This is a genomic window from Segatella intestinalis (assembly GCF_029348455.1).
Classification (GTDB): domain Bacteria; phylum Bacteroidota; class Bacteroidia; order Bacteroidales; family Bacteroidaceae; genus Prevotella.
In genome coordinates, this window is sequence record NZ_JARJVV010000018.1 from 1 (window position 1) to 57,671 (window position 57,671).

At 42.8% G+C, this 57,671-nt stretch carries 46 protein-coding genes and 2 pseudogenes (1 of these 48 running past the window's edge); 17 read left to right on the plus strand and 31 right to left on the minus strand.

The features are described from left to right. Positions 1–121 precede the first annotated feature (121 nt). Both P3T48_RS11815 and P3T48_RS11820 read left to right on the plus strand, forming a co-directional pair. Positions 122–1,021 (plus strand): annotated as a pseudogene (locus P3T48_RS11815) (MFS transporter); the annotation flags it as partial. Positions 1,022–1,119: 98 nt separating this feature from the next. After that, complete coding sequence (locus P3T48_RS11820) at positions 1,120–1,791, plus strand: hypothetical protein (protein WP_276506827.1); 672 nt, start codon at positions 1,120–1,122, stop codon at positions 1,789–1,791. 227 nt (positions 1,792–2,018) lie between these two features. Here P3T48_RS11820 and P3T48_RS11825 read toward each other — a convergent pair whose 3' ends face one another. After that, entirely contained in the window at positions 2,019–2,894 is an 876-nt protein-coding gene (locus P3T48_RS11825) for a sigma-70 family RNA polymerase sigma factor (protein ID WP_022251900.1), read from the minus strand. 332 nt (positions 2,895–3,226) lie between these two features. Here P3T48_RS11825 and P3T48_RS11830 point away from each other — a divergent pair, with 332 nt between their 5' ends. From P3T48_RS11830 to P3T48_RS11840, 3 genes are all read left to right on the plus strand, one after another. Next, positions 3,227–4,741, plus strand: a complete 1,515-nt coding sequence (locus tag P3T48_RS11830) for a peptide MFS transporter (protein ID WP_276506828.1) — start codon at positions 3,227–3,229, stop codon at positions 4,739–4,741. A gap of 114 nt (positions 4,742–4,855) precedes the next feature. Continuing rightward, positions 4,856–5,641 carry a hypothetical protein gene (locus P3T48_RS11835; RefSeq protein ID WP_276506829.1) on the plus strand — a complete coding sequence of 262 codons (786 nt, stop codon included), beginning with the start codon at positions 4,856–4,858 and terminating at the stop codon, positions 5,639–5,641. Positions 5,642–6,092: 451 nt separating this feature from the next. Then, positions 6,093–6,647 (plus strand): hypothetical protein, encoded by a 555-nt coding sequence (locus P3T48_RS11840; RefSeq protein WP_276506830.1) that lies wholly within the window; start codon positions 6,093–6,095, stop codon positions 6,645–6,647. 463 nt (positions 6,648–7,110) lie between these two features. Here the strand turns inward: P3T48_RS11840 and dpp5 are convergent, their stop codons facing one another. Continuing rightward, on the minus strand, positions 7,111–9,276 hold the full coding sequence (gene dpp5 / locus P3T48_RS11845; RefSeq protein WP_276506831.1) for a dipeptidyl-peptidase Dpp5: 2,166 nt from the start codon (positions 9,274–9,276) through the stop codon (positions 7,111–7,113). Between the two features lie 379 nt (positions 9,277–9,655). Between dpp5 and P3T48_RS11850 the strand changes: the two genes are divergently transcribed. Continuing rightward, the gene (locus P3T48_RS11850; protein ID WP_276506832.1) at positions 9,656–10,294 is read left to right on the plus strand and encodes an HU family DNA-binding protein; all 639 of its coding nucleotides are present in this window, start codon (positions 9,656–9,658) and stop codon (positions 10,292–10,294) included. Positions 10,295–10,301: 7 nt separating this feature from the next. On the opposite strand, the gene P3T48_RS11855 is transcribed toward P3T48_RS11850, so the two are convergent. The 10 genes from P3T48_RS11855 to P3T48_RS11900 all read right to left on the minus strand — a co-directional run bounded on the left by P3T48_RS11855 (position 10,302) and on the right by P3T48_RS11900 (position 19,211). Beyond that, a complete protein-coding gene (locus tag P3T48_RS11855) occupies positions 10,302–12,056 on the minus strand; it encodes a PD-(D/E)XK nuclease domain-containing ATP-binding protein (RefSeq protein WP_443217195.1) in 1,755 nt (584 codons plus the stop codon). A gap of 440 nt (positions 12,057–12,496) precedes the next feature. After that, on the minus strand, positions 12,497–12,952 hold the full coding sequence (locus P3T48_RS11860) for a CHAP domain-containing protein (protein WP_276506834.1): 456 nt from the start codon (positions 12,950–12,952) through the stop codon (positions 12,497–12,499). Positions 12,953–12,987: 35 nt separating this feature from the next. Continuing rightward, positions 12,988–13,581, minus strand: a complete 594-nt coding sequence (locus tag P3T48_RS11865) for a hypothetical protein (RefSeq protein WP_276506835.1) — start codon at positions 13,579–13,581, stop codon at positions 12,988–12,990. Between the two features lie 21 nt (positions 13,582–13,602). Continuing rightward, positions 13,603–14,010 carry an exodeoxyribonuclease X C-terminal domain-containing protein gene (locus tag P3T48_RS11870; protein WP_276506836.1) on the minus strand — a complete coding sequence of 136 codons (408 nt, stop codon included), beginning with the start codon at positions 14,008–14,010 and terminating at the stop codon, positions 13,603–13,605. Then, on the minus strand, positions 14,003–14,662 hold the full coding sequence (locus tag P3T48_RS11875; RefSeq protein WP_276506837.1) for a hypothetical protein: 660 nt from the start codon (positions 14,660–14,662) through the stop codon (positions 14,003–14,005). Before P3T48_RS11875 ends, P3T48_RS11870 begins: the two co-directional genes overlap by 8 nt. Before the next feature lie 10 nt (positions 14,663–14,672). Further along, positions 14,673–15,056 (minus strand): hypothetical protein, encoded by a 384-nt coding sequence (locus P3T48_RS11880; RefSeq protein ID WP_276506838.1) that lies wholly within the window; start codon positions 15,054–15,056, stop codon positions 14,673–14,675. Positions 15,057–15,093: 37 nt separating this feature from the next. Beyond that, positions 15,094–15,594 (minus strand): hypothetical protein, encoded by a 501-nt coding sequence (locus P3T48_RS11885; protein ID WP_276506839.1) that lies wholly within the window; start codon positions 15,592–15,594, stop codon positions 15,094–15,096. Positions 15,595–15,618: 24 nt separating this feature from the next. After that, positions 15,619–16,815, minus strand: coding sequence for a DUF3825 domain-containing protein (locus P3T48_RS11890; protein ID WP_276506840.1), 1,197 nt, complete (start codon positions 16,813–16,815; stop codon positions 15,619–15,621). Between the two features lie 626 nt (positions 16,816–17,441). Then, positions 17,442–18,725 carry an O-acetylhomoserine aminocarboxypropyltransferase/cysteine synthase family protein gene (locus tag P3T48_RS11895; RefSeq protein ID WP_134844423.1) on the minus strand — a complete coding sequence of 428 codons (1,284 nt, stop codon included), beginning with the start codon at positions 18,723–18,725 and terminating at the stop codon, positions 17,442–17,444. A gap of 117 nt (positions 18,726–18,842) precedes the next feature. Beyond that, positions 18,843–19,211: a DMT family protein gene (locus tag P3T48_RS11900; protein WP_276506859.1), complete on the minus strand. Its 369-nt coding sequence runs from the start codon at positions 19,209–19,211 to the stop codon at positions 18,843–18,845. Positions 19,212–19,339: 128 nt separating this feature from the next. Here P3T48_RS11900 and P3T48_RS11905 point away from each other — a divergent pair, with 128 nt between their 5' ends. Beyond that, the gene (locus P3T48_RS11905) at positions 19,340–20,803 is read left to right on the plus strand and encodes a DUF1846 domain-containing protein (RefSeq protein ID WP_276506841.1); all 1,464 of its coding nucleotides are present in this window, start codon (positions 19,340–19,342) and stop codon (positions 20,801–20,803) included. 172 nt (positions 20,804–20,975) lie between these two features. On the opposite strand, the gene P3T48_RS11910 is transcribed toward P3T48_RS11905, so the two are convergent. From P3T48_RS11910 to pyrG, 8 genes are all read right to left on the minus strand, one after another. Next, complete coding sequence (locus tag P3T48_RS11910) at positions 20,976–21,371, minus strand: rhodanese-like domain-containing protein (RefSeq protein ID WP_276506842.1); 396 nt, start codon at positions 21,369–21,371, stop codon at positions 20,976–20,978. A gap of 172 nt (positions 21,372–21,543) precedes the next feature. Further along, a complete protein-coding gene (gene susR / locus P3T48_RS11915; protein ID WP_504182842.1) occupies positions 21,544–23,226 on the minus strand; it encodes a SusR family glycan utilization regulator in 1,683 nt (560 codons plus the stop codon). A 311-nt stretch (positions 23,227–23,537) separates the two neighbouring features. After that, positions 23,538–24,893 carry a DUF5121 domain-containing protein gene (locus P3T48_RS11920; RefSeq protein ID WP_276506844.1) on the minus strand — a complete coding sequence of 452 codons (1,356 nt, stop codon included), beginning with the start codon at positions 24,891–24,893 and terminating at the stop codon, positions 23,538–23,540. A 43-nt stretch (positions 24,894–24,936) separates the two neighbouring features. Continuing rightward, positions 24,937–26,460: an endo-1,6-beta-glucanase gene (locus P3T48_RS11925; RefSeq protein ID WP_276506845.1), complete on the minus strand. Its 1,524-nt coding sequence runs from the start codon at positions 26,458–26,460 to the stop codon at positions 24,937–24,939. Between the two features lie 260 nt (positions 26,461–26,720). Then, positions 26,721–28,247, minus strand: coding sequence for a RagB/SusD family nutrient uptake outer membrane protein (locus P3T48_RS11930; RefSeq protein ID WP_276506860.1), 1,527 nt, complete (start codon positions 28,245–28,247; stop codon positions 26,721–26,723). Positions 28,248–28,261: 14 nt separating this feature from the next. Beyond that, positions 28,262–31,240 carry a SusC/RagA family TonB-linked outer membrane protein gene (locus P3T48_RS11935; RefSeq protein ID WP_276506846.1) on the minus strand — a complete coding sequence of 993 codons (2,979 nt, stop codon included), beginning with the start codon at positions 31,238–31,240 and terminating at the stop codon, positions 28,262–28,264. A gap of 425 nt (positions 31,241–31,665) precedes the next feature. Beyond that, on the minus strand, positions 31,666–33,603 hold the full coding sequence (yidC, locus tag P3T48_RS11940) for a membrane protein insertase YidC (RefSeq protein WP_276506847.1): 1,938 nt from the start codon (positions 33,601–33,603) through the stop codon (positions 31,666–31,668). Between the two features lie 2 nt (positions 33,604–33,605). Continuing rightward, a complete protein-coding gene (pyrG, locus tag P3T48_RS11945) occupies positions 33,606–35,210 on the minus strand; it encodes a CTP synthase (RefSeq protein ID WP_022253116.1) in 1,605 nt (534 codons plus the stop codon). Positions 35,211–35,348: 138 nt separating this feature from the next. Here pyrG and P3T48_RS11950 point away from each other — a divergent pair, with 138 nt between their 5' ends. After that, on the plus strand, positions 35,349–36,623 hold the full coding sequence (locus P3T48_RS11950; RefSeq protein ID WP_276506848.1) for a DUF3078 domain-containing protein: 1,275 nt from the start codon (positions 35,349–35,351) through the stop codon (positions 36,621–36,623). Positions 36,624–37,018: 395 nt separating this feature from the next. Here the strand turns inward: P3T48_RS11950 and P3T48_RS11955 are convergent, their stop codons facing one another. Both P3T48_RS11955 and rlmD read right to left on the minus strand, forming a co-directional pair. Continuing rightward, the gene (locus P3T48_RS11955; RefSeq protein ID WP_276506849.1) at positions 37,019–38,233 is read right to left on the minus strand and encodes a porin; all 1,215 of its coding nucleotides are present in this window, start codon (positions 38,231–38,233) and stop codon (positions 37,019–37,021) included. Positions 38,234–38,555: 322 nt separating this feature from the next. Continuing rightward, positions 38,556–40,004: pseudogene (gene rlmD / locus P3T48_RS11960) on the minus strand (23S rRNA (uracil(1939)-C(5))-methyltransferase RlmD); the annotation flags it as partial. Between the two features lie 429 nt (positions 40,005–40,433). Here rlmD and P3T48_RS11965 point away from each other — a divergent pair. From P3T48_RS11965 to P3T48_RS11990, 6 genes are all read left to right on the plus strand, one after another. Next, a complete protein-coding gene (locus tag P3T48_RS11965) occupies positions 40,434–41,711 on the plus strand; it encodes a histidine-type phosphatase (protein WP_276506851.1) in 1,278 nt (425 codons plus the stop codon). A gap of 321 nt (positions 41,712–42,032) precedes the next feature. Then, positions 42,033–44,753: a pyruvate, phosphate dikinase gene (ppdK, locus tag P3T48_RS11970; protein WP_276506852.1), complete on the plus strand. Its 2,721-nt coding sequence runs from the start codon at positions 42,033–42,035 to the stop codon at positions 44,751–44,753. A 1,414-nt stretch (positions 44,754–46,167) separates the two neighbouring features. Further along, positions 46,168–46,383, plus strand: a complete 216-nt coding sequence (locus P3T48_RS11975) for a hypothetical protein (RefSeq protein ID WP_005823733.1) — start codon at positions 46,168–46,170, stop codon at positions 46,381–46,383. Between the two features lie 12 nt (positions 46,384–46,395). Next, positions 46,396–46,635 carry a DUF6926 domain-containing protein gene (locus P3T48_RS11980; RefSeq protein ID WP_022159259.1) on the plus strand — a complete coding sequence of 80 codons (240 nt, stop codon included), beginning with the start codon at positions 46,396–46,398 and terminating at the stop codon, positions 46,633–46,635. A 23-nt stretch (positions 46,636–46,658) separates the two neighbouring features. After that, positions 46,659–47,084 carry a PcfK-like family protein gene (locus P3T48_RS11985; RefSeq protein WP_153137992.1) on the plus strand — a complete coding sequence of 142 codons (426 nt, stop codon included), beginning with the start codon at positions 46,659–46,661 and terminating at the stop codon, positions 47,082–47,084. Beyond that, positions 47,081–48,358, plus strand: a complete 1,278-nt coding sequence (locus tag P3T48_RS11990; RefSeq protein WP_276506853.1) for a PcfJ domain-containing protein — start codon at positions 47,081–47,083, stop codon at positions 48,356–48,358. Before P3T48_RS11985 ends, P3T48_RS11990 begins: the two co-directional genes overlap by 4 nt. A 308-nt stretch (positions 48,359–48,666) precedes the next feature. On the opposite strand, the gene P3T48_RS11995 is transcribed toward P3T48_RS11990, so the two are convergent. The 5 genes from P3T48_RS11995 to P3T48_RS12015 form a co-directional block, all read right to left on the minus strand. Then, positions 48,667–49,164: a DUF3408 domain-containing protein gene (locus P3T48_RS11995; RefSeq protein WP_230315341.1), complete on the minus strand. Its 498-nt coding sequence runs from the start codon at positions 49,162–49,164 to the stop codon at positions 48,667–48,669. A gap of 82 nt (positions 49,165–49,246) precedes the next feature. Next, on the minus strand, positions 49,247–49,414 hold the full coding sequence (locus P3T48_RS12000) for a hypothetical protein (protein WP_194256358.1): 168 nt from the start codon (positions 49,412–49,414) through the stop codon (positions 49,247–49,249). A 19-nt stretch (positions 49,415–49,433) separates the two neighbouring features. Further along, positions 49,434–50,078 carry a hypothetical protein gene (locus P3T48_RS12005; RefSeq protein WP_276506854.1) on the minus strand — a complete coding sequence of 215 codons (645 nt, stop codon included), beginning with the start codon at positions 50,076–50,078 and terminating at the stop codon, positions 49,434–49,436. A 21-nt stretch (positions 50,079–50,099) separates the two neighbouring features. Then, positions 50,100–50,546, minus strand: coding sequence for a DUF3408 domain-containing protein (locus P3T48_RS12010; protein ID WP_276506855.1), 447 nt, complete (start codon positions 50,544–50,546; stop codon positions 50,100–50,102). A 4-nt stretch (positions 50,547–50,550) separates the two neighbouring features. Next, positions 50,551–51,309, minus strand: a complete 759-nt coding sequence (locus P3T48_RS12015; protein WP_276506856.1) for a ParA family protein — start codon at positions 51,307–51,309, stop codon at positions 50,551–50,553. A 745-nt stretch (positions 51,310–52,054) separates the two neighbouring features. On the opposite strand from P3T48_RS12015, the gene mobA reads away from it, so the two are divergent. Genes mobA through mobC form a run of 3 tightly spaced genes read left to right on the plus strand, consistent with a single transcriptional unit; the run spans position 52,055 to position 55,756 of the window. Further along, positions 52,055–52,474, plus strand: a complete 420-nt coding sequence (gene mobA, locus P3T48_RS12020; protein ID WP_089543118.1) for a conjugal transfer protein MobA — start codon at positions 52,055–52,057, stop codon at positions 52,472–52,474. After that, entirely contained in the window at positions 52,459–53,712 is a 1,254-nt protein-coding gene (mobB, locus tag P3T48_RS12025) for a conjugal transfer protein MobB (protein WP_089543119.1), read from the plus strand. The genes mobA and mobB overlap by 16 nt, the downstream gene beginning before the upstream one ends. A 37-nt stretch (positions 53,713–53,749) precedes the next feature. Next, positions 53,750–55,756, plus strand: a complete 2,007-nt coding sequence (mobC, locus tag P3T48_RS12030; RefSeq protein WP_276506857.1) for a conjugal transfer protein MobC — start codon at positions 53,750–53,752, stop codon at positions 55,754–55,756. 124 nt (positions 55,757–55,880) lie between these two features. Here mobC and P3T48_RS12035 read toward each other — a convergent pair whose 3' ends face one another. The 4 genes from P3T48_RS12035 to P3T48_RS12050 form a co-directional block, all read right to left on the minus strand. Further along, positions 55,881–56,462, minus strand: coding sequence for a GNAT family N-acetyltransferase (locus P3T48_RS12035; RefSeq protein ID WP_233906334.1), 582 nt, complete (start codon positions 56,460–56,462; stop codon positions 55,881–55,883). Positions 56,463–56,484: 22 nt separating this feature from the next. Further along, positions 56,485–56,646: a hypothetical protein gene (locus P3T48_RS12040; protein ID WP_171479883.1), complete on the minus strand. Its 162-nt coding sequence runs from the start codon at positions 56,644–56,646 to the stop codon at positions 56,485–56,487. A 133-nt stretch (positions 56,647–56,779) separates the two neighbouring features. Beyond that, positions 56,780–57,409 carry an RteC domain-containing protein gene (locus P3T48_RS12045; protein ID WP_089543122.1) on the minus strand — a complete coding sequence of 210 codons (630 nt, stop codon included), beginning with the start codon at positions 57,407–57,409 and terminating at the stop codon, positions 56,780–56,782. A 230-nt stretch (positions 57,410–57,639) separates the two neighbouring features. Next, positions 57,640–57,671, minus strand: partial view of a sigma-54-dependent transcriptional regulator gene (locus P3T48_RS12050; protein ID WP_089543123.1) — the 3' end only. It continues 1,285 nt past the right edge of the window; 32 of the gene's 1,317 nt are visible here — the last part of the coding sequence; the start codon falls outside the window, past its right edge; it ends in the stop codon at positions 57,640–57,642.

A 57,671-nucleotide genomic window follows, 5' to 3' on the forward strand; every position in this document is an offset into this window, starting at 1 on the left:
TATTCTTTACAAAGATACAAAATATTTTTGGTATAAGCAAATATAAATAGTTAATATTCAATAAGATACAACATTAATATCTATATGTTAAAAGGTAAAAAGTTTGATGCGTTTGCCCTGCATTGTGAAATGGTTTACGGGTCATGAGTTGGCTCTGGCTATGGGAGTGCAGGTGGCTACGGCTCGTTTGGGAACAGCTGCTGCCTTAGGCTTCTCCCTTCCTTTTGCCAAGGCAATGGGCGGTGTGTCTGCTTCTGTTGCTTTGGGTGCAGCTTTGCTTTGTGCCGGAGTCTTGGTCTATTTGGTTTATTGCGTGATGGACAAGAAGGAGGATGCTTCAGCTGCAGCTGTTGCTACTGAGCCAGAAGAAGGTTTCAAGTTTTCAGACTTGGGGCGTCTTTTCAAGACTACAGGTTTCTGGTATGTGGCATTCCTTTGCCTGATGTTCTATGCAGGTGTATTCCCATTCCTGAAGTTTGCTACCAAGTTGATGATTTTCAAATATGGTGTTGATGCTAATGTGGCAGGTCTGATTCCTGCGATGTTGCCATTCGGTACCATCTTCCTTACACCGTTCTTTGGTAGTATATACGATAAGTATGGCAAGGGAGCCACGCTGATGATTATCGGCAGTTGCCTCCTTACGCTGGTACACGTAGTCTTTGCCCTGCCGCTCAATTCATGGGTGCTTGCCATCGTGATGATGCTCATCCTGGGCATTGCCTTCGGATTGGTGCCTTCAGCCATGTGGCCATCCGTGCCAAAGATCATTCCAATGAAACTCTTAGGAACTGCATACGCACTTATTTTCTATATTCAGAATATCGGACTGGCTCTTATTCCAGTATGGATTGGTAAGGTGAACCAGGCAAACACGGGTGCAAATGGTGTTATCGACTATACTGAGACGATGACCATATTTGCTGGCTTTGGCGTGATTGCCATCGTCATCTCCTTCCTCCTCTTGTTGGAAGACAAGCGCAAGGGCTATGGCCTGCAGCAGCCTAATGTGAAGAAATAAATGAAGTGAAGAGTGAAGAACGAAGAGTGAAGAATTCGTTTGCTCTTTGTTCTTCCGAATCTTTGAAAGTATAATTCTAAAAAAGAAAGGAAACAACCATGAACGCTACACCAGAATCTTTAATTAAAGAGTATGCTGATCCTATAGAGCAGCAGGAGATAGACAAGTTTATCTGTGCCGAGATGGGACGCCAGATTCACCGCTATATCAAAGGTATGTCGGGCACCAAACAGGCAATGATCAAGTTCGAGGAAAAACTGGCAAGTCTTTCAGTTCCCGAGAAAGAAAAGGCTATTGCCAAGTATATAGATTTGAATCGCAAGGCGTTGGACGGTCTGGATCTCAAGATGATTTTAGTCCGTTCGGTGGCCAACTATTGTGATACATTTCAGTACATGCTTGATTTTGTCAACGACAAGCGAAAGATGGTGTTTTATTATCATCGCATCAAGGCAAAGTACATACAGTATCACGAGGTGATAGAGCAGGATGGTAAGTTCGGAATGAAAGACCACGAGGGCAATATGCTGCTTTCGCCCGTTTACGATTTCTTGCGTACCTGTTATATCTATAACGACGATCTGACGATCATGCCTGTCATAGCAGAGAAAGATGGTAAAATGGGACTCGTGATGCCTGATGGCAAGGATACGGTAGTAGCCGACTTCCTTTATGATGAGATTTGCCTACGTGACGAATATCCATACTTCGAGGCTGTGAAGGATGGTGTTTCTGGATTGATTGACAAGGATGGAAACTTCTTGACATAGTGAAGAGTAAAGAACAAAGAGTAAAGAATTCTCTTGCTTTTCTTCAATAGGGTTTGAAGACGAGAGAAAAATCAGATAAAACAAAGTTGTCATAGCAACGAAGTAAAAAAGGGCAATCAGTTGGTTCATCCCAATCTGATTGCCCTTTCTCATTCAATATTACAAACTTGCGAAAGTTGAGTTGTATATAAATAATCAACTATTGAATTCTTCACTCTTCACTTAAATTACCCAAGATATTTCATCAAGATCTTGATCTTGCCACTGTCGCGTAATTTGATGATACTTTTCTCGCGTATCTGGCGTACACGCTCACGAGTAAGATTGAATTCGCTTCCTATTTCCTCCAGACCCTTTTCGTGGCATCCAATACCATAGCAGTAGCAGAGGATCTTGCGTTCACGCTCCTTGAGAACGGTGCTGAGAACGCGCTGCAACTCCTGGCTCATAGACTCGAAATCAACATGCTTGTCTGTTCGGCTGTCATCGCCCGATGCCATTACGTCAACCATTGCATTGTCGTCATCATCACTACCGAATGGAGCATCAATACTCATATGATGGTTGTCGGCCTTGATGGTCTGGTCGATTTTGGTTTCCTCCATCTTGGTAATCTGGCTCAATTCTGTTACCGATGGCTTGCGCTGGTTCTCCTGTTCGAACTTGCTGATTTCTGCCTGGATCTTACTCAGAGCACCAACTTGGTTGAGGGGAAGGCGAACAATACGGCTCTGCTCAGCGATAGCCTGCAGAATGCTTTGACGAATCCACCATACTGCGTAGGAGATAAACTTAAAACCACGAGTCTCATCAAACTTCTCTGCAGCCTTCACCAAACCGATATTACCCTCATCAATCAAGTCGGTAAGACCCAGACCCTGATGTTGGTATTGCTTGGCAACAGATACAACAAATCGAAGATTGGCTTTTACCAATTTCTCCTTGGCACGCTCTCCCTCACGGCCTCCCTTGCGTATTTTCTGGGCAAGTTCTATCTCTTCATCGATAGAGACCATAGGTTCACGACCAATCTCTACCAGATATTTGTCGAGTGCTTCACTGGAGCGGTTGGTAATACTTTTACTGATCTTAAGTTGTCTCATAAATCTTCTTTTTACCTTGATGTTTTTGTTCTAATGATACGTAGGAAAATCGCTATTCCTTGAATTCGGGTTGCAAAGTTACAAAAAAAATACAATATAATTAGCTTTTAAAGAGAAAAAGTTTGCATAACCATGTGTTTTTTAGCTACTTTAAGAAAGATGTAGGCTCTGTTTTCCTGCTTTTTGTATGCTCAAAAGGTTGATGAACGATATAATGATGGCGCTTTTTAATGCATATTGTTTGTATATTCAAAGAAAATGTGTAACTTTGCAACCATTATGTAAAAAACTTGAATCGAAAGAATCATTATAAATAAAACTAAAAAATAATTATGTTTGAGAATCAACCAAAAGGTCTGTGGACTTTAGCTTTGGCGAATACAGGCGAGCGATTCGGTTACTATACCATGCTTGCTGTCTTCGCTTTGTTCTTGGGTGAGAACTTCGGTTTCGATGCAGGTACTGCATCTGAGATTTATACCTGGTTCCTCACTGCAGTTTATTTCTTGCCTCTTTTTGGTGGTATGGCTGCCGACAAGTGGGGGTACAACAAGATGGTGATCGTAGGTATCCTTATCATGTTCTTGGGTTATTTCTTCCTCTCTATCCCATTGGGTGGAGGAGCAGTAGCTGTTGCTGCTATGGGTGCAGCCCTGTTGCTTGTCAGTTTGGGTACAGGCTTCTTCAAGGGTAACCTGCAGGTAATGGTGGGCGACCTCTATAATGATCCTAAGTATGCCAACCAGCGTGATTCAGGTTTCTCGCTCTTCTATATGGCTATCAATATTGGCGCTTTGTTTGCTCCAACAGCGGCTACAACCATTATGTCATGGGCTCAGAACAACTTGGGTTATTCTAAGGCCGACTCTTATCACTTTGCTTTTGCTGTGGCTTGCGTGTCTGTTATCGTTTCTATCCTGATTTATTTCTTGGGTAAGAAGACTTATCAGCAAGTATTGTCAGCCGACAAGAAGAAGGATGGTAACAAGGATGAGGCTGTTGAGGAGATGAGCCCTGCCGAGACCAAGGAGCGCATCATCTGCCTCTGCCTTGTGTTTGCAGTGGTTATTTTCTTCTGGATGGCTTTCCATCAGAATGGTCTTACCTTGACATGGTTTGCCGACGAGTTTACTGCGCGTGAGGCTACTGGTGCTACTGGTATGATGTTTAATGTGCTGAATTTGGTATGGTGCATTCTTATGGTATTCGGTATCTGTGGTTTACTGACTGCTCCTAAAGATGCAACAGGCAAGAGCAAACTGGTGAATCTTGCCTTGATAGTTGTTCCTGCAGTCATTTTGGTTTATACCTATTTTACAAGCGGTGACGAGACTGTGGCTATTGATGCTCCTATCTTCCAGCAGTTCAACCCATGTTTTGTTGTGGCTCTTACTCCTGTAAGTATTGCACTCTTCGGTTGGTTGGGTCGCATAGGCAAGGAACCTAAGGCTCCTGTTAAAATAGGTTTGGGTATGCTTGTTGCAGCTGGTGCTTATCTGTTGATGACGATGTCGAGCTTAGGTCTTCCTGCTACCGATCATCCTAATCATGTGGCAAATGTAACACCTAACTTGCTTGTCAGCACATATCTCATCCTGACTTTCGCCGAGTTGTTGCTTTCACCTATCGGAATTTCTTTTGTTTCCAAGGTTGCGCCTCCAAAGTACAAGGGTATGATTATGGGTGGCTGGTTCGTGGCCACAGCTCTTGGTAACAAGTTGGTTTCTATCCCTGGTCATATGTGGGATATGCCATTGCCTGTAGTTTGGGGAACCTTGATGGTTATCTGCTTGCTCGCAGCTCTCTTCATCTTCTCAATCATCAAGAAGTTGAATCGCGTGAGCTAATATAGCTAATTTTTTCTCATGAAGACTGGTAAGTGCAAAAGCATAAGTATGAATACGTTGCTTTTGCACTTATGTTTTTAGATTCATAGAATCATAACTAAAATAATAAGAATCATGTATGTGCTTTTAAAAGCTTTAGGATTTTTGATAGTTGCAATTACTGCAATAGTTGCAATCGTTAATTTTATACGCAATATCATTAGATTATTCAAAGACGCTACTGACTTTAGGGCAGTTATATGGAATCTTGTTGTTTCTTTGTTAGGTATGATAGGAATTATATGGTGCCTATCTTTGGATTTTAACAAAGGGATACATACATTAGTAGAAAGTAAGGATGTAATATTATCATTATGTTCTGTTGGTTTTCCACCAGACATAGATGATGCAGACTTACTTTTGGGTATGTTTTTCTTGGTTTTGGTATATTGTATCTTTTATTTTAACCTTAATACTAAATATATGCGCCAACGGCAAAAAATGTTGGAGCTAAAATTAGATAAATATGAAACGCTTAAAGATAAGCAGGCGGTCAAAACTTATGAGAGTATAAAAACAGAGCAAGAAAAAATAAAAAATTCTGCAATATATCAACTTGTTTTAAGTGAAATAAAGGACAATTCTTTTAGGTTATCAGAAGAACAATGGAAAGAAATCCATGGATTGCTCAATGAGGTATATGAAGGATTTGGCAAAAATCTAAATAGTTTTTGTGAAGTTACCAATCAAGAACTTAAAATTTGTATGTTGCTAAAATTAGGTGTCTCGCCTGTTCATATTGCCAAGTTTACACATCGTACCAAGGAGGCAATATCTGCCTCAAGAAGGCGAATGTATGAGAAGACCTTCAAGAAAAAGGGAACACCTGCAGAATGGGATAATATTGTTCAATCTTTGTAAGTCATTGAAAACGAGCGGATGTACATTTGTGTACATCCGCTCGTTTTGCATTTGTACACTATTTGTACACTCTATTATTTTATCTTTTCTTTTAATTCTTATAATTTTGCAAGCAAATTTTTGAGTTAATTATAAATATCGTGGTTTAATAAAAAGTAAGTATGAAAAGAATTAAAGTATTTGTATTTTTTAGTGTTATTAATTTGTTTGTAATTTTATTTTCTTTATTACTTGGATCTTGTCAAGAAAAAACAATTGCTGAAGAAGTGAAGGTTTCTAATTAGTTTATGTCTTCATTGAAGCAAAGTATTCCTACATTGATGTCTTCAAAAATAGTAGTTGATATTTATGAAAACGAAAGAAAAGTTTATCTTTAGTAGGTAATAAAAAAGAACTTAAGGTTGTTTATATTGATTTTCCTAATGATACTCCTGAGTACTACAGAAAGGACGTGAAGGAGTTGAATACTTTGGAAGATATGTTGCGTTTGTCTCATCATACAGCAGCGGAGTTTACTTTAGAAAAGAATGAAAATGTTAGAGATTCAATTTATTTGTCAGAGACAGTTGCTAAAGAACAATTGTATCCTCTTGTTGAAAAGAGTAAAATATATCTTTTATCTAAAGGTTTTTCGGAAAAGGATATAGAGGATATGTTGAAGGAAAACAATGCTGATGAAACAGAGTTGGTTAGTTTCGTTTTAGCTCTAACAGAAAAGGAAAATAAGGAGAACTCTCAAATGGAAATAATGAGTTCTTTTTTGAATAATCCTTTGCCTTTTGTAACATCAGCTAAGGCTTATCCTACTATAAATTGGAATAAGGCGGGAAATTGTGCAATTAAAGCACTTGGCGTTGATATCTTTTATGGTTTGACTCAATCAAATTTAAAGACATGGTCGGTTGCAATGATGAAACGTGCTTTTAAAACTGTAGCAAAGAAAGTTATAGGTCCGATTGGTGTAATTATTTGTGTAGGTGAATTCTCGCATTGTTATTTTATGTAAATTTGAAATTATGTTTGGATATTTTATAGGACTGATAGGTTTCCTTTGTGTAGCCATAGTCATTATATTTTCAGTAGTTCGTTCGGCAAAAGTGTTGATTGCAACTTATCGAGAACAGAGTGATTATAGGGTGATACTATGGAATACCTTGGTAATATTGATAGGAGTCATAGGACTTAGTTGCTATTTCGTTTTTGGCATATTGACCTACTTAAAAATGTAATAGCACAGGTTATATCATTCTCTTTTTGGGGAAGTTGTTGCTACATATTCATTGTTTTTGTTTGGGTATAGAATTTCTAAGCAATAATTATTTATGGAAGCATCATTGATTATAACGAGTGATAACTTCTTTAACTACTATAACTTCCGAACATGCGAAACTTCAATTTGTAAGTAAAAAGAGGGTGTGTCATAAGTCTGTGACGCACCCTCTTTTTGCTTACATTATATTTATTATGTGTTATTTCTTCAGCCATTTGTCCAACCAGCCGAAGAAGGTACGCTGCCATAGAATTCCGTTCTGTGGTTTCAATACCCAATGATTCTCGTCTGGGAAGATGAGCAGCTCGGCAGGAATACCACGCAAACGAGCCGCATTGAAGGCTCCCATGCCTTGGTTTGCATTGATGCGATAGTCTTTCTCGCCATGAATGCAGAGGATAGGAGTGTCCCACTTGTCTACAAACTTGTGAGGGCTGTTCTCGTATGTCTTCTTGGCGTTGACAGTCCGGTCTTTGTTCCAGTAAGCATCATCGTACTCCCAGTTGGAGAACCAAACCTCCTCAGTATCAGTATACATGCTCTCCAGGTTGAAAGCTCCATCGTGAGCAAGGAAAGCCTTGAAGCGCTTGTCGTGATGACCAGCCAGATAATATACAGAGAAACCTCCGAAGCTTGCGCCTACGCAACCCAGGCGGTCTTTGTCTACATAAGGCAGGTTGGCTGTAGCATCGTCGATGGCAGAAAGATAGTCGTTCATACACTGGCCTGTCCAGTCGCCTGATACTTCCTCGTTCCATTCGCTTCCGAAACCTGGCAGACCGCGACGGTTAGGTAATACTACGACATAGCCATTGGCTGCCATGATCTGGATGTTCCAACGATAGCTCCAGAACTGGCTGACTGGACTCTGAGGTCCGCCTTCGCAGAAGAGGAGGGTAGGATACTTTTTGCTGGCATCAAAGTTGGCAGGCAACATGATCCATACCAACATCTGTTTGCCATCGGTGGTCTTCACCCAGCGCTGTTCGCACTTGCCTAAGTTCAACTGATTCAGGATGTGGTCGTTCTCACGTGTTATCTGTTCCACCTTGGTGGTCTTTGCGTTCTTGCCAGGTGTCACCATATAGATGTCGGTAGGATGGCTCATGCTTGCACGTGTGGCGAGAATCTTGTTGCCGTTATTGGCAAGCGAAACGCTTCCATAGTCAGCCCAGTCGTTGGTGATTTGTTTTACCTCACCCTTGAAGTTGGTCTGGTAAAGGTTCAATGTTCCGTGCCATACGCCTATAAAGGTAAGACTCTTGTTGTCCTTGTTCCATGTGAATCCCTCTACATTTGAGTCGAACTTCTCTGTTACATAATTCTTCTTGCCAGTGGCGAGATCGTATATGCAGAGTCGGTTGCGGTCGCTCTCGTATCCGTCTCGTGCCATGCTTTGCCATGCTATATACTTGCCGTCGGCAGAGAACTGAGGATTGGTGTCGTAGCCAGGATTGTTCTTCAAGTTTTCCGGAGCATTGACAGCCTGGTGCTTCATGCTCTTGGTAGCATCTACCTTAGGCTCCACGTAGCCGGCTTCCTTGCAAAGGTTCTTCGTCTCGCGCGTACCTATATTATATAGATAGATATCAGAGTCGGTAGAGATGGCATACTGCAATCCCTCCTTCTTGCGACAAGTATAGGCAATGGTCTTAGAGTCTGGGCTCCAAGCCAGCTGCTCGATACCACCAAATGGTGCCATAGGGCACTCGTAAGGCTCGCCCTTCAGGATGTCTTCTCCCTCATTGACGGTTCCGTCTTCAGCCACCTCAGCTACAAAAGGATGAAGGATGCTCTCCACGTAGTGGTCCCAGTGGCGATAGTTCATATCGGTAACGAGTCGGCCTGTAGCCAGGGGAAGGTCGGATGGATTTTCCTTGATGGTGCCGTGGTAGGGCAGTTCCTTGATGAGGATAACCTTCTTGCCGTCTGGTGAGAAACGGAATCCCTCGATACCGGCCTTGTCATGGGTGAGCTGTTTGCGGTCAGTTCCGTCAGGGTTCATGCTCCAGAGCTGTCCGTCGCGGATAAAGGCGATTTTCTTTCCGTCAGCAATCCATGTGGCATCACTCTCGCTCTTGGCATCAGTGGTGAGGGCCTTCTGGTTCTTTCCATTGGCGTCCATGATGAAGAGCATCTGGTGACCCTTGTTCTCCTTGACGCTGTAGTAACCTACTTGGTACACGATTTGCTTGCCGTTGGGCGAAGCCTCGGCACCACCAATTCGCCCCATGGCCCATAGAGCCTCAGGCGTCATCAGGTGGTTCTCCACCTTGATGTTGTTCTTCTCAATCATTGTTTGTGCATTAGCCATAGTGCCACTCATCGTAAGTGTGGCAGCGGCTAAGATCATTGTTTTAATCATGTCTTTTTTATGTTGTTGTTTGATTTATCCCATATATGGTAATCATAGTGCAAAAATAATGATAATTTTCCAAAGCAGCAAGAAAGTTGTGCAAAATGTACCCATGGGCGGCATTTTATCGAATGATGAGGAGCGAATGTCATATTTGCGGAGAAAAAGTAACAAACTTAGGATAAAATTTGTTTTATTCCTTAATAAATTGTATCTTTGCCTTTGTATAATCTATGTTCTTAAGTTTAGAACATAAGTTCGATAGTTTAGAACACAAGTTCCAAAGTTTAGAACATAAGTTCGATAGTTTAGAATATAACTTTATTGCGTGGTCAGAAACAATTTTAACCCATTATAATAACAAATATCAATAGAAAGGAATAAAAATATGGCTAAGTACAAGTTGCAAGAGATGCCGGACGTGCATCATGATGGTAAGCGAAGGGTGTATCCCAAGATGATAATCAACCGTACCCTGTCGCGCAAGGAGTTTGTCGAGATGATGCATGATTATCATCGGGGCACGTCGCCCAGTATGGTAGAGGCTGTGCTGATAGATGTCGAGGACATGCTGGTGAGAATGCTCTCCATGGGATATAATGTCAACTTAGGCAATCTGGGTCATTATTCGCTCTCGTTAGAGTTTAAGGACGACAAGCCTGCCGAGATGCGAGATGAGGACGACAAGATGATTTATCGAAGGGTGGGCGTGAAGGATGTCAACTATAAGGCTGCGCCCGAGTTTGTCAAGGAAGTGAAGCTTGAGACTGACCAGTATTTAGAGCGGGATATGGGTGGTGTGAAACGAGTGTTGAAAAGCAATTACACCCGTGAAGAGCGCATTGCCCGAGCCTTGCAAGTGATAGAGAAGAATGGCTTTATCAGCCTTGACGACTATGCCCAGCTCAACAATATGAGTCGTACGGTAGCCTCCACTGACCTGAAACAGATTGTCGACGACCCTCAGTCGCCCATCTGCTCGCACGGTCGTCACAGCCACAAGGTGTGGGTGAAGAGAGAGGCGTGAGCGGGAGTTACTGATTGTTGGTTACTTCTTCGCACACCACCATCTCAGTACCTCTGTAAATGACGACAATCTTGTGAAGTTGGGTGGTCTTCACGGCGGAAGTGACCACTTCGCTTTGAGCGTAGCGGTTCACTTGAACCTCGGCTTCTTTGAAAAGCTGTTGGATGTGTGCGTCAGTATCTTTCGATTTGGCGTACTTGAGTTCCACAATATAAGAGTGGGTCATGTCGCTATAGATGTCGAGCAGCGGACATAGGAAGATGTCAGCATATCCTTCCTGAGTATCTTTTTCGGAGATAGGACGATAGTACTGATTTTGGCAAGTCATGGCAAGCGTGAAGCCATGCACAAAATACTCCCCTTTCTGATGGTCTCGTTGGGAGGCGTATTTATGCAGGCTGTCGGCAATGTACTGGAAGTATGCCTTCCATTTGCCATCATAAGCAAGATTGCTTGCCAACTCATTCTTTTCGTAGCTGTCGAATGAGAGGTCGTTTTCTTTGTAGGTATCGAGCAGATAAGTAAATAGCTGCTCGCGCACAACCTCGTTTGGAATAATAAATTTGGTCTTTCCTTTGTATGTTCCGTCGATGGTGACCATTCCGAAGTAAAACAATAGGCTGACGAAATTGTCGGGATTGCCTATCAGCTCGGCAGGAAATCCCGACTTGAGTTCGCCTGTGATGTAACCTTGCTGCACCAGTTGCTGGATGATAGAGGCATCGTGGGCAAATTCCTTGTCTCTGCGGATGAGCATGCGGAGCTTGTTGTAGTCGGTACGGATGTTTTCGTCTATCATGTGGTCGGGCACCTCACAATCATTGTTCACATAATTGTCGATGAAGTAAAGCACCATGTTGGAGTTGTACATCGTCACTTTGCCGTACTTCTTGAGTGCAAAGCAATAGTTGTCGTACCATGGCTTCATGATGGTTATCAACTCATCGATGGTATGGTTGAACTCGTATTGGGTGGAGTAGTATTCGAGCATGTCACGCACTTCTTTCTCCGTGAATCCCGTCAGTTCATTGAATTGGGCACTCAGAGTGTAGTTGGTGCCGATGTTGAATCCACTGGTCAGGTCGTCTAATGTGACAGGGCTGACTCCTGTCACAAATACACGGGCGATGGTAGAATCTGTACCTGCCTTGATCGTGTCGAAGAAAGTGCGCAAGTATCCCTCGCCATGAGTCTCTTTGCGATATTTGTCCAGACAGTTGGGCTCAGCAAGAATCTTGTTGGTGAAATGGTCGTACTCGTCGATGAAGAGGAACACCTTGGCATTGGTCTTCTCGCATTCACGGCACAGAAAGTTCAGTTGCTTGACCGCACCATCCAGTTGGTTCATACCTTCTTTGATGCCTTTCGGTAAATATTGCGCATATACATCGCAGAAAAAATTAAAGGCTATGCGACAATGGTCGTCTAATCCCTTTTTATAGTCATTTAGTTCTGCATTTACTATTGCAAAGTTGAGCTTGATGACAAGATATTTGTTGTGCTCGGGTGTGGGATGTTGACCGATGTAGAGATACCCGAAGAGCTTGTCGAAGATGTTTGCTCGATTGATATCGTAGTAATGCTCAAGCATGGAGAGAGTAAGGCTCTTGCCGAATCGGCGAGGGCGGATGTAGAAGAAGAACTTGTTGGCTCTTTCAATTTTCTCCACGAATGGAGTCTTGTCGACATAATAGCAGTCATCCTCGATGACGGCTTTGAAGTTCATCATGCCGTAAGGGATGCGCTTGGGATATTTTCGAATGTTCGTTGATTGATTCTCTACCATATTTTTACACCTTTTTATATTGTTCTGCAAATATAAGGATAATTTTCCGAAAGAACAAGAAACTCTTCAAAAGATATGTTAAACATTTTACCATGTTCACTTTTCTTTCTACTTTTGTGCAAAGATATTCAAGAATACTCCCAATAATTGCTTCAGTCTTGTCGCCATTGGCTATTGTACCGAGTTTGTAGGTAACCACTTCGTAGGTTCCGTTCCTGTCCAAGGCTCCCCTCATTTACCAATTTTAGCGGAGCTTGAAAAATACCATAAAGTTCGATTACAGGTATATAATTGTTTGAAGATACCATTAAGTATTTGATGTTGTGGTAATCAAAAGAATCGGCATTACTTCTTCCACATGCAAAGTGTCTATTCCTTTGCTTGTGAAGTTTCCCACTATAGTATCTTCTTCATCATTATTTAAACACATTTCGATAGACAATGTATTTCACACCTTTATAGTCCTCATCAATGTAGATGCTTTTCTGTTTGTAGTCAGATACCCAATGCTTTCCATTCCAAATGGCAATGTGACCTAAGGGATGCTTCCATGTCATAGGGAAGACTACAATGTCACCTTTCTCAGGAATGTAGTGCGTATAATCTTCCACATAGTCGAAATCCGAGATATACAAGTAGTACTTATACGCCCAAGCTGGTACAAGAATCATATCCTTGCCTCCAGCATTCAATGCTCCCAAAACGTGCCAAGCTGCCCTCCCATGACTTTCTTCAAGTGCATGGGAGGTAATGTACTCACATGCAGGTTCGACATTGAGGCATGTGATTGAGTTCCAAATGAGGTTCAAGAGAATAGCTATAGCAAGGAAACAATATGCTATTCGCTTGATGGTTTTTCGTGACTTCTTCATGGGCTGCTTTTGTTTTCGGTTTTCGCAAAACTACATTATAGTTCGTCATTAGCTGGTTTTATATTTTTCTGTGAATACGATAATGCCGTACCAATCATTATTTTCTTTGTCACTGTCTCGTATCTGTAGCAAGAAACCACTGCTCTGACGTTATTCCTTCCGAAATAAAGAGTTTGTTCATAAGTTGTTGTATCCTTTGGTTGAACTGATGTTGGTAAATACTTATTCTCTATTGCATTCTTTATATTGTTGTAGTCTTGAATAGATTCTGCTTTATCAAGACTGCAATTACTAAAAGAAACTGCTTGTAGTACATCACCTTTTCTGTATATATCTAACATTTCCCATGAAAGCCCACCAAATGTAAAATATTGGCTTTCGCGAAAACTAAAATGCAATGATTCATCAGTACTATATTCTTTGATAAAATAGAATCCATGTTTTTCTAAAGAATTAACTATTTGTTCTACACTTGTTGGAGTTCCCAACTTCAAATCATAGAAGGAATTCTGTACCTTTTCGTTCCAAACGGTATCCAACTCTTCGGTGTTAGAAGCAGTCTTATTACTACTACAAGAGCAAAGACAAACTCCTAACAACACACCAAAAAATAAAACTAACTTATTCATAATTACATTTAATAAAAAAGTTTAATCAATATTCCAATAGGCACTCGGATCTCCATCAAAGATAGTGTCTATATCATCATCAGAGTAACCCATTTCATCTTGCGCATAAGAACCTCCATACCGTTCATAAGTAGCTGGTTCTTCTTCCCATTCCTGCCAATCAGAATCGTCTACATAATCGGAAGTGTCTTGAAATTCATAATCCATTCCAACATGTTGCATAACTGTGTCTGTTATTGCAAAATTTGGAAATAATAACTTTATTTGTTCTAACGCTTGCAGACTCATTCCGAAATTGTCGATATTATTTACACACCATATTAAATAAGTTGGGTCATCGGCCATGACATCACACAGAAGCTGATTTCTATGTTTGCCAAAGCCGAATGTATCACCTATATCAGAAAAATAACGATTAGAGCTATTCATCTTTTTTATTTGTATCTTCTGTTTTGTAAATATCCTCAGGGTCGAACAACGAATAACAAGGAAGTCCTGTTATGCTATTCGTATATGCGCACAAACACAAATAACGATTACTTATAACCGTATAACGACCAAAAGTCCTTGACAACACAAATTCTTCTGGTGATAGATTGTAGACAAGAAGACCGTCCTCATTAACACTTAGCCTATTAGGGGTATAATAAGGAGAAGTCTTCACCTGTCTAAGCAGATCTCCCGTTGTATATTCTAAGACTTTCTTTCTCTTGTCTTCAGGATAATCATCTCTTTCTACATTATGATAATAGCCAATAAAGCCTTTATTACCAAACGGAGTAAATAGTTTCCTTTGAATCAAACATTCCTCTCCCTCTTCTGCTAATCGAATCTTCTTCATAACAGGGTAAGTCATTTCAAACATAGGGAATTTTATTCGATATGGAGTAAAGATAACTTCACTATTTATATTTATTTGAGGTTTGTAAAAGTCAAGTGTGTCTAACTCATTGTAAGGAATAAAACCTATAAGAGTCATTGCTTGTTTGAAAGTAATGGAATAGACATTAACTTCTGTATCCATTTCTCCATTTTGTTGAAGAAGGCTGGCAATACTATTATTTGAAAGCAATTTGTCCATGTGTTTAATTTTATTGTATATCTATAAATTGTCCATGAAATTCTACTATTCTGAGAGGTGTCAACATGGCAAATCTAATGCAAGTCATATTGTTGAAAATGTTACATACCAAGGGCTCGTTTGGATCATTCCAACTGAACGAGTCTGGGATGCGCCCGTATTGTATTCTATCTTCCAATACATCTCCATTCTGAATGCCAAAGATAGGAAGTCCAAATCTTGTGTTGAGATTAGCAGGAACTTCGTCCAATAATCCCATACCAATAGTAGAGTCATCTAATACTTTAGCAACGATAGTTGTGTTCACGGCACCTTTATTGGTGCATACTCCATTAGAGTACTCTTCAAAGCGATTGGCTTTGAAAATAAAGTTCTTCTTATAAATAGAATTCATAAAGCTATTAAGTTTATCAATTATTTAACTTGTTTCTTTATCCAAAATATTCTGAAGCTGGAACTATTGATGGTTGAATCCCAACAGGTGTTCTGTGGTAAATTGTTATAAACAAGTCCCCAAGAAAGGACATCTTTGCAACGTTCAATGCATCGGTTACTACATTCTCGATGTGATAAGAACCTGTAATAGCATATTGAACTTTTGCAACAGCTGAAGCCATCATCATAAGGTCTGAATCAATAACTCTCCCAAATTTTGCAACATGAATACTTATCATCTTTTTTAATGTGTCAATCTTAGAAAGCCCATCAGTAAGACAATCATAAGCTTGCTGAATTTTTTCTAAATAGAAATCTATATCAGTCGCATTTTGCCACATCTGTTTTAATGAAACAACATAGTTGTCATAAACGACACAACGGTCTCCATCTGGGGACACCACAGTTTCTGCATCAATCAGTTTCAAACGTCCTTCTAAAGGTATACAAATTTGTACCTTTTCATTACTGATAAATTTATATGAGACTTGTTCCATATTTATTACTTTTTTGCTTATATTTTATTTCATATTGATGGTTTCTGCTATTAACCAATCACTTGATGGCTTGGTTATAAGTCTTGCATTGCTATATGCCATGTCCAAAGTGAATATTGTAACGGCTCTATATCTATGAGCAGGTGTCTTTGTCATAACTAACGCCAAAGAGATTTCCTCAGGTTCGTTCATATTTAAAGAAAGTGGTAGTATTAAATGCACTTTGTCATCTGTAGGGTAATAAACTGGTATTGCAGTTTTGTAATTCCATTCTACACGTAACTTTGCTCTTTCTACTGCCATATTCATAATACCAGAAATGACTGACAAACGCATTGGATCTTTTTCTAAGAACATTTTCAAATCTGATAGGTATGCTTCTTTTTCCTCATTAGATAAGTTTTCAGTATCTTTAATGCCAAAAGCACCAGAGCAGATTTGCTCAATTAAGGCATATGGAAGTCTGGCAATATTTTCTAAAACGATATGATTCCAATTTACATCTACAGGTAATGTGTAATCATACATAACATCATCGTAGCTATTTATATAGGATGCCCTTTGTGGCAAAACTGAGAAATTATTTGTCAATATTCGGCTTGCTATATCGCTACTTCCTGCAACACAAAATCCAACAAAATACCACGGTTGCTTATTGGGAATCTTATTCTTGTCAAAAACAGCGTAAATAGGTCTATAGAACTTGTCAACAAGTCCTGTGTTAAATGCTGCATAATCATTCGAAAATAAGATTTTATCTTCACGGTGCAACTTTACAAAAGTCCATTTTAAATATTTTGCCAAAATCGGTTTGGGATAATTCTTATTTTCTGTTTTATAAGACCATCTTTCTGGAATAGCCAAACAACTTAAAGTTTCAATCGAGGCTTTCTGATTGATGTTAGCCCATTTTGTCAAATGTAGTATGTCTTTTTTCTCCTTATTGTTATTGTTCTTCATTTGGTCAACTTTTCTTTCCAGATGTTGTCTAACCTTAACTAATGGTAAATTTGTTTTGTTGTCTATAGATACTTCAAATTCTTGATTAAGGTCTTCAAAATATGCCTTAACCTTATAGCCATTAGCCTTAAGATTGATATTGTTTGCACTCAATAAGGCACCGATATGTGCCATCTCTGCCCACCCATCTTCCCGCAAGTTTGCCGAGATAAGTTCTTTTATCTTTTCTATTGTATCTGGATCTTTTAGAATATCATTCATTTTATAGAAATCTTGAACATCCCAGCACTTCGGATGAACCTCTAATTAAACGTGAAGCGTGGTACTGACTATGCCACGTTCTGAGATGGAGGTCCTAGGAAAACCTTTTAGCACGAATGTGTAATAGCAGCCCACGCTATGCGTGAGAACCACTATGCTATCCATTGTGCTAAAGATGCAAATTTCCTAGGTTTCCATCATCACAAGATAAGCATAACGCTTCTTATCATTTCTAATATGTCTGGAGATGGTTTTCACCAAGTCCGCTACAAAATTACAAAAAGTTTTCAAAACACAATATTTTTCACAAAGAAATTATATGTTTTCGCTAAAGATTTTGTAATATTGTACTAAAAGGATATTATTGCAAGGAAAATAATGTTGCTATGTTTAGTGACGGTAAAAACAACCGGTACGATTTGAGTGAAAAATGTACCATATCAATATATGCGGCTCAAATATTACTATTTTTTTCACCATCTCTTGGCAGACTGTTGGTGTTTTTACAGATAAAGTTTTGTATGGTTAGGTAAAAAAGGTGTATCAAAAGTCTTTTGGCTGTTGATACACCTTTATTTAATAAATGATAAAGACCTCTATTTTTACGGTCGAGGGCTATCCTTATATTATATCTTGTCTAAAGCCTGCTTGATATCATCCAGAATATCCTCGACATCCTCGATACCTACTGAGAGACGGATCAAGTCTGGAGCTACACCAGCTTCTTTCAACTGCTCATCTGTCAATTGGCGGTGGGTATGACTGGCTGGATGGAGTACGCAGGTGCGGGCATCCGCTACGTGGGTCACGATGTTGATCATATCGAGCGAATCCATGAACTTGATAGCTGTTTCACGGTCACCCTTCAAACCAAAGGCGATGACACCGCAGGTACCATTTGGCATGTATTTCTGAGCAAGTTCGTAATAGGTATCGTCTTTCAGTCCACTGTAATGAACCCAAGCTACGCGAGGGTCGTTGTGCAGAAATTCTGCCACCTTTTGAGCATTCTCACAGTGCTGGCGCATACGCAGATGCAGACTCTGCAAACCCAGGTTGAGGATGAATGAGTTCATTGGGGCAGGGATACTACCGAGATCGCGCATCAGTTGGGCTACAAGTTTAGTGGTATAACCCATCTTGCCAAATGCCTTCACGTATGTCAAACCGTGATAGCTGTCATCTGGTGTACAAAGACCAGGGAACTTTTCTGCATTCGCCATCCAGTCGAAGTTACCACTATCTACTACTACACCACCCACCTGAGATGCAGTTCCATCCATATACTTGGTGGTAGAATGAGTTACGATGTCAGCTCCCCATTCAAAAGGACGGCAATTGATAGGAGTGGCAAAAGTGTTGTCAACAATCAGCGGAACACCATTTTTGTGGGCGATGCGGGCAAACTTCTCGATATCAAGAACGGCACATCCAGGGTTGCTGATGGTTTCGCCGAAGACAACCTTGGTGTTAGGACGGAATGCTTTCTGGATTTCTTCCTCGCTATCGTTAGGATTGACGAATGTACATTCTATGCCGAGTTTCTTGAGTGTTACACCGAAGAGATTGAAGGTGCCACCATAAATCTCATTGGAAGTCACGATATGGTCGCCAGCTTCGCAGATATTGAAAACGGCATAGAAGTTGGCAGCCTGACCACTACTTGTTAGCACAGCTCCCACGCCACCTTCAAGCTGTGCTATTTTCTGCGCTACAGCATCATTGGTAGGGTTCTGGAGACGGGTATAGAAATATCCTTCTTTCTTAAGATCGAAGAGCATAGCCATCTCTTCAGAATTGTCATACTTAAATGTTGTACTCTGAATGATAGGCACTTCAATAGGCTCACCATTCTTTGGCTGATAGCCTCCCTGTACACAGATGGAAGCTGTACGTAATTTCTTTTCCATTGTCGGTTATATTTTTAATGTTGTATTTCTATATTTACATTCCTCAATGAAGCTCATTATCCTCTTTGCATTCCTTTAATAGATATCTTGTAGCACCTTGATAATCTGTTGTTTATTCTATTTCATGAATACAAAATAAACTGCAGCGATGAGGCAGATAAATGCAGCAGCATGATTCCAGTGCAGACCTTGTCCCTGAAAGAGGATATTAGCGATGATTGCAAAGATGATGAGAGAAACGCATTCCTGTATGACCTTGAGCTGTACGAGGTTGAAAGGACCTCCGTTATCTACAAAACCGATACGGTTGGCGGGTACCTGACAGCAATATTCAAAGAAGGCTATGGCCCAACTGAAGACGATAACTCCAATGAGTGGCCAATGGCTACTTATACCTGTCTGCTGAAGTTTGAGATGCCCATACCATGCCAGCGTCATGAATATGTTGCTCAATACCAATAGAAGAATTGTATAAATTCCGTTCATCATTCTTGTTGTTTTTTACTTTTTTGTGTGCAAAGGTACAATTTTTTTTTGATATTTCGATAGTTTTTTGTACTTTTGCACTCGATTTGTTCAATCAATAGAGAATTAGTTATATCAGTAAAAAGAATATGAAGATAGGATTCGATAACGAGAAGTATCTGAAGATTCAATCCGAGCATATCAAGGATAGAATCTCACAGTTTGACGGAAAGCTCTATCTGGAATTAGGAGGAAAGCTTTTCGATGACCATCATGCAAGTCGCGTATTGCCTGGTTTCCAGCCAGATAGTAAGCTCCGTATGTTTCAGAAAATCAGCGATAGCATTGAAATTGTTATCGTGATTAGTGCTGCAGACATTGAGAAGAATAAAAAGCGTGCCGACTTGGGTATCACTTATGATGAGGATGTTCTCCGTCTTCGTGGCGAGTTCCAAAACCGTGGCTTTATGGTGGGTTCTGTTGTGATTACTCATTACAACGGTCAGCCTGCTGCTACAGCTTTCAAGCAGCGCTTGGAACGTGATGGTATCAAAACCTACTGTCATTATCTCATCGAGGGCTATCCTCATGATGTCAACCTGATTGCTTCTGATGACGGTTTCGGAAAGAATGATTATGTAGAAACTGAGCGCCCTCTGGTTATCGTGACAGCTCCTGGTCCTGGTAGTGGCAAAATGGCTGTTTGCCTCAGCCAGTTGTATAATGAGAACAAGCGTGGTGTGCGTGCAGGATATGCCAAGTTTGAGACTTTCCCAGTTTGGAATCTTCCATTGAAGCATCCGGTGAATATTGCATACGAGGCAGCTACTGCCGATCTCAATGATGTCAACATGATCGACCCTTTCCATCTGGAGGCATATAATAAGATTGCTATCAACTATAATCGTGATGTTGAGATTTATCCTGTACTCAATGCTCTCTTCGAGGGTATCTATGGTTCTAATCCATACAAGTCTCCTACGGATATGGGTGTGAATATGGTAGGTTTCTGTATTTCTGATGATGAGGCTTGCTGCGAGGCTTCGAAGGATGAAATCGTTCGTCGCTATTATGCTGCTACCAACAAGTTGGCTCTGGGTGCTTGTAATGAGGAAGAAATTGCCAAGATACAGATGCTTTTCAATCAGGCTAAGATTTCTACAGATTACCGTAAGGTGACTGTTGCTGCTAAGAATCATAAGAAGGAGACGGGACATACTTCGTCGGCTATTGAGTTGGAGGATGGCACCATCATCTGCGGTCATAGTAGTGAGCTGTTAGGTTGTAGTGCCGCCTTGTTGTTGAATGTCATGAAACATTTGGCTGGTATTGATCACAATCTGAAACTGATTCCTCAGTCTATGATTGAGCCTATTCAGCATACGAAGATCAGTTATCTCGGCGGTCGCAATCCTCGTCTTCATACAGATGAGGTTCTTGTAGCCCTCTCTGTTCTCTCTGAGAATGATGAGAATTGCCGAAAAGCTTTGGAGCAGTTGCCTAAACTTCGTGGATGTCAGGCTCACTGCACTGTGATGTTGAGTGATGTAGACCAGCGTATCTTTAAGAAACTCGGTGTCAATATCACTTGCGAGCCCGTACTGAAGAAATAGCACTTAACAAAGTAAAGATAAAAAAGCCTGAGAAATATGCTTGCATGATGCTTGACATTTTCTCAGGCTTTTTCGTTATAGAATAGTAGGCGCCTATTGAAGTCTTTGTGGAATTTAATAGAAGTAGTTATCTCACATTATATAACGTGTTAATTCCATTTTTTGAGGAAACTTATTCCTTAGTTGTAGGCATTCCTAACTTTTTCCAGTTGAGTATTCCACCCTCCATATCAAATACTTTTAAGCCCTGCTTCTGCATTTTCATACAGGCATGATGGCTGCGCTTGCCGCTTCGGCAGTATACATAATAGGTGTGCGACTTGTCGAGCAATTTGATTCCAGCATCGAAGACCGATGTATTGAGGAAGTCGAGTTGCTGGGCTCCAGCCAAATGCTCTTCTTTGTATTCTTCGGGTGTGCGTACATCGAGAATAATGGATGTTGTATCGGCTTTAGCCTGTTTGATAAAGGCTTGTGGAACCAATGTGTCAATACTGTTCGATTGTGCAGAGCAGTCTGTAGTTCCAAAACTGATGGCTGTCAATAATGATAATAATATTTTCTTCATTTCTTATTCTGTTTTATTTATATTCTGTTTTTGATGTATGTGGTCTGTGAGTGCAGTAGCATACCTTTTCGGGAGTAAACTATGAAATATTATTGCTTTTTGGGAATTCCATAAGAACAAGTAACATGAAGATATAATTTGAAATCAATCTCTATTCATGCTCGATTTCCTTCTATTCCTCTGGCTCTTGATGTTTCATCAGCGTTCCTAATTCTCTGACTTTTTTCTCAAACTCATTTCTGTCATTGATTGCGCCATTGCGTAGTTTTGCCCTATAATTATATATGGTGTTGACTGCATAGTGTAGGAATTCTGCAATCTTTGTACTATCGTCGATGCCCAGACGAATGAGTGCAAATACTCTTACTATGGCTGAGAGTTTGTTAGGGGAGGATAGATGAATTTGGTATTCTTCCTTCAGCAGTCCATTCAAATCCTCCACGAAGTTGGGGAAGAGGTTTAGGAATACCTTGTCGAAATTGGCGTATAGTTCTTCAAGTTCTTGCTCCTTGACCTCTGAACTCTTAGTCATAGAGTAGAGTTCGTTGTACTGTTTGTTTTTTAGCATCTTATTGACATTGAGGCGCATTTTGTCCAGTTTATCGATGTAGTGTGAACAAGCCCCCAGGAACTGGCCTATATATTCTTCCTTAACCCCATTCGACTCATTGAGTTTGTCGTTGGATGCTTTTAGCATACCATTGGTGGAAGATAGTTTGTTGTTGAGTTCTTCTAATTGAGTATTGGTTTTCTTCAGTTCGTTTCTTGCTTTCGACAGATACGATTTCTGCTTGTTGACATAGAATGTCAATAAAGCCAATGCAATGACCAAAAGACTCACACATATAATGGCAAAGATGAGACGATGGTTGGCCTTTTTGAGTTCTGCCTGATAGTTGTGGTCTATGGTGCCAAGCACTGGAGATATCTGCCAACTGCGTATGCGAGTACAGAATCTCTTGTTGGCGTTCCACGAAAAGTTGATGTATTTGTATGAGCGTTCCACATCTTTTTCCTTGCTGAGTATCTCTGCAAGAATCCAGAGTGAAGCTTGGTCGTTGATGGCACATTTTACATCACATATAGCAGATTGTAGTAGCCAGTATTTTACCATGTCCTCGTCTTTCAGCGAGCGGTATATTAAGTAGCGATAGTAGGCCACAATTCCATATTCGTGACTTCCTTTCTTGCACTTGCTTAATCGGATGTCGTTAATTTTAAGAGCTTCTTTCAACTTATTCTGGCTGGTTAGCAAGACCTCCTTTCTCATGAGGTAATCCTCGCTGTTAGGGGATAATATTGAAAATAATGTATCACGACAACAGTTTTGTTTTCTGTAGAATTCTTGACTTAGGTCAGTGTCAATGTGTATATTTGAAAAGCCCAGTTCGCCATAGACGTGATAAAAGGCTATGTAATAGTCTTTCTTGTTAGAGTTATTCAAAGTTTTTTTATCGATACTTTGTAGAACATGAAGTGCCTCCGTGAAAGCTCCTGATGTTGAATATTGTAAAGCAAGTAAGCTTCTCAACTTGGTAATGTCGCTCTTCATGTTGTTTCTTTTTGCCAAGTCGATGGCTTGGTGAATATAATAAATAGAAGAGTCGCTTTGGTATGCTTTGTATTCTTCGTATAGTTTGTAATATGCGGTTAGGAGTTGTTGGGGTGTATGTCCTTGCCGGCTCTGTTTTTTGATTTTAGTGATGCGGCTTTCTTTTTGGTTGATATAGTATTGTGATTGTTTGATAGCCTGATCAAGTTGCTCGTATAAGTCTTTTATGTTTTTATTCTGAGCAAAACTTGAAGTTAGTGCAGAGAAGCACAATATATATACCAAAGATAGTATCTTTTTCATTATGTTTTGTTTGTTGTAAGATTAAAATAGATTTAAATTAAGCCAGTTCTACTGCGTAAGCGAACATTCAAATGCAAAGATAAGTTTTTTAGTGGATAATGCCAAATGTTTGGCATGTTTTTTCTTTTTATAATTCAACTTCCGTACATGTGAAACTTCAGTAAATGACATCTACGTGATAAGTTCATTACGAAAAAGGCTGTCCCAATCACTTGGAACAGCCTTCAACCAATCAAAATACATATATTATTCAGTACTAAACCTAAATCTACTTTTAATTTCTTTTAGATGGGTTTACAAGTCACGTTTTTTTATTTCTTTTCTACTTTGAGAACTGCCTTGTCTACACCGGCAGTCAAGTCAACTGTAAATACGTATGTCTCGCCATCCTTCAGTTCTACTCCATCTTTCAGATAAACATTGCCGTCGTCGTTACCGTTACCGTCACCGATGCCGAATACCTCGCTCTCAGTTGAGATGAGATGGCTGTTATCCTTACCCTTGAACTCAATACCCCAGTTGGCCTGACCAAAGAATTTGAAGTTTATGTCTGTAGCTCTGAGTTGCTTGCCTATGGTGAGTGTAACCTGATATACCTTATCCTTGATAGGAGTGAGACAGACATCAGAATCGGTGCCAGTCCACCAACCATGATTTACAGCGTCCCAAGTAGGTTTGTTGATTCCTTCGTTTCCTATTATCCAAATAGCGCCAGTACCATCAGCGTTCAATGCCATAGGCTCGTTTCCATTCATTGTCCAGATGCGGAAAGACTTATGAGTGAAGTCAGCCTGTACGGTGTATCTGCCTGTGATGGCCTTGAAGGTGTAGGTACCATCTTCTTCTTTTTGGAACCAATCATTGTCGTAGAACCAATCGTCTGGTAAATTGTTGCCATTGATAGTAAGATTACAGGTAGCACCTTGTTTAATATCTCCCACCCAAGTCTTACCTGCATCAGAATCGGCAAAATCGAGCATGGTGATAGGTAAAACATCTGTAGGTCCTGCAGTATAGTTCTTGGCATCGAAAGTAACGACTACATGATCAGTATTCTCTGACGAGAAGTTGAAGTTGTTGGTTTCGCCCAAATTGATGTCCTTTCCTGTACTTGAACCAAACACGAACTTGCCATCCTTGGTAGCGAAATATCCCTTAAAGGTCTTTTTGGTGTTGGGAAGAACAGTCTGATACATGAAATTGCCAACTTCGGTCATGTCATACTTGGTTCCGTCAGCACAGACAAATTGCAAGTTTGTAAAGTGAGGACGCTTGATGTCGAATGATAACGTCTCAGTATTTGCCTTTGTCGACACATTTTGCAAAGTGAGTTGTATATCAACCTTGCCATCAGGAATGCTCTGAACGTAAGGTACTTTGAGCTTGACAAGATATTCACCCGGCTCCTTGGTACGGATAGTTGTTGCGTCTACACTCTGACCGCTGAAAAGCAAGTTGGCTTTCAAGGTAGAGAGAGCTACGCCCGCCTCATCCTTACAGTTTACTTTCACTTCTACCTCTTCGCCCATCCATACTGCTGTAGTAGGAGCGCTATAGCTCATCACTGGATTTCCAGTAGGTGTTGGAGCATTGTAGTCGTCTTCACTGCAAGCTGCCATTAGTGGTAGAGCGAGCAATGCTATGATATAATATTTGATATGTTTCATAATGGTTGTATCTATTGTTGATTAATTACTAAAATGACATTCATTATTTATTCCATTTGCACGAAATAACACCATTAGCAGGTACATTGCATGTAAAGTTATGGATGCCATCGCTTAGATTGATAGATTTTGTCTCATCTCCCTCGTTGATGATAACAGCAGCAAGGCTTCCGTCTGGATTCAAAAATTCTGCATGAGTTATCTTGCTGTCATTAATGGTACGTGAAGTAGTACCGATACGAACAGCACCAGGGGCCACCACGCTTGCCATGTGGTTGATGATGTAATAATGAGAATTATAGCTCAACTGTTTGTACCCATTCTGATTGATGTCGATGGCGCCATAGCAAGTTTGGCATCCACCATCAAGATTGGGACCCATTTTGTTGTCGAGCATCAAGTTCCAAACGAGTACGGCCTTGCAGTTTTGATTGACAGTAGCGAGTGCTACATTCTTCATATCTGCCATCAGACGTTTGCTTAAGTCGCGTCCATTATTCCATGTACCTATACTTGTTTCTGAGAAGATAAGTTCCTTGTCGGGGCGTTGGTTATGGATATCTGTCAATTCACTGTTGTTGCCACCATAGTCATGATATGCAGCTCCAACAACCAACTCGGAACCTTCAAAATTGTCACCGATAGCATTGTAGAGTTTAATAGGATAATCTTCTTGGTCTGCTATTTTGTCGTAATTGTAATTATGGTCGTAGACATATATCTTGGTTGTAAGACCACTTCTCTTGAACTCGGTAGCCAAAGCCTTTACGAAAGGAGCTTCTTCCTGCCATGGCATATATAGAGAAGCGCAGTTGGCCTTGTTCAATGGTTCATTTTGAGGACTTACAGCATAGATATTGATACCCTTTTCTTTCATTACCTTGATGAACTTCACAAAATACTTGGCGTAGGTCTCACGGTAATCAGGGTTGAGGTGTCCGTCAGTCCAGGAGTCCTTTGGAGTCTTGGTATTGATGTCAGCAACCTTCATCCATTTAGGACAAGTCCATGGTGCTGCTATGATTTTTAAACTTGGGTTGATAGACAAGATTTCCTTTAATATAGGAATCACATAGTTGTTCTCATCGCTATAAAGTTCGAAATTACTGATAGGATCGTTCTCGCTTCCCTTTTTATCGCAATAAGTATATTCAGTACTTGAGAAATCGTTGCAGCCTAATGAGATGCGAGCGTAACTAACGCCATATCCCTCTGTAGTGGAGTAAATGCGCTTTAAGAGAGCCAGGCGAGCCTCAGGATTCATCTTCATGAGATTGTAGCAAGAAGAGTAGGTGATGGCATATCCGAAACCATCGATAGTCTGGAATTTCTTATTTTTGTCTATTTCGATGGTTGTTGGCGCCATAGATACACCATCAAAAAGTTTGGCTTCTCCCTCTGCCAAGGAATATGTGCCATCGGCTGTTGTGGTAAAAGTCTTGGCAGTTCCTTGTGTAGGTATAGGGTTGGGAGCTTCGCTTGGAGTCTCAAAATCAATAGAATCTGAGAATGAATTACTATTGCTGCATGCTGTCACAGAAAATGCTGTGGCGCAGATAAACATCATAATTTTATGGTTATGGTATTTCATATGAATAGTTTTTTTTTATTGAAGTTTCGCATGTACGGAAGTTATAGTAGTTAAAGAAGTTATCACTCCCTTCGGTCGTTAGAAGTTATAGCCAATAGCCTTTTTTGTTGTATATTTAGTTATAAAGCATATGGCTTTAACTTCTCTAACTTCTTTAAATTCTTTAACTTCCCCTTTTGCGAAAGTTGAGTTTTTTATATTTGAAATAATTTTATCTTCACATTTTGAGATTGTGATTAGTAACCAGGGTTTTGTTCCAGGTTAGTGTTCTGGTCGAGAGCCGTCTGTGGTATAGGCAACAGGTAAGAGTTACTGTCAAACAGTTTAACTTGTTTGATGCGGCCTTTATCACGATTATCAATACCATTGAGATATTTTTCTACTTTGTTGTTGCGGCATAGATCGAACCAACGCTCTCCCTCAAAGGCAAGCTCTAAACGGCGTTCGTGAAGCACGGCTTCTATCATAGCTTCCTTGCTGTTTGTCTTATCAGAAGTCAGTTCCTTCAGTTTGGCACGTTTACGAATCTGGTTTACGAGTTTCGCACTCTCGTCAAGGTTGCCCTTATAGGCTTCCGCCTCTGCCTTCATGAGGATAATGTCAGCGAGTCGAATCCAATAAATGTTGCTGTAGGAAGAACGCAACTTATACATGAATGGGTAGTTGGAGGCTGGATAATAGTTGCTCCATGTACATGCATAATATACTATAGCCTGATTCTTGCGTATTTCATCGCCTTCTTTTTCAAAATCGTTGATGATGTCGCGCGAAGGAGTAATCCACTTTGCCCATGTGAAATAGTAATCCCAGTTGTCCAACTGGCGTCCGTACATCCATGTTTCCCAGTTTCCGCTACCTGTTGTCCAATGAACCTCCAAAATACCTTCTTTGGTATTACGTTTCAGGCAATCCTTGGTTGTCTCATCGTATCCCCAGAGAGTTTCATAACTATCTTCAAGTTCTACACCTGTTGTCTTGATTACCTTATCAGCGTAGGTTATTACTTTATCGTAATCTTGTACTTCCTTTTCGGCGTAGACCTTGGCAAGCATAGCTTGAGCTACAGTCTTGGTCATCTTGGTGCGGTCAGAATTATCATTGTCAGGAGCATATTTTTCAGCATCTGTCAAGTCGGCAATAATCTGTTCATAGCACTCCTTGGGTGATTTACGAGGAGGATAGTAAGTAGGGTATACCTCATTGATGTTATCAGAGGTGATTGTTTTTGCAATGGTTGTAATAACAGGGAATGAGCCCCAAAGACGTGCCATTCGGAACATCATCAATGCACGGAAAATTTCTCCTTGAGCCTTATAGGAATGATATTCTGTATCTGAGATTTGGCCACTTTCCTTCAGTTGTTCTACGCCATTGATGAGCACATTGGCTTGAGCGATATCCTCTAAGTATCGATTCCAGTCTCGGCTCAAAACAGAGTTACTGGCATCTATAGAGTTGGTTTCGTAAGGCACCACCTCGGCTCCTGTAGTACCAGCATACGCATTATCACTATGAGAGTCGCCTATCAAGAGATAATCGAGATGGGTGTGCTCCTGGCGGTTGCGGAACAACTCATAGAGAGACTTGAGTTGTGCTTCTGCGGCAGCCTTATCCTTTAAAACAGCTGTGGATGTTTCAGTCTGGGTGCCCTGTGTTATTTCTGAAGGATCGGATATAGGCTCATAGTCGAGTGAGCAACTTGCCAATGATATCATGGTTAAGCTACCGAGCGCTAAAGTCTTGATTTTATTATATGTTTTCATTGTTGTCATGATTTTTAGAATTCAACTTTTACACCTAATACTATGCTTTTGTTGAGAGGGTATGTGCCCCAGTCGATGCCTTGTACACTACCACTATTACCATACTGATTGACCTCTGGATCCATACCAGAATAATCGGTAAGGGTAATCAGGTTGGTAGCTGATACGTATGGCTGCAAACGAGTCAGTCCGAAGCGTGAGATCAGTTTGCGTGGAACATCGTAAGAGAGGGAGATATCTTTTAAGCGAATATAACTGCCATCCTCTACGAAGTAGGTAGAGTTACGGATGTCCCACTTAGCTTTAGGTACGTTGGTGATTTGTCCTGGAATTCTCCAGCGTGCCAATACTTTGGTGCTTTGGTTCTTGCCATCATACATTCCTTCTGTTTCCATTCGGGAGACATTATAGATGTCGTTTCCATAACTTCCCTGGATAAGAATACTGAGATTCAAACCTTTATATGAGAAGGTGTTGGTCATACCGAAAGTGAAGTCAGGGTTAGGGTCACCGATATAGGTACGATCACTTGCAGAAACGAGTCCGTCGCCAGTTACGTCCTTGTACTTCATGTCACCAGTTTCAGGATCAACCCCTTCTGCTATATATCCCCAGAAACTGCCTAAAGGCATGCCGGGAGTGTTGCGTACAACTGGTTCGTTGACATAGTCGGTGGTTTTAGCATCATAATATACTTGCGTTAGAGCCAGACTTTCCAACTTGTTTTTATTGAATGAGATGTTAAAGTCGGTGTTCCACTTAAATGTTCCAATCAAGTTCTTTGAGGAGAAGGCAAATTCCCAACCCTTATTGCTCATCGAACCGCCATTATAGGTAAGACTTGTTGCAGCTGCACTTCCTGCAGGAAGGGTGATGTTCATCAGCATATCCTTGGTCTTCTTGTAATAGTAATCGGCATAGAAAGTCAAGCGGTTTCCTAATACAGTCAGGTCGAGTCCGATGTTAGTCTGTGTTGTTGTTTCCCATGTCAACTCAGGGTTGCTCAAGTTGCCTTGTGAGAATGTAGGTATAGCGTTGGCGTCATTGCCCTCACCAAACCATTGTACACGATTGATATTGTATCTTGCCAAATAACTATAGTCGCCCAAGCCACTCTGGTTACCAGTCTGTCCCCAGCCACCACGAATCTTCAAGTCGTCTATCCACTTGATATCCTTCATGAATTTCTCATTGCTCACACGCCAAGCTCCAGAGAAAGATGGGAAATAACCCCAACGATGGTGAGGAGCTAACTTGGAAGAACCATCAGCACGCATATTGGCTGTTACCATATAGGTGTCGTTCCAGTTGTATTGTAAACGAGCGAAGGTAGAGAAGATAGCCCAATCAGCAGCAGAAGAGCCTGTTCCTGTCCAGGAAATCTTGTTGGCAGCATTCAGAGTAGGGAAGTTTTCATTCGCATAGTTGCTACCATTGATATAGTTTTGGCTCCACTTGCTTTGAGTCCATGAACTACCTGCCATGGCATCAAAGTTATGTTTACCCAATGTTTTTTTGTAATTCACCACATTGTCCCATACGATAACACTGCTGATATTACGTCCATCATAGCCTGTTCCAAATTCCTGACGACCAATGGTTGTAGAGATAGGGTCGAGGAAGTTGGTTGTTGTGCCTTGTGTGCGATCGAAAGACAAAGACAGGTTGTACGTCAACTCAGGCATGAAGGTAACTGTTGCTTTTCCTGTAGCCAACAAACGATTGTATGCAGATTTGTTGTTCTGCGTTCGGGCTATATTCTCAGCAGGTGAAGTGATATTTACGCCATAGAAGTTGTTGTAAAATTGATTTGGATTCTCAGGATTCCATACAGGAGCGTAAGTAGGCGTATTGACGATAGCCGTAACTACACCGCCACGGTTAGAACCCGTACCAGAAATAATACCTGTACCCTTGTTGGTATAGTCAGAATAGGTTACGCTTGCATTGAGGCGCAGCCACTTACGAATGTCGTTTTCAACAGATGCGCGGAAATTGTAACGCTTGTAACTTGATTTCTTGATGACACCATTTTCACCCGTGTAACCACCAGAGATGAAGTATCTCATTTTTTCTGTTCCATTAGTGATAGAGACCTGGTAGTCCTGTACGTTTCCAGTGCGGAAAACCTCGTCTTTCCAGTCGGTCATGTCTTTCAAACCTTCAGGGAGTTTTACCATACCAATCTCATCCATCAATTCTTTATACTGTGCAGCATTGAGTGATTCTTGATTATCGCGTACAGTATTAAACGCATAGTGTGCATTCAAGCTGATTTTTGCCACACCTGTTTTTCCCTGCTTGGTTCCGATAATGATAACTCCATTAGCAGCTCGAGAACCATAGATGGCAGCTGAAGATGCATCTTTTAATACTTGGATATTGTCAATATCATCAGCAGCCAAGAAATCAATATTGGTCATAGGCACACCATCTACCACATAGAGTGGGTCGTTGCTACCATTCAATGATGTAGTACCACGCACACGTATGGTGGGGGAAGCACCTGGCTGACCATTGGCTTGTGAAATTTGTAGACCTGCTGCTTTACCCTGCATACCAGCAGCTGCAGATACAATAGGACGTGTAGAAAGATCCTTCGCCGACACGCTTGAAACAGCAGTAGTAACATCTTTACGCTTCACTGAGCCATAACCGATGGCAACTACTTCATTTAGCATGTTAGCTTCCTCCTCAAGTGTGATTTTGATGCCATTTGAAGCCTTTACTTCTTTATTCTTATAGCCAATATAAGAAATCTTGAGTTTGGCACCTTGTTGTACTTCGATGGTAAAATGTCCATCCAAATCGGTGGCTACACCATTTTGCGTTCCATTTTCAAGAACAGAAGCTCCAATAATGGGTTCATTGGTGTTGTCGATTACAGTGCCAGTAATCTTCATCTTTTGACCCCAGGCAGTAGCCGAGATTAATAGAACGAGTGCTGTAGATGCTAATCCTCGCAACCTCGCATTACTTTTTGCTTTTCTCATAAATTTAAGTTTTTGTTATTTGATTTTGTGTATATCTCTTTTTTATAGCTTTTGTCTTTGTGGACAGTGCTATGTTTGCTCATGCAAAAGTAATAAAAAAAGTAACAAAATGTTTGTTGATTAAATCATTAAGTGGTGAAAATAAGCGGTTGTGAATATGTAAGGTATTGATTGTTAGTGTTATATGGCTTTTGCTGTTTTTCAATTTAGTGGTGTTTTTATGAAATGGAATAAAGGTTAATATCGTAGATGTTTGTTTATTTATGTCTAAAAAAAGAGTGTAATGAATACTTCGTGAAGTGATTCATTACACTCTTTCTTGTTTAATGAAGTTTGCCTATATATATAATAAGGTATATATATATAATAAGGTGTAACACCCCTATGCGATACAAACAATCATTTGTTATGCGTTGTAAGTTTCTTTATTTTCCGAGGTTCTTTTTCTTCTCGTTCAATTCTGCTTGCTTACGTGCAAGTTCAGCTTGCTGTTTTTGCTGCAATTCCTGCAGAGCCTGCATTCTTGCCATCAATCCGCTTGCCTTCTTAGGATTGCTCTTGTTCTCCTGATAACGTTTCTCGAGGATAGCAAGGAGCTTCTCGTCGTTGGTGGTCTTGCGTAGGGTCCACATGATGGCTGCACTGAAGAACAGAGAGATGAAGTAGTAGAAGTTCAAACCAGATGAGTAGTCGTTGAACATAAAGAAGAACATCAGAGGCATGATGAGCATCATCCACTGCATCATCTTCATTTGATCAGCCTGCTGGCCTACCATCTGGTCGCGCTGCTGGCGCATGGTCATCCAAGAGTAGAGGAGGTTGGCTACACAGAAGAGGATACAGGTAAGGCTCAAGTGATCGCCTATCAACCAAATGTTGGTGTTCCACTCGATGATGGGGTCGTAGGTACTCAGATCACTCATCCACAGGAACTTCTCACCACGAAGCTGAATAGCATTTGGCACAAAGTTGAACATTGCAACCCAAACAGGCAACTGAATCAGCATAGGGATACAACCAGATAATGGGCTTACACCATATTTGGCATATTCAGCCATCATAGCCTGCTGCTTCTGCATCTGATCCTCAGGCTTATTATACTGAGCGGTAGCAGCTTCGAGTTTTGGTTTGAGTACGCGCATCTTGGCAGAACTCATGTAGCTCTTCTTTACCATAGGGTAGGTGATGAGCTTGAGGAGCAGGGTAATGAGAATCAACACGATACCCATAGGGAAGATCTTACTCAACCAGTCGAATACATAGATTGTGAAGAAACGGTTAATCCAGCGGACGATAGGCCATCCCAGATAAACAAGCTTCTGGAACTCCAGGTCCTTGCCGAAGGTGCTTTCCTTCTCTGTATTCTTCAGAATCTGGAAGTCGTTAGGTCCGAAGTAGAACTCAAACTCAGAAGCCTTCTTTCCTGTTGGGTCAAAAGCGGTCTTCATCTTAGCCTGGAACTGCTTCAGATAGCCGGAGCCCTTCTCCTGAGGGATAGAAGTCATGAAGGCATCCTTGTCGAAGTTGTCCTTGGATATCATGATGGCAGAGAAGAACTGGTTCTTGAAAGACACCCAGTCGATGGTTTCTTCGATTTTCTCGTCGATTTTCTCGCTTGTCTCGTTCAGATGGTCGGTACCTCCCTCTACATCGTGATAGGTGAGGGTAGTGTAACGGTTCTCGAACATGAAGCCGCGCTCCTGTTGACGGGCCTTGTCGCTCCAGTCAACATCCATCTTGCTATAATTAGGTGAGAACAATCCAGCCATGCCCTGTGCTTGAAGGCTCATGTGGAGCATGTAGTCCTTGCCCAATGTATAAGTCATAGTGAGAGTCTTGCCCGGAACAGCCTCTGCTGTCATGGTGACAGATGTCTTTGTGACATTTGATGGAGTAAAGTAAAGGTCACTTGTGATAATGTTGGCTTCCTTAGCCTCGAGCATGAACTTGAGGCTCTGGTCGTTGCCATCGAAGAGAGTTACGTCCTTCTTGTCTTTTGAGCCGTCTTTCACCTTGAGGTCGTGACCCACATAACCCTTTACTACAGCCTTCTCGACAGTACCACCCTTGGTGTTGAGGGTCAGCTCAACTTTCTCGTTACTCAAAACGATTTTCTGAGACTTGCCCTTCAAAGCCGAGTAGAAGAGGGCTGTTGAGTCAGCCTCAACCTTGGCTTTAGCTTCAGCCTGTCGCTGCAGCGCCGCAGCCTTGTTAGCTTTTTCCATCTCGGCGTGTTTTGCCTTAGCGATGGAGTCCTGAACGAATGCTGCTCTCTGCTCTTCGGCAGAAGGCTGTGAGTACCAACTGAACCCAATCAGTACAAGGGCTATCAGGAGGAAACCGATAATGTTGTTTTTGTTCATATTTATTTTTTGTTTTCAATTGCTGTTTTGACGAAGTCCATAAACAGTGGGTGTGGCTTCAGCACGGTGCTCTGGTATTCTGGATGATACTGAGTACCGATGTACCACTTCAGGCCTGGAATCTCTACGATTTCTACCAAGTCGCTTTCGGGATTTCGTCCCACGCACATCATGCCATGCTTCTCAAACTCCTGCTGGAAATTGTTGTTGAACTCATAGCGATGGCGATGACGTTCCTGTATGTGTTCTTTCTTATAGATATTGAACACGCGCGAACCTTGTTTCAGCACACACTCGTATGCTCCCAATCGCATGGTGCCACCCATATTTGATATGTTCTTCTGCTCCTCCATGATGTCGATGACATTGTGTGGAGTCTTCTCGTCCATTTCTCGAGAGTTTGCGTCTTTGTAACCCAGGACATTGCGGGCAAACTCGATGACAATCATCTGCATGCCTAAGCAAATGCCGAAGGTGGGAATGTCGTGGGTGCGGGTATAGTGAGCAGCTATTATCTTGCCCTCTATTCCTCGCTGACCGAATCCCGGGCAGATGACTATACCGTCCTGACCTTTCAGTCGTTCTGCCACATTGTCTTCTGTCAGATATTCTGAATTGATGAATGTGATATTCACCTTGTGGTCATTGTAGGTTCCTGCATGAGAAAGGCTTTCGCGAATACTCTTGTAGGCGTCCTGCAAGTCGTATTTACCCACCAAACCAATATTGACAACCTCTGTGGCGTTGTTGCGTCGGTCGAGGAATGCTTTCCAAGGACCTAATGCAGGCTTTTCGCCTATCGGCTCATCCATCTTGCGAAGGATGGCGGTATCGAGTCCCTGGTTCTGCATGTTGACAGGTACCTCATAGATACTTGGCAGGTCTTCACTCTGGATAACGCAGTCGATATCCACATTACAGAAACTTGCCACTTTCTTCAGTATGCCCTCTTCGAGATGTTTCTCTGTGCGGAGAATCAAGATGTCGGGTTGAATACCTACGCTCTGCAGTTCCTTGACGGAGTGTTGGGTAGGCTTGGTCTTCAACTCGCCAGCTGCTTTCAGGTAGGGCACGTAGGTAAGGTGCACATTGAGAGCATTCTTGCCCAATTCCCATTTCAACTGTCGGATGGCTTCCATATATGGAGCACTCTCTATGTCGCCTATAGTGCCACCAATCTCTGTGATGACAAAGTCGTAGTGATACTTCTGCCCCAGCAATTTTACATTGCGTTTTATCTCGTTGGTGATGTGAGGAACTACCTGTATGGTTTTGCCAAGATAGTCGCCACGTCGTTCCTTGTCGATAACAGCCTTGTAGATACGTCCTGTAGTGAGCGAGTTGGCCTTTGTTGTCTGGATGCCCGTGAATCTTTCGTAATGACCGAGGTCAAGATCCGTTTCCATTCCATCTACCGTCACATAGCACTCACCATGCTCGTATGGATTGAGTGTGCCCGGATCGATGTTGATGTATGGGTCAAACTTTTGAATTGTAATGTTGTAGCCCCTGGCTTGCAGAAGCTTTCCGATGGATGATGATATGATACCTTTACCTAAGGAAGAAACCACACCACCGGTAACGAAGATGTACTTTGTTTCAGCCACGATGTTTTATATTTAAATTAGAATATTTTGGCTGCAAAGTTACTATAAAATTATGAATTAGCCAAAATTATTGTAAATATTGGCGTGGCTTTTATGATTTATTTGTTACCTTTGTGCCCAAATATGAATAAGCTTAGTATGAATTTAAGATCTTATATATTAGTGTTGGCCTTTTGTGTGACAGGAATGGTGTGTGCACAAAGGGGTGGATACGGTAAGAAAAAGGTAGAGAAAGACAGGGTGGCAGAATATATGGACTCGTTGACTGCAAGCAGACAGCGTATTGACTCGTTGGTGAAGCCCAAGATCAATAGTTGTTATTCGCAACTCTTTATTCCTCTTACTTTTTATCATGAACCAGCTGCCCGCTTTTTGCGGCTTGCTCCGGGGAAGTGTGTTGTTGCCGATTCTTTGCAGGCGGCTATCGACCAGGCTCTGATGCATGTGTATCTGAACCGTCCCGACTTGGTGAGAGTGCACGAAAGTCACCTTGAGAGTGTGGGTGCACCGATTGTCTCTGAACCAGCTCCACGTCATGTTGCTACAGATATTGTTAAAGAGGTCGCACCAGTGGCTATTGAGCCTACTGTGGCTCCGATGGATATTTTGGTGACGAAGCCTAACTTCTGGACTTTCAAGGGCGACTATTATCTTCAGTTCTTGCAGAACTATGTGTCGGACAACTGGTATAAGGGAGGCGAGAGTAACTATTCGCTCTTGGGTAGTGTAACCATGCAGGCCAACTACAACAACAAGCAGAAGGTGAAGTGGGACAACAAGTTGGAATTGCGTCTTGGTTATCAGACATCGCGTGGCGATACTATTCACAAGTACAAAACCACAGAAGACTTGATACGTTATACCGGCAAGGTTGGTCTGCAGGCCACCAAGCGCTGGTACTACACTCTGCAGCTCATAGCCCAGACTCAGTTTACGCATGGTGTGAAGAGTAATGACAAAAAGATTTATTCTGATTTCTTCTCGCCATTCAATCTCAACCTCTCTGTCGGTATGGACTATTCTGTAGACTGGCTCAACCACCGTCTTAAGGGAAGTGTGCATATAGCACCTTTTGCGCTTAACTGGAAGTATGTTGGTCGTGCTGACCTTGCCACCCGATATGGTCTTGATGAGGGACATCATGGAATGACCGACTATGGTTCGGAATGTACGATTGACTTGAACTGGGTGCTTGCTGACAACTTGAGATGGAAAACACGCTTGTATGGTTATACCACATACAAGCGTGCTGAATTAGAGTGGGAGAACACGATAACCTTTCAGTTCAATCGCTACATCTCCACTAATGTTTTTATCTATCCTCGATTCGACGATGGGGCCCAACGCAAGGATGGTCAAAGCTACTGGCAATTTAAGGAGTTCGCCTCTGTGGGTTTCTCCTATTCATTTTAGTAAATGCCATAAATCGTAATCCATACGCAGACGGCAATGACAAGCAGGGCGCAAACGAGAAGAAAAGCGAATAGCAACTTGCTAAATATCAAGCGCTTTTTGTGTCGTGGGCTGCATGCACGCATGGACGTGCTGCTGTGTTGATGTGTATGGTGCGAATGGTGTGTACGATGTGTACTTTGTTCTGATTCCATTTGCATACTCTTTTACTTATAGTTAATATTTCCGACTTGGCATTTCTGCCAAGTCGTTTTTTGTTGAATATATTTTGCTTACGGGCATCTTTCCTCGTTATTATGGCGGCAGAGTAAAAACAAGTTTTACCCTGCTTGTTTGGCTTAACGAAAAAGTTTTTTTATGTTGATCGGACTTGTTTTCCGGTGCTTTAGTTTTCCTTAGAATCGGAAGCAAACCTCTACGTCTGCCATGGAGTAGTTGTGCTTCTGCAGAGTGCGGTCGTTGATGAGCGCATATTCTGTGAGGATGGTGAAGTTCTTGCTGATATGATAATTCAGACCAGCCTCATATTGGGTTCTCATCATGTCGGTCTTGCCGTTGGCCTGATACATGTCGTAGCGTGCCTTGGCATAGAGCTTCTTGCTCACTATAGGGGCAATGACGAGTGCATAAACGCCCTGGGCCTTATTGCCTATCTTGCCGTTCAGATTGCAGTCTTTCGAGTTGGCATCTCCGTGGTTGGTGATGCTTTTGGCAAATGCCATACCTGTGGAATGAATGTATTCTGAACGGAGTGTCCAGTCGTTCACGTTGTACTCGAAGGAGAAGGCATATCGGTTTTGTGACAGTTTGCGTACGCCCGAGAAAGTTTCTTTTTTCGGATTTCCCTCTTCATCGAGAACAGGGTTTCCGGCAGCGTCTTTCTGATATACGATATTGCCCTGCTCGTCGTCGTTCCATGTTCCCTTGCGTGCATAAGAGCCAGTCCATCCGAAGGCACCGATGCGCATTCCTTTGACAGGCATGACCCATACTCCGCCAATGATGTTTTTCTGATTGTCTACGTCCTTTGTGTTGATGCCTTGTCCGTTGAACACACCTATTTGATAATGCAGCAGGTTACGGCCGTTGGCGTTCTTGAGGAAGTCGCCCTGCAACTGTAGTCCGATGTCGCGGCCATTGGAGGCGTGTTCTCCGGCACGGTCGCTGAAACCTGCCAGCTTGCTTACATTCTGTGAGTAGCTCATGAATCCCTGTACGATGGGGTGCATGGGGTTCTCGAAGGTAAATGGGTTTTTGAACTGACCGATCTTTACCTTGAACATCTCATATTTCTGCCATTCAGCAAACAGGTCAACCATTCTTGGACTGCTGCCCAAGTTGGATGTGTTGCCATTAAACTGTATTTGGGTTTTCCAGTAGAAATCTCCAGCTATGCGGCCTTCGAGTGCAATACGCGCCATGCGGATGTTGAAGGTATTGGATTTTGCTCCTTCCTGTCCGATGTATTGATACTGTGTCATGCCGTAGCCCGACAATTTCAGGTTGTCCAACCATGAGGGCAGTTGTATGCACCTCTTTTCTTTCTCCTGCGCTGAGGCCGAGAATAAAGTCATGGCGAGTAGAGTCGCCATCAGGAATACTCTTTTCATTTTTTATATGTCTCTCTGTTTTGGTTTTGTAATGGCGAAAATGTTATTTGTTCTTTTCGTCACTTAATAAGTTTAGATTGTGTTGTTGTTCTTGGAGAAATCCTCCTCGGAAATCCATGTTCTTTCAGAATTACCGAGGAGGGAATGTTGTTGGGGGAGAATATTGCTAAGCCTGGCAGGCTTTCTGTTCTTCTTCGGTCAGGTCTTCTGCTTGAGCTTCAACCTTGGCAAGTGCCTCAGCCTCTTTGGCAGCCTTGGCTTCTGCTATCGCTTGCTCTCGTTCCTTGCGCTCCTTGAGTTTCTGCTTGATGTCGGCATCGCTTCGCTTTTCAAGCAGTACCACGTTCTCTACATGCGGTGTATGAGGGAACATGTCGACGGGCTGTACGGCTCCTACCTTGTAATAGTCGTCCATCAGTTGAAGGTCGCGTGCCTGAGTGGCTGGGTTACAGCTTACATACACAATGCGGCCTGGTGCAGCATTCAGGATGACTTGGATGACATCAGGATGCATTCCTGCACGTGGTGGATCGGTGATGATGACGTCGGGTCGCCCATGCTGTGCAATGAAGTCGTTTGTCAGAATGTCCTTCATGTCGCCTGCATAGAAGAGCGTATTCTCAATATTGTTTACCTGCGAGTTGACTTTGGCATCTTCGATAGCCTCAGGCACGTATTCGATTCCTATTACCTTCTTGGCTTTGTGTGCCACAAAGTTGGCAATGGTTCCTGTTCCTGTATAGAGGTCGTACACGAGTTCTTTGCCTGTAAGGTTGGCAAACTCGCGTGCCACGCAGTACAAGTGGTAAGCTTGTTCGGTATTGGTCTGATAGAAACTCTTTGGTCCGACCTTGAACTTCAGGTCTTCCATCAACTCAAAGATATGGTCGTTGCCCTTGAAGAGGCTCAGTTCCAGATCGTTGAAGGTGTCGTTTCCCTTCTGGTTGTCCACGTACATGAGTGATGTGATCTGTGGAAATTTGTCGGCCACTTGCTGCATCAGCTCGAGAGCCTTCTGCTCATCGCCCTCCTCGTCGTAATGAAACTGGAATACGAGCATCCATTCTCCGGTGTTGGAGTTGCGTATCATCATGTCGCGCAGCAATCCGTGCTGTTCACGTAGATCGTAGAAAGTATAGTCATGTGAATCGGCATACTCGAAGACAAAGTTGCGAATCTCGTTGCAGAGATCGTCCATCAGCCAGCATTTCTTGATGGGGTAAATCTTGTCGAAAGCGCCTGTGATGTGGAAACCTATAGCATTCTGCGCATGGCGTTCCTTGAGCGAGGTCACAGTGTCGTCTTCTTTCTTTGGCAGCAGGGCGAGCTCCTCGGCTGTGAACCAGCGCTTGTTGCTGCAGCCGAACTCTATCTTGTTGCGATATTCCTGAGTCTTCACACTTCCCATGATAGGGCGGAAGTTGGGCAGTTCTATCTTTCCGATGCGTGTGAGCTGGTCTTCCACCTGTTGCTGTTTGGCCTTTATCTGCTCCTCGTAGGGAAGATTCTGCCATTTGCAGCCGCCGCAGATGCCGAAATGCTCGCACATAGGCTCTTGACGAACTTTGCTTTTCTGGATGAAGCGAGCCACTTTGGCTTCGCAGTATTTATGTTTCTTTTTTACTACCTGCAGGTCTACTATGTCGCCTGGTACACAGAAAGGGACGAAGACAACCTTGTCGTCTACGTGCGTGATGCACTTGCCCTCAGCGGCTACGGCTTCTATGGTGACATTTTCGAGTAATGGTAATGGTTTTTTCTTTCTTGCCATGATTCTTTTAAATTTTGGTTGCAAAGTTACAAAAAAAATGTGAACCATGAAAGACTTGTAGATATTTTTTATCCTTAGTCTTTCTGCAAGTCGTTTGGTTACTAAGTACTTGTCGGGTTTTATTTGTGTCCGATGTCGTTCTTCTCTTGTGTCTTGTCCCGCTCATCTATTACGACCGACTTTGGTCATCTATTATGACTGGCTTTGGTCGTCTATTATGACCGGTTTTGGTCGTTTATGATGGCTGAAATCGGGCTAAAGCAGAGTAAAAGCCGAATATTGAGGTTTTTTGGGGAAAAAATGATGGTGGAATCGTTTAATTGTATTATCTTTGTAGTCGTTTAGAGCAAGAAATGTTTCAAGCAGAAGAAATAACATTATATCAATGTACACTAACTGACAATTTAAAACTATAAATTAAACGAATTCATGAAGAAACTTAGAATGAAAGTATTAGCCATCATCGTGGTTACTTTTGGTCTGGGCATTCATGCGCAGACAACTTTTGAGGAAATTAGTGCAGATCTGAATAAGGCTGGTGGTGTTTATCTGGCTTATCCCAAGGTAGAAGCAAAGTTGACTCCGGCTCCAAAAGGCTATAAGCCGTTTTATGTGAGCCATTACGGAAGACATGGTTCCCGTTATCTTTTGGGCGACAGAGATTATCTGTGGGTTCTCCAACTGATGCAGAAAGCTGATGCTGTGAACGGCCTTACCACATTGGGCAAGGATGTGTTGAACCGTCTGGGACAGGTTTGGGCTGAAGCTCAGGGACGTGCAGGAGATTTGACTCCTCTTGGTGTGCGTCAGCATCAGGGTATCGCTGAGCGAATGGCAAAGAACTTCCCTGAGGTGTTCCGTGGCAAGCGTCACGTTTCTGCCCGTTCTACAGTGGTTTACCGTTGCGCAATGAGTATGGTTGCTTTCGGCGACCGTCTCAAGGGATTGTATCCTCAGCTCGACATCAGCTACGAGATGAGCGAGAAATACATGAATTATCTTAACTATCATTCTGACAAGTCGAATGCTTTCACTCATGGGGAGAAAGGTCCATGGGTAGAGGAATATCGTAAGTTTGAAGAGGCTCAGGTAAAGCCCGACCGTCTGGTGGCTTCACTCTTCTCCAATGCCGACTTTATACGTTGTGAGGTAAATCCTCGTGACTTGATGTGGAGTTTGTACTGGATTGCAGTAGACATGCAGGACATTGAGACTCCATTGTCTTTCTATGATCTGTTCACGGCACAGGAAATGTTCGATTTGTGGCAGTGCGTCAACTACCGATTCTATATCGGCAATGCCAATCCTTTGGCAAGCAAGGGCCTTGTGATGGCAAACTCCAAGTCTTTGGTCCAGAATATCATCGAGTCGGCAGACTCTGCTATCAAGAATCGCTCGATTGCCGCCACTTTGCGTTTCGGTCATGACGGCAACGTGATTCCTTTGTTGGCGCTGCTGCAGGTAGAAAACTTTGATGTGTCAGTAGCTGGACCTGCCGAGGTGTACAAGCATTGGTGCGACTTCAAGGCTTCTCCGATGGCGGCGAATATCCAGATTGTTTTCTTCGAGAACAAGAAAGGCGACATCCTGGTGAAGTTCCTTCACAATGAGAAGGAAGTGCATGTGGCTGTGAAGACTGATATGTGGCCTTATTATCATTGGAATGACGTAAGAGAATATTATCTGGATCGTCTGTCCAAGCTGTAATCGTTTTTCTTAACGTTGCCCGCTTGGCAATCATTACTATATTCCATGGTCTCTATATATAATAAGGTGTATAGAGCCGTGGAATCTTTTGTGTCGTAATGGCCAGGTAGGCAAAAAGACAGTCCCCGAATACGGAATGACGATGCTTTTATAGAGTAGTAGCATTGTTTGCTCTTTAAAATGTGTCTGTGTGTACGTAAACAGCCTAAAATGTAATGTGGAGATAGCAAAAAGTTGGTTTTATGTTTGGTGGAACAGAATAAAAGTAGTATATTTGCATCATAAAAAAACAATAACTAAAAATAACAAACCTATTCAACTATGAGTGTAAAAAGAGTTTATACCTTTGGTAATGGTAAGGCGGAAGGCAAGGCCGACATGAGAAACTTGCTTGGTGGTAAGGGAGCCAACTTGGCAGAGATGAATCTTATTGGTGTCCCCGTTCCTCCAGGTTTTACTATCACAACCGATGTTTGTAATGAATACTTTGAAAAAGGCAAGGAAGACGTTGTAGCCCTTCTCAAAGAAGAAGTAGAGAAGGCGGTTCAGCATATTGAGACTTTGATGAACTCGAAGTTCGGTGACGTGGAGAATCCTCTTCTTGTCAGTGTTCGTTCTGGTGCCCGTGCTTCTATGCCAGGCATGATGGATACTATCCTCAACCTTGGTTTGAACGACGAGGTAGTAGAGGGATTGGCTCGCAAGACAGGCAATGAGCGCTTCGCTTACGACAGCTATCGTCGTTTCGTACAGATGTATGGCGATGTTGTGCTTGGCATGAAGCCTGTCAACAAGGAAGACATCGATCCATTCGAGGCTATTATCATGGACGTGAAGAAGCAGCGCGGAATTACTCTCGACAACGAAATGACAGTCGAAGAACTGAAGCAACTCGTCAAGGCATTCAAGACAGCCATCAAGCAGCAGACAGGCAAGGACTTCCCCGACAATCCTATGGATCAGCTTTGGGGCGCTATCTGTGCCGTATTCGACAGTTGGATGAACGAGCGTGCCATCCTCTATCGCAAGATGGAAGGCATTCCTGCAGAGTGGGGTACAGCTGTATCTGTTATGGCCATGGTATTCGGTAATATGGGCGATACATCAGCAACAGGAGTCTGCTTCAGCCGTGATGCAGCAACAGGTGAGAATCTCTTCAATGGTGAGTATCTTGTCAATGCCCAGGGCGAGGACGTGGTTGCCGGTATCCGTACACCACAGCAGATTACTAAGGAAGGTTCTATACGTTGGGCAAAACTTCAGGGTATTGACGAGGAAACTCGCGCCACAAAATATCCTTCTATGGAGGAGAATATGCCAGAGATTTTTGCTCAGCTCAATGATATCCAGAACAAGTTGGAGAAGCACTATCATGATATGCAGGATATGGAGTTCACCGTACAGGAAGGCCATCTCTGGTTCCTTCAGACTCGTAATGGTAAGCGTACTGGAACTGCTATGGTTAAGATTGCCATGGACTTGCTCCACGAGGGCGAAATCGATGAGAAGACTGCTCTTAAGCGTTGTGAGCCCAACAAGCTTGATGAACTTCTGCACCCAGTATTCGACAAGTCTGCTCAGATGCAGGCCAAGGTGCTGACTCGCGGTTTGCCTGCATCGCCAGGTGCTGCAAGCGGCCAGATTGTATTCTTTGCTGATGATGCAGAGAAGTGGCACGAGAGTGGACACCGCGTAATCATGGTTCGTATCGAGACCAGTCCTGAGGACTTGGCTGGTATGAATGCTGCCGAAGGTATCTTGACAGCCCGTGGCGGTATGACTTCTCATGCAGCCGTAGTAGCTCGTGGTATGGGTAAGTGCTGTGTGTCAGGTGCTGGCGCAATCAATGTAGACTATAAGGCCCGTACTGTAGAAATCGACGGAGTGCTGCTTCGCGAGGGTGATTTCATTTCTCTGAATGGTTCTACTGGTGAGGTTTATAACGGTGAGGTAAAGACCAAGCCTGCAGAGGTGACAGGCGACTTTGCTGAGTTGATGAACCTTTGCGATAAATACACCAAGTTGGTAGTTCGTACCAATGCTGATACGCCTCATGATGCTGAGGTGGCACGCAACTTTGGTGCTGTAGGTATCGGCTTGTGCCGTACTGAGCACATGTTCTTTGAGAATGAAAAGATCAAGGCCATGCGTGAGATGATTCTTTCTGGTACGAAGGAAGGTCGCGAGAAGGCTCTCGCCAAGCTTCTACCTTATCAGAAGCAGGACTTCTATGGCATTTTGAAGGCTATGGACGGTCATCCTGTAAACGTTCGTTTGCTCGATCCTCCTCTGCATGAGTTCGTTCCTCACGATTTGGCAGGTCAGAAGACGATGGCTGAAGAGATGGGAATCTCTGTTGAGGAAATCCAGAAGCGTGTCAACTCTCTGAGTGAGGCCAACCCAATGTTGGGTCATCGTGGTTGCCGTCTTGGTAATACCTATCCAGAGATTACCGCCATGCAGACAAAGGCTATCCTGGGTGCTGCCATCCAGTTGAAGAAGGAAGGTTTCGATCCTCAGCCAGAGATCATGGTTCCTCTCATCGGTATCGTCAACGAGTTTGATCTGCAGGAGCAGGTAATTCGCAGCACTGCCAAGGAACTCTTCGAGCAGGAAGGCATTGAGATTCCATTCAAGGTAGGTACCATGATTGAGATTCCTCGTGCTGCCCTTACAGCTGACTATATTGCCAAAAAGGCTGAGTACTTCAGTTTCGGTACTAACGACTTGACTCAGATGACATTCGGCTACAGCCGTGACGACATTGCCAGCTTCTTGCCAGTTTACTTGGAGAAGAAGATTCTGAATGTCGATCCATTCCAGGTTCTCGACCAGACAGGTGTTGGTCAGTTGGTGGAGATGGCTGTCAAGAAGGGTCGTGGCACTCGTCCAGATCTCAAATGTGGTATCTGTGGTGAGCATGGCGGTGAGCCTTCATCTGTTAAGTTCTGTCACAAGGTAGGCTTGAATTATGTGTCTTGCTCTCCATTCCGTGTGCCTATCGCACGTTTGGCTGCGGCGCAGGCTGCTGTAGAGGAATAATAGCAAATATTTGACTCTCAATAAATTAAGTGGAAAGTCCTTGTAACAGAGGACTTTCCACTTAATTCGTTTTTAGCGGAAGTACCACTGAAATGCTACAAATGATGATGGATGTTTACAATATGTTTCTAATATTGAAAGTACGTATTTTTTATAAGTGATTGAGAATGAGATAAGTTTTTATCTCATAAAAAGAAGAGGTTACGAATTAGAAATAAACAGAATGTAGCATCCTGCTGTGATTTGCATAACCATCCAAAGAACTCTTTCGGTTGCAAAGGTACGATATTTAATCGTGTATAAAGAATGTTTTAAGATTTTTTATCCTCGATTTTTGCTTGGGTAAATCTGTTTTTATTAAGCCCTATTCTTCTCTATTCTTTGCTATTTCCATTTCAATCCATTCAAACTTATGTGGCAATGGTTCCTGTTTTTTGAATGGTCTATTTCGTTTGTATATTCTCATCCTTTCGTGTGTTTTGTATAAAAGTCAGCCGTCGTCGAAGAAAGACAGTCCTCGTACCTCAGACTAACTTCCTCCGACTATGGCACGGCAAGAAAAATCCTTGGCGGTATGCCTTGAAATACTTCAAGACTATACAGCCAAGGACTTTTCTTTGTTTGCCGTGCTGACAACGGCTGCTTTTATAGCCACAACTCGCAGTCCCATTTTTATTGCACAATCCAAACGACATGAAACAGTGGCACGCCACCCTTTCTTGTCTTAGTAGTACGGCATGAGGAAAAGTGCTTCTTTTTGTCGGTTGCAGGCTAACCGATCAAAAGAAACACCATTCCTTGATTTGCCGTACCATTTTGTTTGCATACTCCACCGCAAGAAAGAAGTCATTGATGTAAACCCCAACGACCACTTTCATGCTTGGCTGCACAGCCTTGGAGAAAACCCGATGCAAGAAGCATGGACAAGCCATACTCTTCTTTCACCGGAATTTCTCTGATGGATGTGCCATTTTTGTATGCGATTTCCATTTTTCAAGACGTTTGTAAGACGAAGTTGTATCCATTTCTCAGAAATGAGTATGCGATAATTGTGCAGTCCAAAAACTTCCGTGAAGTTTCTATTTTCATTTGCCGCTCTGATTTTCTTTCCTCCACAAGGTCTTTCCTTTTGGCATCAACCGTTATCGTGCAGGTGCAAAGGTATGGCAGCGGGCTTTGGAAATAAAAGGTCGAGCCTTCGGTTTTCGAAAAAATCTCCACACCGTTGGGTAGTATTTTTCCTTAAAACCTTGTATTTCCAGCCTCGCCGCCCTTGAAAGGCACCTGAAACGAAACGACCGATGCGACAGGAAGACGCAAAAAAAAATGTCGGAAAAGGGAGCGACAAAAAGGTGAAGAAACGAGAACTTCCCTTCAGTTCCTGGAACCGCAAATAAATTTAATTCAAGGCTATATGACAACAAACATCAATATAACACAGACTTGGTGGAGATTACTCTCCGCAGTCGGCTCAACCCTCATCACTTTGGTGGCTTGGTTGGGATATATGGCTCTCTGCATGGTCGGTGAAGTCATATTGGGAATTGTGAAGTTCATCTTCGGCATCATCATTTCCATTCTTTCTATGGTGGTACTGATTGGAACATTCATTTGGTTATTAACACTTTAAAGTACAAGCGATATGAACAGAAGCATTGAAGCGATACCTACATGGGCACTCTGCTACATCATCAATGGCGATGCAAGCGGACTGACTGACGAGGAAATCCGTATGGTGGACGAAGCCATGCGCAAGAACAATATAGAGATAGTAAGTCCAAGATACAACGAGGACATGTGCACAGAACCTTACTTCAGCCATTATCCGTTCTTCGGACTGCCTACAGAAGTTGAGGACTGCGACATCATCTATCACGAGTAACAACCCCTTTAACAACATCAGATATGAACACTACAGAATATTTCAAGAGAACCATACAAGCCTATTTGGAGGAGCGAGCAATGGAGGACGAACTCTTTGCAGCCAAGTATGACAACCCCGACAAGAACATAGACGATTGCGTCACCTATATCCTTAATTGGGTACAGAAGAGCGGTTGCAACGGCTTTTGCGATGACGAGATATATGGGCAAGCCATCCACTACTACGAGGAGAAGGACGTCGAGGTAGGAAAACCATTGAACTGCCAAGTGTCTGTTAACCACCACATCGAACTCACAGAGGAGGAGAAGGCACAGGCAAGACAGGAAGCCATCCGCCAATATCAGCAAGAGCAGATGAACAAGATGCGTAACAGAGATACCGCCAAGCGCACCTCACAGAGAACGGAAACAGAAGTACACCAACCATCATTATTCGACACGTTATGAAACCAAGAACGAAATATCAGAAGCAAGTCGTAACCTCAAACAAGGGGTTACGACCTATCAAGGGAGCGCAAATGCAATGGGCATTCCGTGAGTGTCTTGACCACTATGCCTTTCAGTTGAAGCACGGACAGACCACCTGCATGGACTGCGGACACACTTGGACTACGGACGAGGATGCGGACAAATGTGTCTGCCCGAAGTGTAAGGCAAAGTTGGAAGTGCAGCGCACCAAGCGACAGAAGGCAATGTCTTCTACCTATTTCTGCGTACTCACTGAGCGTAAGGGACTGCAACTTATGCGAGCATATCAGATGAAAGCCTATTACCGCAAGGGACAAAAGGCAGATATTTATTGTTGGGAGGTGGCACGCTATTGGATGAACGAAAAAGGCAAGGTGGAGGTTATGGCACGCAAGCGCACAATGGGTATCTATATGGACACGTTCTGCTACGACTCCGACATTGAACTGCGCAAGGACAACACCACCTATCAGCATATTGCTTCATTTCCGGTCTGCCCCGAGATGAAAGTTATTCCTCAGATATGGCGCAACGGCTTTGACGGAGCGTTTCACGGCATCGAACCGCTTACATTATTCAAGGCGATGCTGACAGACCACCGCATCGAAACGATGATGAAACAATGCCGTTACGGACACGTCCGCCACTTCATAGACCACCCACGGCACTTGAAAACTTGTTGGAATGCCTACAAGATAGCCAACCGCAACCATTACCTTATTACAGACATCGGCAAATGGGCGGACTACATCTGTATGTTGGTGGAAATGGGCAAGGACATCAGAAGTCCACATTACATTTGTCCCGACAACCTTGAAGCCGAGCACGACAGAATATCCGAGAAAATCAGAGCCAAGAAAGAAAAGGAACGCACCGAGGAGGAGATACGAAAGGCATTGAAGAACGAGGACAAGTTCAAGGAAATGAAGAGCCGTTTCTTCGGTTTGATGTTCACGGACGGCAATATCGTGGTGAGAATGCTTGAAAGCGTCAGGGAGCACGTTCTTGAGGGTAAGGCGATGCACCATTGCGTAGGTAGCGGTACAAACTACTCACTCAATCCCGACTGCATCATCTTCTCTGCAAGAATAGCCGAACAAAGAGTTGAGACCGTGGAGTTTTCACTCGAACAGATGAAAGTCGTACAATGCCACGGACTACAGAACAAGGACACCGAGCACCATGCCGACATCATAAACTTGGTGAACAGCAATGCAAGACTTATAGAGCAACGAATGGTTGCAACGACATGAAATCCATATCGGCGGAGCGATGAAAATTCGTTCCGCCACTTTCTTCATGAGCCGAGGAGCGGAAAGAAAGTGGCAAAGAACCGTTTTTTCCTTATCTGCGATGCTTGCAGAATAACAAAGGACAGCCCAAATCAAAAGGACTGTCCTTTATTCATAAATCGTTTTTTTCTTTTCCTTGGGAGATAGTCCCATCTGGCGATTGACACTTTTGCTTACTAATACGGCATGATGCCGTCCTGTGGATTCAGTGGCAAGCTGAGATTTTAGCCGTAGTCTTTCTTTTTCATTGGCGTACTCTTAATTTATTGTCAGAGGCGATACGACTTGAGACCTTCATCGAATGCAGCCTTGATTTCGGCTGCATAGGCATTGAAGTGTTCGTTGATGATGTTATCCACATAACTTGCAATGGAAATCTTTCCCTTGCCTACGATACTGACAAATTTAGTCACACGCTCATGAATGTCCTCGCTGATACCAACATGTCTGCCATATCTTGCGGTAAAACCTGCATTTGCCATGAACTTACCGACATACTGCTCAGCACGCTCTTTCTCCATTCTGTCGATTGGCTCAAATTCACCCACATCATAATTCTCATATGCTGCATCTTCATCAAAACACTCCTCCTTGTCGGAAATAGTTGACGATGTACGGTCTTGAAATGTCTCTTCAAGACAAGCGTCAATCTGTTTCCCAGCTTCCTCCATTGTCTCTTCATAATTTCTCATGAAAGCCTCATACAACTCCTTGGCATCTGTCGAAGTGAGTTGTCCTTTACCACAGTTTTTTGTTTTGTCTGCCATAATCATTCTTTTAATTGTTATACAAATTCTCTGCTATTGAAATACTTGTTGACTATTGAAAATCCAACCTCAACAGTTTTTGTCAGATACCTGACATATGCAATTCCATCAACGCATCTATTTTGCGTTTAATAATCTTTGAGCGTTCTGCGATTTCAGCTTGTAGCTTTTCTCTGTCCATTTCCGAGAATGTTTTGACCACATGTGCAAATCTATCCTTTGTTGCATTGTTCTCTTCTGTTCTTTCCATAATTCTCCTTATTAAATTGTTATACAAAGTCGAGGATATTGAAGTCCTCTATACTGTCTGGCACCTTAAACTCTTTCTTTGGCTTGGAAATCTCTACAATCTTGTGAGTTTGCAAGTAGAAGGTGACGTAATCATGGATGTTCTTCTTGCACTCCTCGCTGTTCTCCATGAATTTCTCATAGAATTGGTTGCCATCCATCTCATGGAAAACCTTGCCTGCATGTCTTTTCTCCTTGTCCGTTGCTTTCGGTGCCTTGACGGTATTCACAGCTGCGTCAATGTCCTCAAAACTTGACCCTTTGGCTTGTGGCACATCGGCATCTTCCTCATTATCAGAATATTTCACACCAATATCTTCTATGCAAACATTCGTAAACACATCATCAAGCTGTTCGTCAGAAATCCGTGCCGTACTCTTTGGAGAATCGTCAAATGTCACGTCATTATCCGATACGGACATGGATTCTGTTTGTTTTTGTTCCGTTTCTTCTTTCTTCCGCAGTTGGGACACTTTGAAAAGACTTTTGCCTACAAGTGCCATCGGGTCGATAGGCGTTTTTTTCTCCTTTTCCTTGTCGTTCGCAACTTCAAGAAGCAACTTGTTGTAAAAATAGATAGTCCAAACATTGAATGCAGCCAAGACTATCAAGAATATAGTTTCCATTGTCATGCTTGTTCCTTTTTGTTACACATTCCAATCGTCAATCTCTTTTCTCAGCAAGCCGTTGATTTCTTCTTGGTTCTCTTCAAGATGTCTCTCAAGAATAAGGTCGATGTAACCACCGACTGTCAACTCATGCTTTGCGAGCACACTGACTATTCTTGAAATTCTCCTGTGTATCTCACGGCTGATATAAACGCATTGACGAGTCTTTATCTCGTTTCGCTTGAAGAATGCCGAATCGTAACTTTCCGAAGAAGCCTTGGGAGGCTTGCGTGAAATTGGCGACTTATCGGTCTGCGAGCATTGGGACTTCCAGCCACCCTCTTCTTTCTCTTCGGTATCTTTCACTTGGGATTGGGAAGCTCCGTCAAGAATGGATGCCGTTGTCGTGCCAATCTTGCTCTTGCCAATAGAGGCAATGAGCAGATTTTCATCTATTGCGTCAGTGTTGATTTTTCTGCTTACCATAGGCTCATGTCTTTATGATTTCACAAATCTCGTCGGACAACTCCTTGATGCCACTCCCTCGCAACAGGTTTGGGTCTGATGGAAAGATGGTGGAACGGAACACTGCCTTTCTGTTCTCCGACAGCTCTCTTCTGAAACGTTTGCTGTCTGGCAGTCGTGTGTTGAGAACCGAATAGTCGAGAGACTTGAACATACCTTCATATACATCATACAAACTCGTTCGTTCTCGTTTGTCAATCATTGTCCAAAAGAAAGCAAGTTTCTTGGTGACCGACCAACCCTGTGTCAAAAAGTTGTCGTGGAACAACTGCATGAAGCTCATTGCGCTTTCTACAACAAAGCGGTCTGCGCTGACGGGTACAAAGATGTAATCCATCTGAGACAAGGTCTTCATGACGCCCTCACTTTTGATAGTCCCAGGCATGTCAAAGAAGATGAAGTCAAGTTTAACCTCTGTTTCATTCAACACTGTCTCTGCGTCGTCAAGCGCATTGACAGCATTGCTTCTCGTTACGCTGAAGGACTTCTTGCCCAGCTTTTTGAAATGCTCACAGGCTTGCGCCTTGAAATAGTCGCTGCTTTTGATGAGTTCCAGTTCCTCGTCTCGCAGGTCTGCAAGGTTGTATTGTGGCTCGTCACAGTCTATGACCGCCACATTGTAACCCTTGACATTGTGAAAGTAGTTGGCTACAAGAGCCGTGATGGTGGACTTTCCTATTCCGCCTTTCTGTGTTGCGAACGCAACAAATCTTGTCTTACTCATATCGTTAACTTTTTAAATTGTTGATTACTCGTTTCTATGATTTCCTGCCAATTCAAAGATATGAACACTTTGATGTCCATGTCTATCGGTCATTGCTCCATTATGGAGACCTTGAACTGTTGCAATGCTTCATCATTTCCATACGACAGTACGACAGTGAATCAGTAAGTCTGTACGTCAGTGGAGCATCATGGATGCAAAGAGACGCTGCAATAGTGACAGACTTATTCGTTGCTGCAAATGCTTGTTTCATCATATTTTCAAATCATTGGTTCAATGTTTGGCTGCAAAATAACAACGAATTTTCCGAAAAACAATGGTTTTCAAATCCTGTGGCAGCATGTTGCCGATAGTTGCAGTGGTTGTCTGGGGTAGCATTGTTACAAGGGCGCATTTTTAGCCGTTATTTTGCACCCGAAAGGCAAAGCAATGGATAGCGCATCCATATCGTTCCGACAAGAACAAGGCTTGATGCTCCGCAAAGGACAGGATTTCCCGAACAGCTTCCATTCGGGATGGGATAGCTTCTTACGAAGGCTAACTTCAATCCACCCTAAGCGGATTTTTATGTCCTCAAAGACATAGCAAGGTATGTTTTGAGTTACTCAAAACCTTTGGAGTTACTCTCCAAAGACCTTGCCCTGCCGGGTTGGTAGCCTCTCCGAAGTCGGGCTCCCCATGTTCCAATCTGACGATAGTTTGTGCAATTCCATCATTGCCATATGTACCACTTAATCCATTTTATATGAACACAGAAAGAAAACGAGGGGGACGAATCCCCAAGCTGAACCCGAAGTCGCACCATGTGATGCTTCGGTTCGACGATGACGAGTGGATGAAATTCCTCGTCATGTATGAGCAGACTGATGTGAAGGCGAAGGCTGTCTTTGCCAAGGCACGCATTTTCGGCGAGCCGTTCAAGGTGTTGCGTGAGGATAAGACGCTGGTGGAATACTACACCAAGCTTTCTTCTTTTCACTCGCAGTACCGAATGATTGGCAACAACTACAACCAGGTTGTCAAGGAACTCCGTTGTCATTTCTCAGAGAAAAAGGCGATGGCTTTGCTCTATAAGCTGGAGAATTGCACCAGGGAACTGGTCTCTCTTACCCGTGAGATTGTTGAACTAACCCATAAGTTTGAGGAAAGATGGTCGCAAAGATAAGTTTCGGAAGTTCATTGTATGGCGCACTGGCATACAATGGTGAGAAGATTAACAAGGAAGAAGGAAAACTCTTAGCTACAAACAAGATCTTCGATGATTGTTCGGGAAAGACGAGCATCACCAACGCCTTGCGTGATTTCCAGCGATACCTTTCTCCGCATATAAGAACGGAAAAGCCTGTCGTGCATATCTCCCTGAATCCGCATCCTGATGATGTGCTGACGGATATGGAGATGGAGAACATCGCACGGGAATACTTGGAGTGCATGGGATATGGCAACCAGCCATACATGGTTTACAAGCATGAGGACATCGACCGTCATCACATGCACATCGTGACCATCCGAGTGGATGAAAACGGCAAGTGTTTAGATAGCCGATACAACTACCATAGGAGCAAGGCTATCACCCGTGACTTGGAGGAGAAGTACAATCTCCACAAGGCAGACCGCAAGCAACGCCAGGCAGACAATCCGCTCCGTAAGGTGGATGTAAGCCAAGGCAATATGAAAAAGCAGGTTGCCAACACCGTGAAATCACTCTGCGCCACCTACAGGTTCCAGTCCTTGGGCGAATACCGTGCACTTCTTTCCTTATATAATATATCCTTAGAGGAGGTCAGAGGCGAAGTAGGCGATCGTGAGTATCATGGTTTTGTCTATTCTGCCACGGACGGACAGGGCAATAAGGTTGGAAATCCTTTCAAGGCTTCCAAGATTGACAGGTCTGTCGGTGCGGAGGCGATAGAAAAGCGGTTCGCTTATTCTGCCAAGAAGTTCAAGGAGGACAAGAAACTCTCCGAGATGACTCGTCATAGCGTGGAAGCTGTCTTGAAGCAGACGTACCATAAGGATAAGTTCGTTGAACTGCTGAAAGCAAAGGGCATTGATGTCGTTTTCCGCCATACAGCTGACGGCCGTATCTACGGAGCAACATTCATTGACCACCGCACCCAAAGCGTTTTCAATGGTTCAAGGCTTGGAACGAATCTTTCTGCCAATGCCCTGCAGGAGCACTTCACCTTGCCTTACGAGAATGTGCAGCCGATACCGCTTACCATCCCGAAGGAAGATGGCACAATGCCGGAACAGGAATATCATGGTTCTGGCTTGTTCGATGAGTACGGCAGCGGTCTTGGACTTATGGCAGGGAATGGTTCTTCTAACGAAGCACAGGAAGCAGCATTCGATAGAGAGTTACGCAGAAAGAAAAAGAAGCGAAAAGGGAGAAACCTTTAATCATATTATCAAGGTATAACTTCAAAACAGAAAAACAATGGCACAAGAAGACGATTTGAGAGCATTGGGAAAAATCATGGATTTTCTCCGTGCTGTGAGTATCATACTCGCAATTATGAATGTATATTGGTATTGCTATGAGGCAATGCGCATGTGGGGAGTGACAATCGGGGTTGTTGACAGAATCCTAATCAACTTCAACCGTACAGGCGGTTTATTCCATTCCATTCTCTACACCAAGCTGTTTTCGCTTCTGCTCCTGGCACTCTCATGTCTGGGAACCAAGGGCGTGAAAGCGGAAAAGATGAGTTGGAACAGGATTTGGACGGTTCTTGCTGTTGGCTTCTTCTTGTTCTTCCTCAACTGGTGGATATTATTGTTGCCTATATCTAATTTGGGCAATGCAACGCTGTACATATTTACAATGACAGCGGGTTATATCTGCCTGTTGATGGGAGGACTTTGGATGAGCAGACTCTTGAAACACAACCTCATGGAGGATGTGTTCAATAATGAGAACGAGAGTTTCATGCAGGAGACTAAACTCATGGAGAACGAGTATTCCGTCAATCTGCCAACACGATTCTATTACAAGAAGAAATGGCAGAGAGGATGGATCAACGTGGTCAATCCGTTCCGAGCGACCATCGTGTTAGGTACACCGGGTAGTGGTAAGTCCTTTGCTGTAGTGAACAACTACATCAAACAGCAGATAGAGAAGGGGTATTCAATGTATATCTATGATTTCAAGTTTTCCGACCTTTCGACGATTGCCTACAACCACATGATGAACCATCAGAATGGATATAAGGTCAAGCCCCAGTTCTATGTCATCAACTTTGACGATCCTCGCAGAAGTCATCGCTGCAATCCGATTCACCCGGATTTCATGAGTGATATTTCCGATGCTTATGAGAGTGCATACACCATCATGCTCAACCTCAACAAGACGTGGGTTCAGAAGCAGGGCGACTTTTTCGTGGAGAGTCCGATTATCCTCTTTGCAGCCATCATCTGGTACTTACGCATCTACAAGAACGGGAAGTATTGTACCTTTCCCCATGCCATCGAATTGCTTAACCGCAGATACGAGGATGTCTTTCCGATACTGACGAGCTATCCCGAACTGGAGAACTACCTATCTCCGTTCATGGATGCCTGGCAAGGTGGGGCGATGGAGCAGTTGGCGGGTCAGATTGCAAGCGCAAAGATTCCGTTGTCACGAATGATTTCACCACAACTCTATTGGGTGATGTCGGCAAGCGAGTTCACGCTCGACATCAATAATCCCGAAGAACCAAAGATTCTGTGCGTAGGCAACAATCCCGACCGACAGAACATCTATGGTGCTGCACTCGGCTTGTACAACAGCCGCATCGTGAAACTCATCAACAAGAAAGGACAACTCAAATCATCCGTTATCATTGACGAGTTGCCGACCATCTATTTCAAGGGATTGGATAACCTGATTGCTACGGCACGGAGCAACAAGGTTGCCGTCTGCTTGGGCTTCCAGGACTTCTCGCAATTGGTCCGTGATTATGGAGACAAGGAGGCAAAGGTGGTTACCAATACCGTTGGTAATATCTTCAGCGGACAAGTTGTTGGCGAGACCGCCAAGACTTTATCCGAGCGTTTTGGAAAAGTGCTCCAAAAGCGCCAGTCCATTTCCATCAACCGTCAGGATGTCTCTACATCCATCAATACCCAGATGGACAGTCTCATTCCGCCGAGCAAGATTAGCGGACTCACCCAGGGTATGTTTGTAGGCTCCGTTTCCGATAACTTCACCGAGCGCATAGAGCAGAAGATCTTCCATGCCGAGATTGTAGTTGACACCGACAAAGTGAAACGGGAGGAAAGTCGTTATCAGCCGATCCCTATCATTAACGATTTCAAGGATACCAATGGCAATGACTGCATGAAGCAAGCTATTCAGGACAACTACAATCAGATAAAGGAGGACGTCAAGCAGATTGTCAAGGACGAGCTGGAACGCATCGCTGCTGACGAGAATTTGAAGCACTTGATACAGAAACAATAATAGTTGATAAAATGAATTTAGGCAGCAACGTATCCCTATGGATTTCGTTACTGCCTAAAATAAGTAACGCCCCTCTATTATGCTGCCTTACGGCTCGCTTGAGAGGCTCATTATCTTTTATTTGTTATTTTGTGCGAAGATAAATCAAATCAAAGTACATCAGTCGTGTCTTCATCGGCTCTATCGGAGTTGTTTGCTCTAAACCTTTGTTATGCAAAAAGGTCCATTCTTCTTCATCTGACGAAAACAAGAACTTGAAACCATTTCGTTGATAATATTCAAACACTTTCGGATGGTTGACGGCATCAACAATGACATATCGGCATCCTGTTTTATTCAATGGGTCTATAAACCATGATTTGATGAAATCCAACAATTCATCTCCCACATGATGCCCACTGAATAAATCGCTTACTGCCAACTGTCCAACCAACACTGCTGGATACTGCGGTCTTCGCTTGGCATTCGGAATCTTTCTATTAAGCTTATTCCGAAGGTTTGAAGGAAGTGAATCTACTTTTACACTCGAATTAGCGACTGTAAATGCGCAGACTATTTCAGATGTATCTGGTTTAACAAAACAATATGATTTTCCAAGCAACTGATAGGCATAGTCAGCATAGTCTTGGGTGAAGAACTCTGTTATGTCCTCATCCTTACAAGTGAAGCCTTTGCATTGCTGCAAGACTTCCTCTGTCAGTTCCATAAAATCACATTGCTCTAACATTTTAAATGTACAGTTTTGAACGTTTTAATATAGCACGTGCCTTGGCTACTTGCTTGGAGAAGTCAATGGAGCCACGCTTTTCCAATGCCTCATCAGCCGCTTCAACGAAACGAGCTGCTGCCTCACCATGAAGGACAGGTATTGTTTTAATTTCTATTGCCATAATCTTCTTGTTTTTAATGTTATGTACTTATTTAATCTGCAAAAATATGCTTTTATTTTCACTTTACCAAACTTTTTGTTAACTTTCTGTTGAATTTCTACGAAAAAATTCCAAATACCAACTTCATGCATTTTCATCTCCTCATTCTTTCCAATTCATCATCCCTCCGCATTTTCTCATTCAACTTCTCCTGCATCTTGTCCAGAAAATAGGTGCGACTATAGTTCTTGCGTCTTCTGATGTCGGTGTAGAAACGATAGCAGTCCTTGGCTTTGATACCAAAGAACTGGTACATGGCTTGCGCCAAGTCCTTGAACTTCACATCGCCATCGTTCACGCTTCCCATGACGCAGATGCCATATACCATTTCTACAAGGTCAACGGCATTGCCAGTCCATTTCACAAATGGCTTTGATTCTGATGATACTGGCGGAGAGGCTTCTGAAGTGGATGTGGTCACATGAAGATGATATGTTGCTGCCACATGCTCTTGCATTCTGCGGACAAATGCAATTGCTTTGCGCACATACAAGCCTACGGTTCCCAAACAATCCTTTATATGGGGCATTGACAGATAAAAGTCAAGCTCGGTCTCTGCGTATGACAGTGCAAAGACCGCTTGCTTCACGTTGGTGCTGCATAAATCAACCACAACCTTGATAAACTCACGATATGAGTTCTCCAAAGCGTTACCACCTTTGTTCTTATGACCTGCATTCAGCAAGTTGAAAAAATCAGTCTCTATCAATATGTTGTATTCCATGTTGCTGTCTCTTTTATGGGTTTGTACTAATTTGATGTATTCTTGCGCACACCATTTATTAGTCCAATACCTATGCCATTCCAAGACAAACTAAACAATAGGATGATGATATTTCCTGATAATCAGCAACTTTATCAAGAGAATAAGATTTTCACGAGGAAATTGCAAGCAGAAATAGTGTAAGGAAAACCGGACACTCGTCCAATCTTCCTTACACGGTTCCTATACCATTACAACTTATTAGTAGGAATACCATACTCTT

Bases quoted from the DNA above. Each gene is read 5' to 3' on its own strand.
- P3T48_RS11820 (WP_276506827.1), top strand. From the start codon at position 1,120: ATGAACGCTACACCAGAATCTTTAATTAAAGAGTATGCTGATCCTATA.
- P3T48_RS11825 (WP_022251900.1), bottom strand. From the start codon at position 2,894: ATGAGACAACTTAAGATCAGTAAAAGTATTACCAACCGCTCCAGTGAA.
- P3T48_RS11830 (WP_276506828.1), top strand. From the start codon at position 3,227: ATGTTTGAGAATCAACCAAAAGGTCTGTGGACTTTAGCTTTGGCGAAT.
- P3T48_RS11835 (WP_276506829.1), top strand. From the start codon at position 4,856: ATGTATGTGCTTTTAAAAGCTTTAGGATTTTTGATAGTTGCAATTACT.
- dpp5 (WP_276506831.1), bottom strand. From the start codon at position 9,276: ATGATTAAAACAATGATCTTAGCCGCTGCCACACTTACGATGAGTGGC.
- P3T48_RS11850 (WP_276506832.1), top strand. From the start codon at position 9,656: ATGGCTAAGTACAAGTTGCAAGAGATGCCGGACGTGCATCATGATGGT.
- P3T48_RS11860 (WP_276506834.1), bottom strand. From the start codon at position 12,952: ATGAAGAAGTCACGAAAAACCATCAAGCGAATAGCATATTGTTTCCTT.
- P3T48_RS11865 (WP_276506835.1), bottom strand. From the start codon at position 13,581: ATGAATAAGTTAGTTTTATTTTTTGGTGTGTTGTTAGGAGTTTGTCTT.
- P3T48_RS11870 (WP_276506836.1), bottom strand. From the start codon at position 14,010: ATGAATAGCTCTAATCGTTATTTTTCTGATATAGGTGATACATTCGGC.
- P3T48_RS11875 (WP_276506837.1), bottom strand. From the start codon at position 14,662: ATGGACAAATTGCTTTCAAATAATAGTATTGCCAGCCTTCTTCAACAA.
- P3T48_RS11880 (WP_276506838.1), bottom strand. From the start codon at position 15,056: ATGAATTCTATTTATAAGAAGAACTTTATTTTCAAAGCCAATCGCTTT.
- P3T48_RS11885 (WP_276506839.1), bottom strand. From the start codon at position 15,594: ATGGAACAAGTCTCATATAAATTTATCAGTAATGAAAAGGTACAAATT.
- P3T48_RS11890 (WP_276506840.1), bottom strand. From the start codon at position 16,815: ATGAATGATATTCTAAAAGATCCAGATACAATAGAAAAGATAAAAGAA.
- P3T48_RS11895 (WP_134844423.1), bottom strand. From the start codon at position 18,725: ATGGAAAAGAAATTACGTACAGCTTCCATCTGTGTACAGGGAGGCTAT.
- P3T48_RS11900 (WP_276506859.1), bottom strand. From the start codon at position 19,211: ATGAACGGAATTTATACAATTCTTCTATTGGTATTGAGCAACATATTC.
- P3T48_RS11905 (WP_276506841.1), top strand. From the start codon at position 19,340: ATGAAGATAGGATTCGATAACGAGAAGTATCTGAAGATTCAATCCGAG.
- P3T48_RS11910 (WP_276506842.1), bottom strand. From the start codon at position 21,371: ATGAAGAAAATATTATTATCATTATTGACAGCCATCAGTTTTGGAACT.
- susR (WP_504182842.1), bottom strand. From the start codon at position 23,226: ATGAAAAAGATACTATCTTTGGTATATATATTGTGCTTCTCTGCACTA.
- P3T48_RS11920 (WP_276506844.1), bottom strand. From the start codon at position 24,893: ATGAAACATATCAAATATTATATCATAGCATTGCTCGCTCTACCACTA.
- P3T48_RS11925 (WP_276506845.1), bottom strand. From the start codon at position 26,460: ATGATGTTTATCTGCGCCACAGCATTTTCTGTGACAGCATGCAGCAAT.
- P3T48_RS11930 (WP_276506860.1), bottom strand. From the start codon at position 28,247: ATGAAAACATATAATAAAATCAAGACTTTAGCGCTCGGTAGCTTAACC.
- P3T48_RS11935 (WP_276506846.1), bottom strand. From the start codon at position 31,240: ATGAGAAAAGCAAAAAGTAATGCGAGGTTGCGAGGATTAGCATCTACA.
- yidC (WP_276506847.1), bottom strand. From the start codon at position 33,603: ATGAACAAAAACAACATTATCGGTTTCCTCCTGATAGCCCTTGTACTG.
- P3T48_RS11950 (WP_276506848.1), top strand. From the start codon at position 35,349: ATGAATTTAAGATCTTATATATTAGTGTTGGCCTTTTGTGTGACAGGA.
- P3T48_RS11955 (WP_276506849.1), bottom strand. From the start codon at position 38,233: ATGAAAAGAGTATTCCTGATGGCGACTCTACTCGCCATGACTTTATTC.
- P3T48_RS11965 (WP_276506851.1), top strand. From the start codon at position 40,434: ATGAAGAAACTTAGAATGAAAGTATTAGCCATCATCGTGGTTACTTTT.
- ppdK (WP_276506852.1), top strand. From the start codon at position 42,033: ATGAGTGTAAAAAGAGTTTATACCTTTGGTAATGGTAAGGCGGAAGGC.
- P3T48_RS11975 (WP_005823733.1), top strand. From the start codon at position 46,168: ATGACAACAAACATCAATATAACACAGACTTGGTGGAGATTACTCTCC.
- P3T48_RS11980 (WP_022159259.1), top strand. From the start codon at position 46,396: ATGAACAGAAGCATTGAAGCGATACCTACATGGGCACTCTGCTACATC.
- P3T48_RS11985 (WP_153137992.1), top strand. From the start codon at position 46,659: ATGAACACTACAGAATATTTCAAGAGAACCATACAAGCCTATTTGGAG.
- P3T48_RS11990 (WP_276506853.1), top strand. From the start codon at position 47,081: ATGAAACCAAGAACGAAATATCAGAAGCAAGTCGTAACCTCAAACAAG.
- P3T48_RS11995 (WP_230315341.1), bottom strand. From the start codon at position 49,164: ATGGCAGACAAAACAAAAAACTGTGGTAAAGGACAACTCACTTCGACA.
- P3T48_RS12000 (WP_194256358.1), bottom strand. From the start codon at position 49,414: ATGGAAAGAACAGAAGAGAACAATGCAACAAAGGATAGATTTGCACAT.
- P3T48_RS12005 (WP_276506854.1), bottom strand. From the start codon at position 50,078: ATGGAAACTATATTCTTGATAGTCTTGGCTGCATTCAATGTTTGGACT.
- P3T48_RS12010 (WP_276506855.1), bottom strand. From the start codon at position 50,546: ATGGTAAGCAGAAAAATCAACACTGACGCAATAGATGAAAATCTGCTC.
- P3T48_RS12015 (WP_276506856.1), bottom strand. From the start codon at position 51,309: ATGAGTAAGACAAGATTTGTTGCGTTCGCAACACAGAAAGGCGGAATA.
- mobA (WP_089543118.1), top strand. From the start codon at position 52,055: ATGAACACAGAAAGAAAACGAGGGGGACGAATCCCCAAGCTGAACCCG.
- mobB (WP_089543119.1), top strand. From the start codon at position 52,459: ATGGTCGCAAAGATAAGTTTCGGAAGTTCATTGTATGGCGCACTGGCA.
- mobC (WP_276506857.1), top strand. From the start codon at position 53,750: ATGGCACAAGAAGACGATTTGAGAGCATTGGGAAAAATCATGGATTTT.
- P3T48_RS12035 (WP_233906334.1), bottom strand. From the start codon at position 56,462: ATGGAACTGACAGAGGAAGTCTTGCAGCAATGCAAAGGCTTCACTTGT.
- P3T48_RS12040 (WP_171479883.1), bottom strand. From the start codon at position 56,646: ATGGCAATAGAAATTAAAACAATACCTGTCCTTCATGGTGAGGCAGCA.
- P3T48_RS12045 (WP_089543122.1), bottom strand. From the start codon at position 57,409: ATGGAATACAACATATTGATAGAGACTGATTTTTTCAACTTGCTGAAT.